The 41,193-nt window shown below is 71.8% G+C and carries 30 protein-coding genes; 18 read left to right on the top strand and 12 right to left on the bottom strand.

Annotated elements, in window-relative coordinates; genetic code table 11:
* Positions 1-51 precede the first annotated feature (51 nt).
* Entirely contained in the window at positions 52-732 is a 681-nt protein-coding gene (locus tag ACYVM4_RS11340; protein WP_460668636.1) for a hypothetical protein, read from the bottom strand.
* Between the two features lie 152 nt (positions 733-884).
* On the opposite strand from ACYVM4_RS11340, the gene ACYVM4_RS11335 reads away from it, so the two are divergent.
* Together ACYVM4_RS11335 and pcrA are read left to right on the top strand one after the other, a co-directional pair.
* On the top strand, positions 885-1,613 hold the full coding sequence (locus ACYVM4_RS11335; RefSeq protein ID WP_368822687.1) for an NHL repeat-containing protein: 729 nt from the start codon (positions 885-887) through the stop codon (positions 1,611-1,613).
* 55 nt (positions 1,614-1,668) lie between these two features.
* Positions 1,669-4,131: a DNA helicase PcrA gene (gene pcrA / locus ACYVM4_RS11330; protein WP_368822688.1), complete on the top strand. Its 2,463-nt coding sequence runs from the start codon at positions 1,669-1,671 to the stop codon at positions 4,129-4,131.
* A gap of 183 nt (positions 4,132-4,314) precedes the next feature.
* Here the strand turns inward: pcrA and ACYVM4_RS11325 are convergent, their stop codons facing one another.
* The gene (locus ACYVM4_RS11325) at positions 4,315-5,763 is read right to left on the bottom strand and encodes a sugar porter family MFS transporter (protein ID WP_460668635.1); all 1,449 of its coding nucleotides are present in this window, start codon (positions 5,761-5,763) and stop codon (positions 4,315-4,317) included.
* A 350-nt stretch (positions 5,764-6,113) separates the two neighbouring features.
* On the bottom strand, positions 6,114-6,857 hold the full coding sequence (locus ACYVM4_RS11320; protein WP_460668634.1) for a hypothetical protein: 744 nt from the start codon (positions 6,855-6,857) through the stop codon (positions 6,114-6,116).
* A gap of 261 nt (positions 6,858-7,118) precedes the next feature.
* On the opposite strand from ACYVM4_RS11320, the gene sucC reads away from it, so the two are divergent.
* Positions 7,119-8,288, top strand: a complete 1,170-nt coding sequence (gene sucC / locus ACYVM4_RS11315) for an ADP-forming succinate--CoA ligase subunit beta (protein WP_460668633.1) — start codon at positions 7,119-7,121, stop codon at positions 8,286-8,288.
* A gap of 39 nt (positions 8,289-8,327) precedes the next feature.
* Positions 8,328-9,245 carry a succinate--CoA ligase subunit alpha gene (sucD, locus tag ACYVM4_RS11310; protein WP_368822692.1) on the top strand — a complete coding sequence of 306 codons (918 nt, stop codon included), beginning with the start codon at positions 8,328-8,330 and terminating at the stop codon, positions 9,243-9,245.
* A gap of 112 nt (positions 9,246-9,357) precedes the next feature.
* Here the strand turns inward: sucD and ACYVM4_RS11305 are convergent, their stop codons facing one another.
* Positions 9,358-9,750, bottom strand: a complete 393-nt coding sequence (locus tag ACYVM4_RS11305) for a tautomerase family protein (RefSeq protein WP_460668632.1) — start codon at positions 9,748-9,750, stop codon at positions 9,358-9,360.
* A 464-nt stretch (positions 9,751-10,214) separates the two neighbouring features.
* Here ACYVM4_RS11305 and ACYVM4_RS11300 point away from each other — a divergent pair, with 464 nt between their 5' ends.
* From ACYVM4_RS11300 to ACYVM4_RS11270, 7 genes are all read left to right on the top strand, one after another.
* A complete protein-coding gene (locus ACYVM4_RS11300; protein ID WP_368822694.1) occupies positions 10,215-11,174 on the top strand; it encodes a sugar phosphate isomerase/epimerase family protein in 960 nt (319 codons plus the stop codon).
* 34 nt (positions 11,175-11,208) lie between these two features.
* On the top strand, positions 11,209-12,135 hold the full coding sequence (locus tag ACYVM4_RS11295; protein WP_460668631.1) for a sugar phosphate isomerase/epimerase family protein: 927 nt from the start codon (positions 11,209-11,211) through the stop codon (positions 12,133-12,135).
* Positions 12,132-13,118 (top strand): 5-dehydro-2-deoxygluconokinase, encoded by a 987-nt coding sequence (iolC, locus tag ACYVM4_RS11290; protein WP_460668630.1) that lies wholly within the window; start codon positions 12,132-12,134, stop codon positions 13,116-13,118. Before ACYVM4_RS11295 ends, iolC begins: the two co-directional genes overlap by 4 nt.
* Positions 13,115-14,053 (top strand): Cgl0159 family (beta/alpha)8-fold protein, encoded by a 939-nt coding sequence (locus ACYVM4_RS11285; protein ID WP_460668629.1) that lies wholly within the window; start codon positions 13,115-13,117, stop codon positions 14,051-14,053. Before iolC ends, ACYVM4_RS11285 begins: the two co-directional genes overlap by 4 nt.
* Positions 14,050-16,005, top strand: coding sequence for a 3D-(3,5/4)-trihydroxycyclohexane-1,2-dione acylhydrolase (decyclizing) (gene iolD / locus ACYVM4_RS11280; RefSeq protein ID WP_460668628.1), 1,956 nt, complete (start codon positions 14,050-14,052; stop codon positions 16,003-16,005). Before ACYVM4_RS11285 ends, iolD begins: the two co-directional genes overlap by 4 nt.
* A 143-nt stretch (positions 16,006-16,148) precedes the next feature.
* Entirely contained in the window at positions 16,149-17,684 is a 1,536-nt protein-coding gene (locus ACYVM4_RS11275; RefSeq protein WP_460668627.1) for a CoA-acylating methylmalonate-semialdehyde dehydrogenase, read from the top strand.
* Between the two features lie 166 nt (positions 17,685-17,850).
* Positions 17,851-18,888 carry a Gfo/Idh/MocA family protein gene (locus ACYVM4_RS11270; RefSeq protein WP_460668626.1) on the top strand — a complete coding sequence of 346 codons (1,038 nt, stop codon included), beginning with the start codon at positions 17,851-17,853 and terminating at the stop codon, positions 18,886-18,888.
* 110 nt (positions 18,889-18,998) lie between these two features.
* Here the strand turns inward: ACYVM4_RS11270 and ACYVM4_RS11265 are convergent, their stop codons facing one another.
* Entirely contained in the window at positions 18,999-20,006 is a 1,008-nt protein-coding gene (locus ACYVM4_RS11265) for a LacI family DNA-binding transcriptional regulator (protein WP_460668675.1), read from the bottom strand.
* Between the two features lie 156 nt (positions 20,007-20,162).
* On the opposite strand from ACYVM4_RS11265, the gene ACYVM4_RS11260 reads away from it, so the two are divergent.
* Both ACYVM4_RS11260 and ACYVM4_RS11255 read left to right on the top strand, forming a co-directional pair.
* A complete protein-coding gene (locus ACYVM4_RS11260; protein WP_460668625.1) occupies positions 20,163-21,341 on the top strand; it encodes a Gfo/Idh/MocA family protein in 1,179 nt (392 codons plus the stop codon).
* A complete protein-coding gene (locus tag ACYVM4_RS11255; protein ID WP_460668624.1) occupies positions 21,338-22,345 on the top strand; it encodes a sugar phosphate isomerase/epimerase family protein in 1,008 nt (335 codons plus the stop codon). The genes ACYVM4_RS11260 and ACYVM4_RS11255 overlap by 4 nt, the downstream gene beginning before the upstream one ends.
* A 72-nt stretch (positions 22,346-22,417) precedes the next feature.
* On the opposite strand, the gene iolB is transcribed toward ACYVM4_RS11255, so the two are convergent.
* Together iolB and ACYVM4_RS11245 are read right to left on the bottom strand one after the other, a co-directional pair.
* Positions 22,418-23,335, bottom strand: coding sequence for a 5-deoxy-glucuronate isomerase (gene iolB, locus ACYVM4_RS11250; RefSeq protein WP_460668623.1), 918 nt, complete (start codon positions 23,333-23,335; stop codon positions 22,418-22,420).
* A gap of 62 nt (positions 23,336-23,397) precedes the next feature.
* Complete coding sequence (locus tag ACYVM4_RS11245; protein ID WP_368832411.1) at positions 23,398-24,138, bottom strand: GntR family transcriptional regulator; 741 nt, start codon at positions 24,136-24,138, stop codon at positions 23,398-23,400.
* A gap of 190 nt (positions 24,139-24,328) precedes the next feature.
* Between ACYVM4_RS11245 and ACYVM4_RS11240 the strand changes: the two genes are divergently transcribed.
* From ACYVM4_RS11240 to ACYVM4_RS11225, 4 genes are all read left to right on the top strand, one after another.
* The gene (locus ACYVM4_RS11240) at positions 24,329-25,357 is read left to right on the top strand and encodes a substrate-binding domain-containing protein (protein WP_460668622.1); all 1,029 of its coding nucleotides are present in this window, start codon (positions 24,329-24,331) and stop codon (positions 25,355-25,357) included.
* Positions 25,358-25,383: 26 nt separating this feature from the next.
* A complete protein-coding gene (locus ACYVM4_RS11235) occupies positions 25,384-26,484 on the top strand; it encodes an ABC transporter permease (RefSeq protein ID WP_460668621.1) in 1,101 nt (366 codons plus the stop codon).
* Positions 26,485-26,493: 9 nt separating this feature from the next.
* Complete coding sequence (locus ACYVM4_RS11230) at positions 26,494-27,390, top strand: ATP-binding cassette domain-containing protein (protein ID WP_460668620.1); 897 nt, start codon at positions 26,494-26,496, stop codon at positions 27,388-27,390.
* 82 nt (positions 27,391-27,472) lie between these two features.
* Positions 27,473-28,537: a Gfo/Idh/MocA family protein gene (locus ACYVM4_RS11225; protein ID WP_368821714.1), complete on the top strand. Its 1,065-nt coding sequence runs from the start codon at positions 27,473-27,475 to the stop codon at positions 28,535-28,537.
* A gap of 34 nt (positions 28,538-28,571) precedes the next feature.
* On the opposite strand, the gene purU is transcribed toward ACYVM4_RS11225, so the two are convergent.
* The 5 genes from purU to ACYVM4_RS11200 all read right to left on the bottom strand — a co-directional run bounded on the left by purU (position 28,572) and on the right by ACYVM4_RS11200 (position 37,930).
* Positions 28,572-29,438, bottom strand: coding sequence for a formyltetrahydrofolate deformylase (gene purU / locus ACYVM4_RS11220; protein WP_368821713.1), 867 nt, complete (start codon positions 29,436-29,438; stop codon positions 28,572-28,574).
* Positions 29,439-30,060: 622 nt separating this feature from the next.
* A complete protein-coding gene (locus ACYVM4_RS11215; protein WP_460668619.1) occupies positions 30,061-31,206 on the bottom strand; it encodes a VIT1/CCC1 transporter family protein in 1,146 nt (381 codons plus the stop codon).
* 253 nt (positions 31,207-31,459) lie between these two features.
* Positions 31,460-32,698, bottom strand: a complete 1,239-nt coding sequence (locus ACYVM4_RS11210; protein ID WP_368821711.1) for a benzoate/H(+) symporter BenE family transporter — start codon at positions 32,696-32,698, stop codon at positions 31,460-31,462.
* Between the two features lie 208 nt (positions 32,699-32,906).
* Positions 32,907-34,319, bottom strand: coding sequence for a TY-Chap domain-containing protein (locus tag ACYVM4_RS11205; RefSeq protein ID WP_460668618.1), 1,413 nt, complete (start codon positions 34,317-34,319; stop codon positions 32,907-32,909).
* 200 nt (positions 34,320-34,519) lie between these two features.
* Positions 34,520-37,930: a DEAD/DEAH box helicase gene (locus ACYVM4_RS11200; RefSeq protein ID WP_460668617.1), complete on the bottom strand. Its 3,411-nt coding sequence runs from the start codon at positions 37,928-37,930 to the stop codon at positions 34,520-34,522.
* Between the two features lie 127 nt (positions 37,931-38,057).
* Between ACYVM4_RS11200 and ACYVM4_RS11195 the strand changes: the two genes are divergently transcribed.
* On the top strand, positions 38,058-41,183 hold the full coding sequence (locus ACYVM4_RS11195; protein ID WP_460668616.1) for a hypothetical protein: 3,126 nt from the start codon (positions 38,058-38,060) through the stop codon (positions 41,181-41,183).
* Positions 41,184-41,193 lie beyond the last annotated feature (10 nt).

Here is a 41,193-nt window from a genome sequence, read left to right as displayed (position 1 = left end):
AGCGGACGGCGCCCGAACGGCCGGGGTCCGTCCGACGGCGGGGAGCGCCGGTCACCGCCGCGGCGCGGGCGGTCGGTCCTGCGGCGGGGTGTCGACAGCGACGCTCCTCGACCGGCGCCGCAGGGCCTCTGCGGCCACGGTCGCGGTCACGGCCAGCAGCAGCACGAGCAGCGCCCAGCGGGCGATCACCAGCACGGACGCCGCGGTCACGGCGGCGCCGTCCCCGGGGTCGGCGAGAGCCGCGTCGATCGCCGCGTTGCCGGCCAGGGAGACGGCCGCGAAGCCGAGCACCACGGCCGAGCGCCTCCACCGCCGGGCGCGGGACTCCGTGTTGACCGCCACGAACAGCAGCCACGCCAGCCCCACGAGCAGCGGGGCCAGCAGTCCGGAGGAGCGGTGCACCCCCTCGTACTGGGCGAGCCCCTGCTCGCCCAGCGCCGCGGCGAGCCGCTGGGCGTGCTCCTGGCCGAATCCACCCGGCATCCACTCGGGCAGCGTCAGCCCGCCCGCTGCGGCGGCGCCGAAGCGGGGGAGGACCCAGGCGTGCACGTACAGCCACAGGACCGCCGAGACGGACATGGCCACGCCCACCACGAGGCCCGAGCTGGACCTCGTGGGCTCGGGGCGGAGCTCGCCGGGCCGCGCCTGGTGCAGGCGCGTCCCCCGGGCCGGCCCCGGGGGCGCCGTGGTGGCGCCGTGCTTGCGTGCCTTCTGCGCGCGTGTCAGTCCCATGCCCCCATTATCCGGTCGCGCGCCCGCCGCCCAACGCCGGGAGCGCAGGGGTAGGCTGGGGCCACCCGCACCGGTCCTGACGGACCGCACCGGGGGGCGGACCGGCCGACGACGACCGGCCGCTCGACGAGGACGACACGGAGGTGCCGGTCATGGAACTGTCCATCGGACTCCCGGACGGCCTGCTCATGCGGCTGACCGAGGGCAACGTGCTGACGCTGTTCGAGAAGGACCACGAGACGGTGCGCCGCACGGTGGACTGCTCCGTCCTCGGCGGCGCTCCCATGGCCGACATGGTGTGGTCGCACAAGCTCTCGGCCGTGATCGTGGCGGTGCCCTCCCTGCACCGGCTCTTCCGCTGGGACCCGTACACCGACGTGCTGTACGAGTTCGCGGGCACGGGCGAGTCCGGACGGCGGGACGGGAAGGCGGCGCAGGCCAAGTTCGCGGCCACCGTCTCCATCACCGAGGACGGCGACGGCACGCTGTGGCTCATCGACCGGGACTCCTCGTCCCTGCGCTGCATCGAGATCGACACCGACAAGCCCGACGGCGGCCCGCAGGTCTGCACCGTGGTCGGCCGGGCGGGCGCGGGCTTCGCGGACGGGCCCGCGGACGTGGCCCAGCTGGACCACCCCGAGGACCTGCAGATCCTCTACGACGGCTCCATCGTGATCGCCGACACCGGCAACGACGCCATCCGGCACCTCGACCCGACCAGCCGGGAGCTCGACACCGTCTACGGCGGTGGGACCGAGGGCTCCGTCGAGTTCGACGACGACATCGAGCTGCAACGGCCCGTCCGCGTCACGGTCGCCGACTCGGAGCTGTGGGTCGAGGACGACAACGGCCGGCACCGGCTCGAACTGCACTTCGTCTGAGGGCCGTCCCCCGGCCGACCCGCCTGTCGTGCGGCCTCGGTACACTGGGCCCACGATGGACTACCTCTTCGACAACCCGCTCCTGCCCTCCGCCTCCGTGGCCCGACCCGGCACCGAGACCCGGCCACGGCGGGGCACCGTCTCCGCCGACGCCCTCGTGGACGGGCTCAACGACCCGCAGCGGGCCGCCGTGGAGCACTCCGGCTCACCGCTGCTGATCGTCGCCGGCGCCGGCTCCGGCAAGACCCGCGTGCTGACCCACCGGATCGCGCACCTGCTGGCCACCGGACGGGCCCACCAGGGCGAGATCCTCGCGATCACGTTCACGAACAAGGCCGCCGCCGAGATGCGCGAGCGCGTGGTCGAGCTGGTGGGGGACTCCGCGAGGTCGATGTCGATCTCCACCTTCCACTCCTTCTGCGTGCGCGTGCTGCGGCGGGAGGCCGCGAGCGTGGGCCTGAGGTCGACCTTCTCCATCTACGACTCCGCCGACTCCCTGCGGCTCCTCACGCTCGTGGCCAAGCAGCACGACCTCGACCCCAAGCGCTTCGCGCCGAAGAGCATCCAGCACCGGATCTCCGCGCTGAAGAACGAGCTCGTCGACGACGAGACGTACCTGTCCCGGGTCTCCGAGTCCGACCCCTTCGAGAGCGCCGTGGCCCAGGTCTACCGCGGCTACACCGAGCGGCTGCGCGCGGCCAACGCCATGGACTTCGACGACCTGATCGCCCAGACCGTGCACATGCTCCGGGCCTTCCCGCAGGTCGCCGAGTACTACCGGCGGCGGTACCGGCACGTGCTCATCGACGAGTACCAGGACACCAACCACGCGCAGTACGCCCTGGTCCGCGAGCTCGTCGGCACCGGGGCGGACGCCGGGCCGGGGACGAGCACCGTGCCGCCCGCCGAGCTGACCGTCGTGGGCGACTCGGACCAGTCGATCTACGCGTTCCGCGGGGCCGACATCCGCAACATCGTCGACTTCGAGCAGGACTACCCCCAGGCCCGCACCATCCTGCTGGAGCAGAACTACCGGTCCACCCAGAACATCCTCACCGCGGCCAACGCGGTGATCGCGAAGAACAAGGGCCGGCGGGAGAAGCGGCTGTGGACGGCCTCCGGCAGCGGTGAGAAGATCACCGGCTACGCCGCCGAGAACGAGCACGAGGAGGCCCGCTTCATCGCCGAGGAGATCGACCGGCTCCAGGACGAGGACGGGTACCGCCCCGGCGACGTCGCCGTGTTCTACCGCACCAACGCGCAGTCGCGCTCCCTCGAGGAGATCCTCATGCGCGTGGGCCTGCCCTACAAGGTGGTGGGCGGCACCCGCTTCTACGAGCGCAAGGAGATCAAGGACGCCCTGTCCTACCTGCGCGCGATCGTGAACCCGGACGACGACATCAACGTGCGCCGGATCGTGAACGAGCCCAAGCGCGGCATCGGTGACCGCGCGGAGGGCGCCGCCGCGGCGCTCGCCGAGCGCGAGCGGGTCTCCTTCATGTCCGCGCTGCGCCGTGCCGACGAGGCACCCGGCATGGCCACCCGCTCCCTGAACGCGGTCAAGGCCTTCGTCCAGCTCATGGACGACCTCGCCTCGGTCGCCGAGGGCTCGGGGGCCGCCAGCGTCCTCGAGGCCGTCCTGGAGCAGTCCGGGTACCTCGCCGCGCTGCGCCAGTCGCAGGACCCCCAGGACGAGTCCCGGGTCGAGAACCTCGCGGAGCTCGTGGCCGTGGTCCGGGAGTTCGAGCGGGACCACCCCGACGCCGGGCTGCCCGAGTTCCTCGAGCACGTCTCCCTCGTGGCCGACGCCGACCAGATCCCGAACCGGCCCGCCGCCGGCACCGAGGGTGGGCCGAGCGCCGAGCAGATCGCGGCGGAGGTCGCCGAGGCCCGCGCCCAGGGCGTGGTCACCCTCATGACCCTGCACACCGCCAAGGGCCTCGAGTTCCCCGTGGTCTTCCTGACCGGCATGGAGCACGGGCTGTTCCCGCACCAGCGCTCCCTCACGGACGAGAAGGAGATGGAGGAGGAGCGTCGCCTCGCCTACGTGGGGCTCACCCGCGCCCGCGAGCGCCTCTACCTCACCCGCTCCGAGTTCCGCTCCATGTGGGGGCAGTCCCAGTACAACCCGGCCAGTCCGTTCCTCGACGAGATCCCGGCCGAGCTCCTCGACTGGAAGCGCGAGGGGTCCTCGGCTCCGGCGTCGTGGGGCTCCTCGCTGCACGGCGGCTCCGGGCAGCGGGACCCGATGCGGGGCTCGTACTGGGGCGCCGCGGCGGCGTCGAACGCGGCCTTCGAGCGGATGGCGCCGTCGCGGGCCACCACGGCGGGCCGGGTCCAGCCCAATAAGGAGATCCCCAGCCTGTCCGTCGGTGACACCGTGGACCACAAGGCCTTCGGCAAGGGCACCGTGGTCTCCGTCGAGGGCGCCGGTGACAAGACCGTGGCGAAGGTGCGTTTCGGGGCCGACGAGAAGCGGTTGCTGCTGCGCTACGCACCGCTGACCAAGGTCGGCTGAGCCGCCGCGGTCGCGGACGCACCCGGCGACGTCGTGCGGGCCGGCCTCGCCCTCGGGTCCCGTGCGGGAGCAGAGGGCGGAACGTGAAGAGAGCCTCCGGTCGGAGTGCGGGTCCGACCCGCACTCCGACCGGAGGCTCTCCGCACGTCAGGGCGTCCCCGCCGCTGACCTCTCAGGGGACCTCTAGGAGGACTTCGCCTTCACCGTGTAGATCGCGCCGGTGGAGACGTCCTCCTCGAGGGCCTCGAGCGTGCGTCCGCGGGTCTCGGGGACCTGGGTGAAGACGAAGATCAGCGAGAGCACGCCGAACCCGGCGAAGAGGAAGAACGTGCCGGTGATGCCGACCGCGTCGACCAGGGAGGGGAAGTAGAGCGCGAGGACGCCGTTGGCCACCCAGAGCATGAAGACGGACACGCCGATCCCGAAGCCGCGCATGTGCAGGGGGAACACCTCGGAGAGGTACACCCAGACCGCGACGTTGAGGAAGGTCTGCATGGAGCCGACGAAGGCCACCACGAGGGCCAGGATCACCCAGGGCCGCAGCGGGTTGTCCACCGCCAGCGTCAACGCGGCGATCCCGATGAGCAGGTGGCAGGTGGTCGTGAGGCTCAGGCCGATCATGAAGGTCTTGCGCCGGTCGAGGCGGTCCATCATGTACAGCGCGATGAGGCCGCCGACCACGGCGATCACCCCGGGGGCGATGTTGGCGATCAGGGCCGCGCCCGCCTCGAAGCCCGATTCGATGAGCACGATCTGCCCGTAGTACATGATCGAGTTGATCCCGGTGAACTGCTGGACGATGCCGAGGCCGATGCCGACCAGCAGGATGCGGAGCAGGTGCTTGTTGGTCAGGATGGCGCCCAGCCCGATCCGGTTCTCGGCGCGCTCCTCCTCGGTGATGTGCTCGACCTCGCCGAGCTCGGCGATCGCCCGGTCCTCGGAGCGCACCGTCTTGAGCACCTCGAGGGCCTCCTCGTGCCGGCCCTTCTCGACCAGCCAGCGCGGGGACTCCGGCATCCGGAGCATCCCGATGAACAGTGCCACGGCCGGCAGCGCGCAGATCGCGAACATGATCCGCCAGACCCCGGTGACGTCGCTGAAGACGTTGCCGATGATCGCGTTGATCACGAACGCGGAGAGCTGGCCGATCACGATGGCCACCTCGTTGCGGCCCGCGATCGATCCGCGGATCTCGTAGGGCGCCATTTCCGCCAGGAACACCGGGACCACCGCCGAGGCCCCGCCCACGGCCAGGCCCAGCAGGATGCGTCCGACCACGAGAACCTCGTAGTTGGGGGTGAACACGACCACCAGGGTCCCGAGGAGGAAGAGGACGGCGAGCAGGAGGATGGTCTTCCGGCGCCCCCAGGCGTCGGAGAGGCGCCCGCAGGACAGGGCGCCGACGGCGGCCGCGAAGACGAGCGAGCTGGTGACCACGCCCTCGGTGATCGGGGTGAGGCCGAGCTCCTCCGACATGGGACGCAGCGCACCGTTGATCACCCCGGTGTCGTAGCCGAAGAGCAGGCCGCCGAAGCAGGCGACGACCGAGATGAGACCGAGGCGCTTGCGATGTGGGCCGGAGGTGAGCGGGGGCAGCGCAGCAGCTGCTTCCCGGGGTGAGGAGGTGGCCATCGGGAGTTCCTTTGTTCGTGCGCAGCCGGGGCGCGCTTCAGGGTGCTGATGGGTCGGTCGGACGGGCCACTCGAGGCGTGACGCACGTCTCACTGGTCTTGATGTCCTTATGTTAGGACATATGAAGTTACAAGGAAACCCTGCGTCGGGATTTTCTGTGACGGCCGCAACCTCTGTCGTCATCCACGTCGTCGAAGTCGACGTCGGCGTCGGCGTCGGAACCGGAGCGGGAGGGACGGCCTCGGGGTGGAGAGGGCGACGGGCGCACCGGGCGCCGGACGTGGGCACGTCCGTCCGTGCCGTCGCAGCCGGACGGCGGGGCCCCGGGGCACCGACCGGGTCGAGTGCAGCTAGACGAACAGCAGGACCGCCACGGCCGCGGGGGCCGTCCAGCGCAGCGACCTGCCGGTGAGGTTGTGCACCACCCCCAGCAGCGTGCAGCAGACCACGGCCGTGGCGACGGAGGCCCATCCGCCGAGGATCAGCCCGGGCAGCGCGAGCAGCAGCCCGAGGACGAGCCCGCCCACAGGGGCCACCTGCGTCCAGGGGGCCGGCCGGCGCAGCTCCACGGCCCGCTGGACGCACGTCAGGACCAGTGCGAGGAGCAGGGCCCGGCCCACGTGGTAGGCGGCGAAGCCCACCATGCCGAGCCACGCGCCCGCGCCGTACTCGGCGTAGAGATCCAGGTAGAGCTGGACCGGCTGCACGCGCGCCTCGCCCACGAGGAAGACGGGCAGGATCACCCCGAGCAGGACGGCCAGCACGAACACGCCCAGGGCGGTCGTGGTCCGCCGGTGGTCGGCCGCGGAGGAGGAGGACGGGGGCGGAGGGGCCACGGGGTCCGCCGCCCGGTGGCGCAGCCACGCCACGAGGCCCCGCTGGATCCCGAACCACGCCGCGCCGAGGCACAACCAGGCGAAGACCTGCCAGCCCAGCGGATAGACGCCGGGGATCTCGCCGGTGAAGGTGAGCACCGTGCCGTCGACGACGGCCTCCAGTCCGAGGGCCACGAACGCGAAGGTCGCGATCGAGACGAGGAAGCCGGGATCGGCGGGGGCGAACGCCCGGTTCTCGGGGGAGTCGACAGAGCTCATGGGGCCAGTCAATCAAGAAACGCGGGGCCGCACGCGCGCGCCCCCGGTTGTGGCCGCCGAATCGGCATGCACTACAGTCTCGTACAGGGAGTGCACCGGAAAGTCCCGCGCCCGGAACGGCTTCGCGGAACGGCCCGGACGCATCCTCCGGCCTCGGCCGGGAGGATGCGCAGCGCTCCGTTCACCACCAGGTCGGAGGACGGCCCGCACACTGCCCGGGTCGCCGCCGCCCACGACTTCGACGAAGAAGGGCATTCACCCGTGGACCTGTTCGAATACCAGGCACGCGACCTGTTCGAGAAGCACGGCGTCCCCGTGCTCCAGGGCATCGTCGCGACCACCCCCGAAGAAGCAAGGGCCGCTGCCGAGAAGATCGGCGGAGTCACCGTCGTGAAGGCGCAGGTCAAGGTCGGAGGCCGCGGCAAGGCCGGCGGCGTCAAGGTCGCCAAGACCGCCGACGAGGCCTACGAGCACGCCCAGCAGATCCTCGGCATGGACATCAAGGGCCACACCGTCCACCGGGTCATGATCGCCCAGGGCGCGGACATCGCCGAGGAGTACTACTTCTCGATCCTGCTGGACCGCGCCAACCGGTCGTACCTGGCCATGTGCTCCGTCGAGGGCGGCGTGGAGATCGAGCAGCTCGCCGTCGAGCGGCCCGAGGCCCTGGCCCGCGTCGAGGTCGTCCCGACCGAGGGCATCACCGAGGCCAAGGCCCAGGAGATCGTGCAGCAGGCCGCCTTCGACGAGGAGACCGCGGCCAAGGTCGTCCCGGTCCTGGTCAAGCTGTGGGACGTCTTCAAGAAGGAGGACGCCACGCTCGTCGAGGTCAACCCGCTGGTGAAGACCGGCGACGGGCAGGTCATCGCCCTCGACGGCAAGGTCACCCTCGACGAGAACGCCGAGTTCCGCCAGCCGGAGCACGCCGCGCTCGCGGACAAGTCCAGCGCCGACCCCCTCGAGGAGAAGGCCAAGGAGCACGACCTCAACTACGTCAAGCTCGACGGGGAGGTCGGCATCATCGGCAACGGCGCGGGCCTGGTCATGTCCACCCTGGACGTCGTCGCCTACGCCGGCGAGAAGCACGGCAACGTCAAGCCGGCCAACTTCCTGGACATCGGCGGTGGCGCGTCGGCCGAGATCATGGCGGCCGGTCTGGACGTGATCCTCAATGACCCGCAGGTGAAGTCCGTGTTCGTCAACGTCTTCGGCGGCATCACCGCGTGCGACGCCGTGGCCAACGGCATCGTGAAGGCCCTCGAGATCCTCGGGGACGAGGAGGACAAGCCGCTCGTGGTCCGCCTGGACGGCAACAACGTCGAGGAGGGCCGGCGCATCCTCGCCGGCGCCAACCACCCGCTCGTCACCCTCGCCGAGACCATGGACGAGGGCGCGGACAAGGCCGCCGAGCTCGCCCACGCCGCCAACTGATCCGCCGACCGGACGAACACTTCTAAGGAACGAACAGCAATGTCAATCTTTTTGAACAAGGACTCCAAGGTCATCGTTCAGGGCATCACCGGCGGCGAGGGCACCAAGCACACCGGTCGCATGCTCGCCGCGGGCACCCAGGTCATGGGCGGCGTCAACGCCCGCAAGGCCGGCACCACCGTGGCCCACCAGGACAAGGACGGCAACAGCGTCGAGCTGCCGGTGTTCGGCACCGTCGCCGAGGCCGTCGAGAAGACCGGCGCGGACGTGTCGATCGTCTTCGTGCCGCCGGCCTTCACGAAGGACGCCGTGGTCGAGGCGATCGACGCCGAGGTCCCGCTCGTCGTGGTCATCACCGAGGGCATCCCGGTGCAGGACTCCGCCGAGTTCTGGGCCTACGCGAAGTCGAAGACCGGTGCGGACGGCAAGCAGACCACCCGCATCATCGGCCCGAACTGCCCCGGCATCATCACGCCGGGCGAGTCGCTCGTGGGCATCACCCCGGCGAACATCACGGGCAAGGGCAAGATCGGCCTGGTCTCCAAGTCCGGCACCCTGACCTACCAGATGATGTACGAGCTGCGGGACATCGGGTTCTCCACCGCCATCGGCATCGGCGGCGACCCGGTCATCGGGACCACCCACATCGACGCCCTCGAGGCGTTCGAGGCGGACCCCGAGACCGAGGCCATCGTGATGATCGGCGAGATCGGCGGCGACGCCGAGGAGCGCGCCGCGGACTTCATCAAGGCGAACGTGACCAAGCCGGTCGTCGGCTACGTCGCCGGCTTCACCGCACCGGAGGGCAAGACCATGGGCCACGCCGGCGCCATCGTCTCCGGCTCCTCGGGCACCGCGCAGGCCAAGAAGGAGGCCCTCGAGGCCGTGGGCGTGAAGGTCGGCAAGACCCCGTCCGAGACCGCCCAGCTGATGCGGGAGATCTTCGAGACCAAGTGATCCGGCGGGCTCCCGCCCACCGACCCGTCACACGCGAAGCCCCGTCCACGATGCCCGTGGACGGGGCTTCGCGTGTGTCGGGGCGCCCGAGAGCGCCGGGACACCCGTGAGCTCAGAGCTGACCCTCGAGGAACTGCGCGACGCCCTCGCCGAAGGACCAGTCCTCGCGGGTGTTCTCGGTGACGGAGACGATGAGGTCCTGCGGCGACAGTCCGGTGCGCTGCTCGAGCCGGTCGGCCAGTGCCCGGTACATGGCCTGCTTCTGGGCCTCGCTGCGGCCCTGCTGGACGACCTGGACGATGACGAGGTCGTCGGTGCGGGTGAAGCCGAGTCCGGTGTCCTCGGCGATGATCTGGCCGGGCTTGTGCTCGGTGATGATCTGGTAGCGGTCCCGGGGCGGGGCGGCGAAGGTGTCGAGCATGACGTCCTGGACGGTGTCGGCCAGGTCGCGGAGCTGTGCGGGGGAGCGGCGGTTCTCGGTGACGTCGATGCGCACGAGGGGCATGAGCGGATCCTTTCGGTGGGTGGCGCGTGCGGGGAGCGGTCGCAGCGCGCTCCGTGGCGGAAGCGGGCCGGAGCCCGGAGAGCCCGTCGGCCGGCGGCCGGCGGGACGGGGCAGTGCGGGGACGAGCGACGCGTGTGGATCGCGCGGGGCGCGGAACCGTGCTGAGGCCGGGACGTCCGGATGCTGGGCCTGGGCTCCCGCCGCACCCCGTCAGAAGCCACTGTCCCACCGGACCAGAAATTATGTCAAGACATTAAGACAAAGATCGCCGAACGTGTCGTCGACGTGTTCCTGGCGGTCACGGTCCCGCGCTGCGCGCGGCACAGCTCCACTCGGCCGAATTAGACGGTATGTCTTTACAAACTGACCTGATGTCGTATTCTGGTTGTGATCCGGACCACTGATCGGCCGGGCGTCCGGCGTCTTTCCCGGGACGCCGGTCCACCACCAGAAAGCAGGTCACCATGGCGCAGCAGAACGCGACCACCACGACCGCCGACGCGGCGGCCCAGCAGAAGAAGCCCGTCCTGATCGGCACCGCCCCGGACTCGTGGGGCGTCTGGTTCGCGGACGACCCCCAGCAGACGCCGTGGGAGCGCTTCCTCGACGAGGTCGCCGAAGCCGGCTACTCCTGGATCGAGCTGGGCCCCTACGGCTACCTGCCCACGGATCCCGCCCGGCTCGCGGACGAGCTGGCCCAGCGGAACCTGAAGGTCTCGGCGGGCACGGTCTTCACGGCGTTCCACCGCGGTGCCGACCAGTGGCGCGAGGCGTGGGAGCCCGCGCGGAAGGTCGCCGAGCTGACCGCCGCCATGGGCGGCGAGCACATCGTGGTCATCCCGGCCATGTGGCGCGACGACGTGACGGGCGAGGCCCTCGAGAACGAGCACCTGAGCACCGAGCAGTGGAACGCCCTCTGCGCGGGCCACGACCGGCTGGGGAAGGTGCTGCGCGAGGACTACGGCCTCCAGCAGCAGTTCCACTCCCACGCGGACTCCCACGTGTGCGGCCAGCCCGACATCGAGACCTTCCTCCAGCGCACCGACCCCGAGCTGGTCACCTTGTGCCTGGACACCGGCCACGCCGAGTACGGCGGCGCGTCCTCCGCGGACCTCATCCGCAAGTACCCGGAGCGGATCGGCTACCTGCACCTGAAGCAGATCGACCCCGCGATCATGGAGCGCGTGCGGCGGGAGAACCTGACCTGGGCGGCGGCCAACCTGGCCGGCGTCATGGTCGAGCCACCCGCCGGCCTGCCGGACCTCGCGGAGGTCATCACGGAGGTCGAGAAGCTGGACCGGCCGATCTTCGGCATCGTCGAACAGGACATGTACCCCGTCACCTCCTTCGACGTCCCGCTGCCCATCGCCACCCGCACGCGCTCCTACCTGCTGGGCTGCGGATCCCGCACCCGCGTCCGCTGACCCGTCCGCGCCCCACCGACCCGGAGAACCGCCCATGAAGATCGCCCTCGATCCCACACCGTTCCACTCCACCCACTCCCTGCTGGAGTTCCCGCGCCTCGCGGCGGACCTGGGCTACGACCACCTGCAGCTGACGCCCCACGCGGACTTCCTGCCCTTCTTCAACCACCCCAAGGCCGACGACCGGCTCGTCGCGGACCTGCGGACGGCCTGCCGTGCTGCCGGGGTGCAGATCGCTTCCGTGCTGCCCGTGCTGCGCTGGTCCGCCCCGGACCCCGACGCCCGTGAGGCGGCCGTGCGGTACTGGAAGCGGGCCATCCGGATGACGGTGGACCTCGGGGTGCAGCAGATGAACACCGAGTTCCAGGGCCGGCCCGAGCTGGCCGAGGAGTCGGAGCGGGCGTTCTACCGCTCGATGGAGGAGCTGCTGCCCCTCATCGAGGCCGAGGGCGTGCACATCGCCATCGACCCGCACCCCGACGACTTCGTGGAGCAGGGCCTGGCCGCGTGGCGGGTGATCCGGGGCGTGAACTCCCCGAACCTCGGCTTCGCCTACGTGGCGCCGCACACCTTCCACATGGCGGACGCCCCGGGCGAGATCATGGCCGCGGTCGGGGACCGGCTGCGCGTCGTCCACGTCGCCGACAGCATGGACCACCACCGCTCGCACGGGCTGCGCTACATCACCAACCCCCCGGGCAGTGCCGCCCGGGTGCACCAGCACCTGAAGATCGGCGACGGCGACGTCGACTGGGACGAGTTCTTCGGCGGGCTCGCCACCAACGGCTTCCTCGACCGGGCGGACTCCGTGATGGTCTCCTCGGTCTTCGCCGAGAACGAGAACGCCACGGAGGTCTCCCGCTACCAGCTGGAGCAGATGACCGAGCGCGCCGAGGCCGCCCGGCGGTCAGCGGCCCGCACCCCGCAGCACACCGAGCAGAAGGCGGAGGCCCACGCGTGAGCTACGACGTCGTGACCCTCGGACGCATCAGCGTCGACATCTATCCCGACGACATCGGCGTCGGCCTGGAGGACGTGACCACGTTCCGCAAGTACCTCGGCGGATCACCGGCGAACGTGGCGGTCGCCGCGGCCCGCCACGGCGAGTCCACCGCGGTGATCACCCGCACCGGCGACGACCCGTTCGCCACCTTCCTGCACCGGGAGCTCACCCGCTATCGCGTGGACGACCGGTTCGTGAGCGCCGTGCCGGGGCTGCAGACCCCCGCCACGTTCTGCGCGATCCGGCCGCCGGAGGACTTCCCGCTGTACTTCTACGGACGCTTCCCCACGGCCCCGGACCTGCAGATCCGCCCCGAGGAGATCGACGCCGAGGTCGTGGCCGAGGCGCGCATCCTCTGGTCCACCGTCACGGGCCTGTGCCAGGAGCCGTCCCGCTCCGCCCACTTCGCCGCCCACGAGGCCCGTCCGCGGGAGCAGCTGCGGGGCGACCAGCACACGATCCTCGACCTCGACTACCGGCCCATGTTCTGGGACACCGAGGAGGACGCCCGGGCGCAGGTCCACGAGCTGCTCGGCCACGTGACCATCGCCATCGGCAACGACAAGGAGTGCGCGGTGGCCGTGGGGGAGGGCACCCCCGACGAGCAGGCCGACCGGCTGCTCGCCGCCGGCGTGCGGATCGCCGTGGTCAAGCTCGGCCCCGAGGGGGTCATGGCCAAGACCCGCGACGAGCGCGTGGTCTCGGCCCCGGTCCCCGTGGAGACCGTCAACGGCCTCGGCGCCGGGGACTCCTTCGGCGGAGCGTTCTGCCACGGCATCAACCAGGGCTGGAGCCTCGAGCAGGTCCTCGACTACGCCAACGCCTCCGGCGCGATCGTGGCGTCGAAGATCTCCTGCTCCGACGCCATGCCCACCCCCGACGAGGTCTTCCAGCTGCTGCGCGAGCGCGGCCGCGCCGTACCCGAAGGAGTCACCCGATGACCACGACCACCCCCCTCGAGCTCGACACGGCGGACCCGCGCCGCTACGAGCACCTGACCCGGGTCCGGCTCGAGGACCCCCGCGCCGTCCAGCGCGCCGCCGACTCCCGCCGTCGCCACCCCGGGACCGTGCACGGACGGCAGAACTTCGTCGTCGCCGCGGACCACGCGGCCCGCGGCGCTCTGAGGGTGCGCGACGAGGGCGGCGCCATGGCCGATCGGCGCAGCCTGCTCGACCGCCTGCAGATCGCCCTCGCGGACCCCAAGGTCGACGGCGTCCTCGCCTCCCCGGACGTGCTGGACGACCTGTTGCTGCTCGGGGCGCTCGAGGGCAAGCTCGTCTTCGGCTCCATGAACCGCGGCGGACTGCCCGGGCTGGTCAACGAGATCGACGACCGTTTCACCGGACACACCGCCGAGGCGCTGAACCGGATCGGCGCCGACGGCGGCAAGATGCTCACCCGCATCTGCTTCGAGGACCCGCACACCACCTCGGTGCTGGAGAACACCGCCAAGGCCGTGGACTCGCTGGCCGCTCTGGGCCTCATCGCGATGGTCGAGCCGTTCATCTCCCGGAGCACCGGCACCGGCATCGTCAACGACCTCTCCGCCGACGCCGTCATCCAGTCCGTGGCCATCGCCCAAGGGCTCGGCGGGACGTCGGCGCACACCTGGATGAAGCTTCCCGTGGTCGAGGACATGGAGCGTGTCATGGCGGCCACCACCCTGCCCACGGTCCTGCTGGGCGGTGATCCGAGCGGGCGGCCCGACGAGGTCTTCGCGACCTGGGAGGCCGCGCTCGCGCTGCCCGGCGTCCAGGGCCTGACGGTCGGACGCACCCTGCTCTACCCCGAGGACGGCGACGTCGCCGGCGCCGTGGCCACCGCCGCGTCCCTGCTCAAGGGGCACCCCGTCGAAGAAGGAGCCGCCCGATGAGCACCCGTACCCTCTCCGTCTCCCAGGCGCTCGTGGAGTTCCTGGCCAATCAGTGGACCGTGGACCGGATCGGCGCCGAGGAGTACCGGCAGCGCACGATCCCGGGCATGTTCGGCATCTTCGGCCACGGCAACGTGGCCGGGGTGGGCCAGGCCCTGAAGCAGTACCAGGCCGAGGACCCCTCCGTGATGCCCTACTACCAGGGCCGCAACGAGCAGGCGCAGGTGCACCAGGCCGTCGGCTACGCCCGGCACACCCGGCGCCGGGCCACCTTCGCGGTGAGCACCTCGATCGGTCCCGGGGCCACCAACATGGTCACCGGTGCGGCCCTGGCCACCACGAACCGGCTGCCCGCGCTGCTGTTGCCCTCGGACCAGTTCGCCTCCCGGGTCCCGGACCCGGTGCTGCAGCAGCTCGAGCGCCCCGACGCCAACGACATCACCGTCAACGACGTGTTCCGGCCGGTGTCCCGCTACTTCGACCGCGTCTGGCGACCCGAGCAGCTCTTCTCGGCGCTGCTCAACGGCATGCGGGTGCTCACGGACCCGGCCGAGACCGGTGCCGTGACGATCGCGCTGCCCCAGGACGTGCAGGCCGAGCCGCTGGAGGTGCCCGAGGAGTTCCTCGCCCCCCGGGAGTGGCGGATCCGCCGGCCGGCTCCGGAGGAGGAGGACGTCCGTGCCGCCGTCGCGGCGATCCGCGCGGCCGCCCGGCCGGTGATCATCGCCGGCGGCGGGGTGCACTACGCCTTCGCCACCGAGGCGCTGGCCGAGTTCGCCGAGGCCACCGGGATCCCGGTGGCCTACACCCAGGCGGGCGTGGGCGTCCTGGACTGGGACCACCCGCTGTGCCTCGGGGCCGTGGGGTCCACCGGGTCCACGGCGTCCAACGCCGTGGTCGCCGACGCCGACCTGGTGATCGGCATCGGCACCCGGTACGAGGACTTCACCACCGCGTCCCGCACCGCCTTCCAGCACCCGGACGTGCGCTTCGTCAACATCAACGTCGCGGCCTTCGACGCGTACAAGCAGGGCACCGCGGTGCCGATCGTCGCCGACGCCCGCAGGACCCTCGTCGAACTGACGAGGGCGCTGGGCGGGTACCGGGTCGGCGCGGACCTCGCCGAGACCGTCGAGGCCGAGAAGCAGCGCTGGGACGCGACCGTGGACGCCGCGTTCGCGCAGCGGCACCTGCCGCTGCCCAGCCAGAACGAGATCATCGGGGCCGTCAACGAGGCCATGGACGAGCGCGACGTCGTCGTGTGCGCGGCGGGCTCGCTGCCCGGTGACCTGCACAAGATGTGGCGGGTCAAGGACGCGTACGGCTACCACGTCGAGTACGCGTTCTCCTGCATGGGCTACGAGATCGCCGGCGGGCTCGGGGTCAAGCGGGCCGCCGTGGCCGAGGCGGACCGGGACGGCACACCGCAGGACGCCCGCGACGTCGTGGTGATGGTCGGGGACGGCTCCTACCTGATGATGCACACCGAGCTCGTCACGGCCGTGGCCGAGGGGCTCAAGCTCGTGGTGGTGCTCATCCAGAACCACGGCTACGCCTCCATCGGCGCCCTGTCGGAGCAGCTGGGCTCCCAGCGCTTCGGCACCCGGTACCGCTACCTCGACGGGGCCCGGCACAGCTTCGACGACGGCTCGACGCTGCCGATCGATCTGGCCACCAACGCCGAGTCCCTCGGCGTGCGCGTGCTGCGCGTCGAGCCCGGGGCGGGTGTCATCGACCGGCTGAAGGCGGCCGTGGCCCAGGCCAAAGCCGTGCCCGAGGGCTCCGGTCCCGTGCTCGTGCACGTGGAGTCCGACCCGCTGATCGACGCGCCCAGCTCCGAGTCCTGGTGGGACGTGCCCGTCACGGGCACCGCCACCCTGCCGTCCACGAACGAGGCCTACGAGGTCTACCAGCAGCACAAGGCCCGGCAGCGACCGCTGCTCGGGAACTGAAGGAAGAGCCCATGAGCCAACAGTTGGGTGGCGTGTCCGTGACGGCTACCGCGACTCTGAGCTCCACGAACGAGGCCTACCAGGTCTACCAGCAGCACAAGGCCCGGCAGCGTCCGCTGCTCGGCAACTGAAGGAGGAATCCCATGACTCAGCAGATCGACAAGACCGACCAGCAGCTCAAGCACATTGAGCACTTCATCAACGGGGCGCGCAGCACCGGCACCGGGGAGAAGACCCAAGAGGTCTACAACCCCGCCACCGGCAAGGTGTCGGCGATCCTGCACCTGGCCTCCGACGAGGACCTGCAGGCCACCGTCGCGGCCGCACGGGCGGCTGCCGACAAGTGGGGCGACATGTCCATCGCCCGGCGCACCGCGGTGCTGTTCAAGTTCCGTGAGCTCGTGGCCGCCCACACCGACGACCTCGCCGCCCTGATCACCGCCGAGCACGGCAAGGTGCTCTCCGACGCCAAGGGCGAGGTGGGCCGCGGCCTCGAGGTCGTCGAGTTCGCCTGCGGGATCGCCGAGCAGCTCAAGGGGGAGTACTCCGACCAGTTCTCCACCGGCATCGACGTCTACTCCTTCCGCCAGCCCCTCGGCGTGGTCGCGGGCATCACCCCGTTCAACTTCCCCGTCATGGTGCCGCTGTGGATGGCCCCGGTCGCGATCGCCACCGGCAACGCGTTCATCCTCAAGCCCTCCGAGCGCGACCCCTCCCCGGCCCTGCTGCTCGCCGAGCTGTGGCAGCAGGCCGGCCTGCCGGACGGGGTGTTCCAGGTCCTGCACGGCGGCAAGGAGGCCGTGGACGGGCTGCTGACCCACCCGGACGTGGACGGCATCTCGTTCGTGGGCTCGACCCCGATCGCCCAGTACGTGCACGAGACCGCGACCAAGCACGGCAAGCGCGTCCAGGCCCTCGGCGGGGCGAAGAACCACGCCATCGTCCTGCCGGACGCGGACATGGACTCCGCGGCCGACAACCTCACCGCGGCCGCCTTCGGCTCCGCCGGGGAGCGCTGCATGGCCGTGTCCGTGGCCGTGGCCGTGGGCGAGGCCGCGGACCTGCTGGTGGACAAGCTCGCCGCCCGCGCCCAGGACATCACCGTGGGCAACGGCATGGACGCCTCCTCCGACATGGGCCCGGTCATCACTCCCGCGTCCCGGGACCGCGTGCGCCGGATCGTCACCGACGCGGAGGAGGCCGGCGCCGCCGTCGTCGTGGACGGCCGCGACCTGATCGTCAAGGACCACGAGGACGGCTTCTTCGTGGGCCCCACCGTCCTGGACAAGGTCCGGAAGGACATGCAGGCCTACGAGGAGGAGATCTTCGGACCCGTCCTCGTGGTGCTGCGCGTGGACACCCTGGACGAGGGCATCGAGGTCATCAACGCCAACCCGTACGGCAACGGCACCGCCATCTTCACCTCCTCCGGCGCCTACGCCCGCCAGTTCAAGCGGCAGGTGACCGTGGGCATGATCGGGGTCAACGTCCCGATCCCCGTGCCCGTGGCCTGGCACTCCTTCGGCGGCTGGAAGGCCTCCCTGTTCGGCGACCACCACATCTACGGTCCCGACGGCGTGCGCTTCTACACCCGCGGCAAGGCCGTCACCGAGCGGTGGCCCGAGCCGCACCACGCCTCCGGGGCCTCCTTCGCCTTCCCGTCCTCGTCCGACCACTGAGTCCAGCCCGTTCCACGGACAGCGGCGCCCAGCCGCTGTGCCCGGACCTCGGGTCCCCGTCCCTGTCCCGCACGCGAAGGCGGGGCAGGGACGGAGCGACGCGGCTTCCACCACCATCCGGACCGACCGGGTCCACACGCCCCCAGCGGGCGGAAGGAGTTTCATCATGACCACCACCCTGCGCGTAGCCGTCGTCGGAGCCGGCCGCATGGGCGCCGACCACATCGAGCGGATCCACCGCCGGATCAACGGCGCCGAGATCGCCGCCGTCGTCGACATCGACAGGACCCGGGCCGAGGCCGCCATCGCCCACATCCCCGGCGCGGTCGCCCACACAGACTTCCAGGAGGTGCTCGACCGGGACGACGTCGACGCCGCCCTGATCGCCACCCCGGGCTTCCTGCACGAGCAGGTGCTGCTGTCCGCGATCGAGCACGGGCTGCCCACCCTGTGCGAGAAGCCGCTGACCCCGGACGCGGAGTCCTCCTGGCGCGTCGTCGAGGCGGAGGTCGCCGCCGGCCGCCAGCTGATCCAGGTCGGCTTCATGCGCCGCTTCGACGCGAGCTACCTCGCCCTGCGCCGGATGATCGAGGAGAAGACCTACGGCGAGCTGCTGACCCTGCACCACCAGCACCGCAACCCGACCACCCCGCCCGGGTTCACCAACGAGATGATCATCAACGACTCCGTGGTGCACGAGTTCGACGCCGTGCGATTCTTCACCGGTGAGGAGATCACCTCGGTCCAGGTCCGGATCGGGCGGTCCACCCGCAACGCCCCGGAGGGCCAGAAGGACCCGCAGCTGGTGCTGATGGAGACCGAGTCCGGGGTGCTGGCCCAGGTGGAGGCCTACGTCAACGCCCAGTTCGGCTACCAGGTCGCCACGCAGGCGTCCTTCGAGACCGGAGTGGTGGGCATCGGCGGCGACACCGAGCCCTACGTCCGCACCGCCGGCACCTGGGGCGGCAGCGTCACCCCGGGCTTCGAGGAGCGCTTCGTCGAGGCCTACGACCGGGAGATCCAGGCGTGGGTCGACGCCGCGGCGCGCGGGCAGATCGGCGGTCCCTCGGCGTGGGACGGCTACGCCACGGCCGCCTGCTGCGAGGCCGGGGTCCAGGCCCAGGCGAGCGGGGAGATCGTGCCCGTACGGATGCAGCCCAAGCCGGAGCTCTACGGCACGGCACAGGTTCCCGTCAGCGCCTGAGCGGCGGGACCGGCGTCAGGGCGCGGTGGGGCGGTCGCCCCGCCGCGCCCTCGTGCGTCCTGGCGCGCCGCCGAGCGTCCCGCCGACGGGGCGCTCCACGGGTTCCCTCGTCACCCGGTCGAGCGGGGTGCCGCCGTGGACCCGCGGACGACGAGCTCCGGCACGAGCAGGACCGCCGCCCCCGTGCCCCGGCTCCCGCCGATCCGGGCCACCAGCCGCTCGGCGGCCACCTCGCCGATCTCCGCGTTGCGGCTGTCGACGGTGGTCAGCCGCAGGAGGTGGGTGGAGGCGATGGGGGAGTCGTCGTAGCCCACCACGGAGAGGTCCTGCGGGACGCGCAGCCCGCGCTCGCCGGCCGCTGCGAGCGCCCCCATGGCCATGGTGTCGTTGGCGGCGAAGACCGCCGTGGTCTCCGGGGCCGTGTCGAGCAGGCGCACCGCGGCGGCGTAGCCGTCCTCCTCCGTGGTGGCGCCTCGCCCCGGGACGGTGCGCGGCTCGAGACCGGCCGCGACCATCGACTCCGCGAAGCCCTCCGCCCGCAGCCGGGCGGCCCCGCCCCCGCCCGTGAGGTGGCCGATCCGGCGGTGGCCCAGATCCGTCAGGTGCTCCATCGCCAGTCGCGCACCGAGGCGGTCGTCGTTGGCGACGACGTCCGCGCCCGGGACCAGGCCCTCCCGGTGGCCGGCCACGACGACGGGCAGTCCCTCGGGCACGCGCATGGCACCGGTCGGCTCCGTGGCGATCACCAGCCCGTCGACGCGCATCGACAGGAAGCCGTCCAGCGGGTGCGCCTCCACGTGAGCGTTGAGCGTGTGGTCCGCGACCGCGATCCGCAGCCCGTGCGACGCCAGGCCCTCCTGCAGGCCGCGCAGCAGCTCCACGAACCAGAGGTTCCGGTAGTCGTCGATCACCACCCCGATCGTGCGGGTCGTCGCCCCCGCCAGCGCCGCGGCGGCCTGACTGGGTCGGTAGCCCAGCTGCTCCACCGCCGCCAGGACGGCGGACCGCCGGGCCTCCGACACGCTGGGGGAGCCGCGCAGGACGAGGGACACCAGGGACTTGGAGACCCCCGCGGTCCGGGCGACGTCGTAGATGGTGGGCGGTCGTGAGTTCACCAGAGCATTGTCTCCCCGAATTTGTCCTGACACATCTCTTGACCCGGTCCGAGGGAGATCCTACGCTCATTGGAGCGCTCCAATTGTGGGCGGCACCACAGCGGACGGTTCAGTGGCCGCTCTTCCTTCCTCGTCCCGTCCTCATTCCAGGAGACAGACATGACCGACAGCATCGGCATCGCCGTCATCGGCGCCGGCATGGCCGGGCAGGCTCACGCGGCGGCCTACCGTGTGGCCCCCACGCTCTACGACCCCGTCATGCCCCCGCTGCGCCTCGTCGCCGTCGGCGACGTCAACGAGACGCTGGGCGGGCACGTCGCCCGGCGCTACGGCTACGAGAGGGCCGTGGGGTCGTGGGAGGCGATCGCGGAGGACCCGGAGATCGACGTGGTCAGCGTCGTCATCGCCAACCGCTTCCACCGCCGGGCGGTCGAGGGCCTGCTGGAGGCGGGCAAGCACGTCCTGTGCGAGAAGCCGCTCAGCGACACCCTCGAGGACGCCCGCGCCATGTCCCGCGCCGCCGAGCAGGCCGAGTCCATCGCCCGCATCGGCTTCACCTTCCGCCGCACCCCCGGCATCGCCGCCATCCGCGACCTCATCCAGGACGGCACCCTGGGGAAGGTCCTGCACTTCAGCGGCCGGTACTGGACCGACTACGGGTTCAACCCCAAGGCCCCGATGAGCTGGCGCTACCAGGGCGGTCCCGGCTCCGGGGCACTGGCCGACGTCGGCAGCCACCTGGCCTACGTCGCGGAGTTCCTCTGCGGCGACATCGCCTCCGTGTCCGGCGGCCGGCTGGCCACCACCATCACCGAACGCCCGCTGCCGGTGGGTGCGGTGGTCGGCCACGACATCGTCGAGGTCAGCGACGTCTACGAGCCGGTCGAGAACGACGACTACGCCGCCTACTCCGCGGAGTTCGCCTCCGGCGCCGGCAGCCTCGAGGTCTCCCGGGTGGCCGCCGGGCACCCCAACACGCTCACCTTCGAGGTGTTCTGCGAGAAGGGCGCGGCCCGGTTCAACCAGCTGCGCCCCGCCGAGATCGAGCTGTTCCTCCACGAGGGTGCGGAGGCCACCAACGGCTACCGCACCGTCAACCTGGGCCCCGGCCACGCCTACCTCTCGCAGGGGCTGGCCATGGACGCCCCGGGTGTGGGTTTCGGCCAGAACGACGCCTTCGGCTATCAGGCCCGGGCCTTCCTCGAGGAGGTCGCCGGCCTCGACGAGTCCGTCTCGCTGCCGCGCAACGCCTCCTTCGCGGACGGTGTGCACAACATGGAGATCCTGGCGGCCGCTGTGGAGTCGGCTGCCAATCACGGAAAGAAGGTCGTCCTGTGAAGCTCGGCGTCTACAACGCGATCCTGCACGACCGGCCCCTGCCCGAGGCCCTGAAGGTCATCGCGGACCTCGGCCTGACCGGCATCGAGATCAACACCGGCGGGTTCCTGCCGGCCGTCCACGTCCCGGACATGGACCAGATCCTGGTCAGCGACGCGGCCCGCGACGACTACCTGGGGCTCTTCGAGGGCACCGGTGTCTCGATCGCCGGTCTGAACTGCAACGGCAACCCGCTGCACCCGAAGCGGGGAATCGGTGAGAAGCACGCCGAGGACGTCCGCCGCTCCATCCGGCTGGCACACCGTCTGGGCCAGACCCGGGTGGTCACCATGTCGGGGCTGCCCGGCGGGGAGCCCGGGGCCACGGTGCCCAACTGGGTCGTCAACGCCTGGAACTCGGCCTCCCTGGACATCCTGGACTACCAGTGGGGGATCGTGGCCGACTTCTGGCGGGAGACCGACCGGATGGCCGCCGACCACGGCGTGAAGGTGGCCCTGGAGCTGCACCCGCAGAACGTCGTGTTCAACACCGCCGATGTCCGCAAGCTCATCGAGCTGACCGGTGCCACGCACGTGGGGGTGGAGCTCGACGCCTCGCACCTGTTCTGGCAGCAGATGGATCCGGTCGCCGTGGTCCGCGAACTCGGCCCGCTGATCTTCCACGCGGCCGCGAAGGACGTGCGGATCAACACGGACAACGCCGCGCTCTACGGTGTGCTGGACAACAGCTTTCGCCGTCTCTCACCCGAGGAGGACCGCACCAACCTCGGCGGCGACGAGTGGGTCAACGAGTGGCCGAAGGACTCCGCGTGGGACTTCGTGGCGCTGGGCCGCGGCCACGACACTGCGTACTGGGCCGAGTTCCTCGCCGCCCTGCACGAGGTGGACCCGGACATGGCGGTCAACATCGAGCACGAGGACGTCTCCCTGGGCCGCATCGAGGGCCTCGAGATCGCCGCGGGCGTCCTGAAGGACGCCGCGGCGTCCGTCGGCGCGCTGCGCTGATCCGTTCGCCTTCACGGGAAGGGCCCGCCCCCCGAGGGGCGGGCCCTTCTGCACGGGCGGTGTCGAGGGTGCTCAGCGGCCGAAGGGCAGCCGCGGGTCGACGGCCGACTCGTCCCAGGTCCGGCGGATCCAGCCGTGGTGGGGGTCGTCGCTGATCAGCCACTCCCGCACCCGGCCCGGCCCGGCCATGACGTTGAGGTAGTACATGTCGTAGCCGGGGGCCGCCATGGCGGGCCCGTGCCAGCCGTAGGGCACCAGGACGACGTCGCCCGAGCGCACCTCGGCGCTGACGTCGATGGGGCGGTCGTCCGAGGCGTAGACCCGCTGGTAGCCCATGGGATCGGTGCCGCCGGACACCGGGGCGGGCATGCCCTCGGCGAGCTGGGTCTCGAAGTAGTAGATCTCCTCCAGCGCCGTCTCCCCGTCCTTCTCCTCGTCGTGCTTGTGCGGGGGGTAGGAGGACCAGTTGCCGGCGGGGGTGAGCACCTCGCACACGATGAACCGGTCGGCCTCGAGCGCGGCGGGCGTGCCGAAGTTGTGCACCTGCCGCGAACAGCTGCCCGCGCCACGCAGCTCCACCGGGATCTCCTCGCGGCTCACGAGCCGCGTCGGGTGCTCCGCGCGAGCCGGCGCCGAGGCCACGGCCACCCGCCCGCCGGTGGCGGTGGACACGGTCAGGTCCCGGCGGATCCCGGTGTAGAGGACGTCGGTGGGGCCGGCGAAGACGGAGGCGCGGCCGGCGAGGTCGTAGCTCTCACCGTTCGTCTCGGCGGTGAAGCTGCCCGCGAGGGGCACCACGATGCGCTCCTCCTCGGCGGCGTCCAGGGTGATCTGCTCACCAGGGCCGAGGTCGGCCACGCGCAGCCCGGTGTGGGCCCAGCCGGGGACCTCGGTGGCGGAGTCGTGGCCGCCCAGGGAGACGAACCAGCCGTCCTGGGCTGCGGAGTCCTTGGGGTGGACCCACTCGGGGCGGGAGCTGTCGGTGTGCATGGGTCGGTGTGCCTTCCGGTGTCGTCGTCGTGCGGTGGTCTCGGGTCGGAGCGCTCCTGTGCTCAGCGCTGGACGAGGGTGAGCTCGAAGGTGTACTTGTCGGCCCGGTACACGTGCCGGCCCGTCTCCACCTGCCGGCCGAGGTCGTCCATGGCGGTGCGGTGCATGCTGACCAGCGCGGCACCCGGCTCGACGCCCAGCTGCTCCGCCTGGAACGCGTCGGCCGACACCGCGCCCACCCGCTGGTGGGCCAGCTGGAAGTTGACGCCCTGGCCGCGCATCAAGGAGTACAGCCCCTCCTGCTCGAGCTGCTCGCGCGTGAGCTCGCACAGCGAGCAGGGGATCCAGTTCTCCATGAGGGCCAGCGGCTCGCCGTCCGTGCCGCGCAGGCGCACGAGGTGGTAGACCTCGTCGCCCGGCGCGATGCCGAGCAGCAGCGCCACCTCGTCGTCGGCGGGGACCCGTGCGAAGTCCAGCACGTCCGTGCTGGGACTGCCTCCGCTGCGCTGGAGGTCCTCGTGCAGACTGGTCAGCTCGAGCGAGCGGCGGACCTGGCTGCCCACCACCTGGGTGCCCACGCCGCGCTTGCGCACCAGCAGGCCGGCACGGACGAGCTGGTCCATGGCCTTGCGCATGGTGGGGCGGGACAGGTTGAGCCGGTTGGCGAGGTCGATCTCGTTGTCCAGCTTGGTTCCCGGGGGCAGCTCACCGCTGCGGATCGCGTCCTCGAGCCCCTGCGCCACCTGGTGGTAGAGGGGCACGGGGGAGGTCTTGTCGACCGTGAGACGGAGTGGGCCGGACATGGTGGACCTCCAAGGGGTGGAACCGAGCGGGCGGGACCGCCGACTTCCTCAATTGTGAACGCAGAGATGTGAATATGTCCATACATTCTATTGACATCTGTGATCCGGGTCACCCAGGATGATCCCCAAGCGGACGGCCGAGGCGGCGCCTGGAGGCGCGCGGCCCCGCAGCGACACGAGGAGAACTCCCATGACTGCACGACGTGTTTCCCCCGAGATCCCGCGGCCGAGGGCGCCCCGGCGCTTCCTGGCGGCCGCCGCACTGCTGGCCCCGGCCATGGTGCTGGCCGGTTGTTCGTCCGAGGGCGGCCGGGAGACCACGGCCGCGGGTGAGGGTGGTGGCGGTCAGGTGGCCCGGACCGAGCAGATCAAGGTCGCCATGATCACGCACGCGGCTCCGGGTGACACGTTCTGGGACCGGATCCGCGCGGGCGCGGAGGAGGCCTCGGCGAAGGACAACGTGGAGTTCCTCTACGCCTCCGATCCCGAGGGCGGGCGGCAGGCCCAGCTCGTGCAGCAGTACATCGACCAGGACGTCGACGGGATCGCTGTGACCCTGGCCAAGCCCGACGCCCTGCGGGACGTGCTGCAGCGGGCGGAGGAGGCCGGGATCCCGGTGGTGACCCTCAACGCGGGCGAGAACGAGTTCGCCGAGCTCGGCGCGTTCGCGCACTTCGGCTCCGACGAGCAGCTGGCCGGTGAGACCGCCGGGGAGCGGCTCAAGGAGGAAGGACTGCAGCACCCGATCTGCGTGATCCAGGAGCAGGGCCACGTGGGCCTGGAGGCCCGGTGCGCCGGTGTGAAGAAGGCGCTGCCGGAGACGGAGATCCTCTACGTGCAGGGCACCGACATGACCCAGGTGTCCTCCACCGCCACGGCCAAGCTGCAGACCTCGGCGGAGGCCGACTCGATCATCGGGCTCGGGGCGCCGTACACGATGACCCTGCTCGAGGCCAAGGACTCGGCCGGCAGCGACGCGACGGTGGCGTCCTTCGACATGAACGGCGATCTCGCGCAGGCGATCGTCGACGGCGACGTGCTGTTCACCATCGATCAGCAGCCGTGGCTGCAGGGTTACATGTCCGTGGACTCGCTGTGGCAGAACCACCGCGGGGCCTTCAAGATCGGCGGCGGCCGGCCGACGCTGACCGGTCCCGCCGTCGTGGACTCGGCCAACGCCGAGGACGTCCTCGAGTACGCCAACGAGGGCATCCGCTGAGCGGGCCCGCGAACCAGGAGAAAACGATGTCCTCTACTCGCACACCGGCCGCCGCACCCGCGCCGGACCGTGGCTCCTCCGGGGCTGCGTCCACGCCGACCGCCGCGGCCCCGGCCGACGAGCGGATCCAGACCAAGGGCCTGCTGGGCACCTTCCTGGCCCGCCCCGAGATCGGGGCCCTGGTCGGGGCGATCGTGGTGGCGCTGTTCTTCGCGATCGCCGCCCCCTCGATCACCCAGGCCCAGTCCATCTCCACCGTCCTCTACGGGGCCTCCACCATCGGGATCATGGTGGTCGGGGTGTCGCTGCTGATGATCGGCGGGGAGTTCGACCTCTCCACCGGTGTCGCGGTGATCACCTCCGCGCTGGCCGCCTCGATGTCCAGCTGGTACTTCGGTCTCAATGTCTGGGTCGGGGTGGGCGTGGCCCTGGCGACCTCCCTGGCGATCGGGCTGATCAACGGCTGGTTGCTGATGCGCACCAAGCTGCCGTCCTTCATCGTGACCCTGTCGACCTTCCTGATGCTCACCGGGCTGAACCTGGCCCTGACCCGGCTGATCGGCGGCTCGGTCTCCTCCCCGTCGATCAGCACCATGGACGGCTTCGCCTCCGCCAAGGCGGTCTTCGCCTCCTCGGTGACCATCGCCGGCGTGGACGTGCGGATCACCGTGTTCTACTGGATCGCCCTGGTCGCCGTCGCCACGTTCCTCCTGCTCAAGACCAAGGTGGGCAACTGGATCTTCGCCGTGGGCGGGGACGAGAACGCCGCCCGCGCCGTGGGTGTCCCGGTGGCGCGCACCAAGATCGGTTTGTTCATGGGCGTGGGCCTGTGCGGCTGGCTGCTGGGCATGCACAACCTCTTCGCCTTCGACTCCGTGCAGTCCGGGGAGGGCGTGGGCAACGAGTTCCTCTACATCATCGGCGCGGTGATCGGCGGCTGCCTGCTCACCGGCGGCTTCGGCTCCGCGATCGGCGGGGCCCTGGGCGCGCTGATCTTCGGCATCGCCTCCCGGGGCATCGTCTACGCCGAGTGGAACCCGGACTGGTTCAAGTTCTTCCTGGGCCTGATGCTGCTGCTGGCCACCATCGTGAACATGTACGTGCGCAAGCGCGTGGAGAGGAAATAGGTGACCGCCATGACCACGCAACCGCACACCACCCCCGGCGCCCACGCCGCTGCCGGCGACGGCCCCGCCTCACTGGTGGAGCTGGAGAACGTCGGCAAGCGCTACGGCAACATCATCGCCCTGCGCGAGGTCACCATGACCGTCGAGGCCGGGAAGGTCACCTGCGTGCTCGGCGACAACGGGGCCGGGAAGTCCACCCTGATCAAGATCATCGCCGGGCTCCACCAGCACACCGACGGCACCCTGCGGGTCAACGGGCAGGAGACCACCTTCACCTCCCCGCGGCAGGCCCTCGACGCCGGCATCGCCACCGTCTACCAGGACCTGGCCGTGGTCCCGCTGATGCCGGTGTGGCGCAACTTCTTCCTCGGCTCCGAGCTCACCACCGGCTTCGGCCCGTTCAAGCGCCTGGACGTGGCGAGGATGAAGGAGACCACCAAGGCCGAGCTCGCCGACATGGGCATCGACCTGCGCGACGTCGACCAGCCCATCGGGACACTGTCCGGCGGTGAGCGCCAGTGCGTGGCCATCGCCCGCGCGGTGCACTTCGGGGCGAAGGTGCTCATCCTCGACGAGCCCACCGCGGCCCTGGGCGTGAAACAGTCCGGGGTGGTGCTGCGCTACATCCTCCAGGCCAAGGAACGCGGCCTGGGCGTGGTGTTCATCACCCACAACCCGCACCACGCCTACCCGGTGGGGGACCGGTTCCTGCTGCTCAAGCGGGGCAGGTCCATCGGCTACCACGAGAAGAAGGACATCCTGCTCGGAGACCTCACCGCCCAGATGGCCGGCGGCGCAGAGCTGGAGGAACTCACCCACGAACTCGAGCAGCTCGGCGGACACACCACCCAGATGCAGCAGGTGAAGGCCGACATGGCCGAGTCCCAGGCCCGCCCCCGCGCCTGAACAGACCCCGGTCCCGCACCCTGACGGCTCGGGGTGCGGGACCGGTCCCACAGCACCGCCCCCTGCCGAGAGGAACTCTGCCATGACCGTCCGGATCGGGCTGATCGGCGCCGGCCGCATCGGCGCCATGCACGCCGCTCACCTCGCCGCCCTGCGTGATCCCGGGGGCGAGCCGGCGGTGCGGCTGAGCCTCACGGACGCCGTGCCCGAGCAGGCGGTCGCCGTGGCCGGCCGGACGGGTGCGGTGCCGATGCCCACGGTCCGGGCGCTGCTCGACGACGGCGTGGACGGCCTCGTCGTCGCGACCGGCACGGCCACGCACCCGGAGCTGATCCGGGTCGGTCTGGCGGCGGGTCTGCCGGTCTTCTGCGAGAAGCCGGTGGCACTGTCCGTGGAGGAGGCGCTGCCCCTCCTCGACGAGATCGAACGATCGCAGGGCGTGGTCCAGATCGGCCACCAGCGCCGTTTCGACCCCGGCTACGTCCGCGCCCGGGAGCTCTACGCGGCCGGCGAGCTGGGCTGGTTGCACACCGTGCGCGCCGTGACCGGTGACATGACCCCGCCGCCCGTCGAGTTCCTCGCGACGTCCGGAGGGCTGTTCCGGGACTGCTCCGTGCACGACGTCGACGTCCTCCGGTGGATCACCGGCCGCGAGGTCGTCGAGGTGTACGCCCGCGGGTCCAACCGCGGGGACCCCCGGATCGGCGAGGTGGGCGACGTCGACACCGCGCTGGCTGTGCTCACCCTCGACGACGGCACGGTGGCCACCGTGGCCGCGACCCGCTACAACGGCGCCGGCCACGACGTGCGGCTCGAGCTGCAGGGCTCGAAGGGTTCGGTGGCCGTGGGGATGGACGAGCACATGGCCCTGCGCTCGGCCGAGCCCGGGGTCGGGTTCCCGGCCGGACCGCCGCACACCACGTTCCACGAGCGCTTCGCCGAGGCCTACCGCCGCGAGATGGCGGCGTTCGTGCGGGTGGTGCGCGGGGAGATCCCGAGCCCCTGCACGGCCCGTGACGCCGTGGCCGCCTCCCGGGTGGCCGACGCCGCGCAGCGCTCGCTCGAGACGGGCGCCGCGGTCCGGGTGGAGCCTCTCGGGACATCCGGCGACTCGGCGCACGCGGTCCGCCGCACGGCCCGCGCGTGAGCGCGCCCGGGCCCCCCGCTGCGCGGGGTCCGGGTCAGACCAGGACGATGGTGCGGTTGCCGGAGAGCACCACGCGGCCCTCGGCGTGCCACTTCACCGCCCGGGACAGTGCCTGCATCTCGGCGTCGCGGCCCACCGCCACGAGGTCCGCCGGGGTGTGGGCATGGTCCACGGGCATGACGCGCTGGGCGATGATCGGGCCCTCGTCGAGGTCCGCGGTCACGTAGTGGGCGGTGGCCCCCACCATCTTCACGCCCCGGGCGTAGGCCTGGTGGTAGGGCTTGGCGCCCTTGAACGAGGGCAGGAACGAGTGGTGGATGTTGATGCACCGCCCTGACAGCTCGCGGGTCAGCTCGTCGGAGAGCACCTGCATGTAGCGTGCCAGCACGACCAGCTCGACGTCGTAGCGGTCCACGAGGTCGAGCATCCGGCCCTCGGCCTGCGGCTTGGTCTCGGCCGTGACGGGGATGTGGTGGAAGGGGACCTCGTGCCACTCCACGAGGCTCTTGTGGTCCAGGTGGTTGGAGACCACGGCCACGATCTCGATGGGCAGCTCGCCGATCCGGGTGCGGTGCAGGAGGTCCGTGAGGCAGTGGGAGAAGCGGGACACCATGACGAGCACCCGGGTCCGGCGCTGCACGGAGACCAGCCGGAACCGCATGTCGTGCTGCTCCGCGACCGGGGCGAAGCCCTCCGTCAGGGACTCGACGGTGGCCGTGCCGGCCTCGCTGACGGTGTGGCAGCGGATGAAGAACTCGTCGGTGAAACGGTCGGAGAAGTGCTTCACGTCGAATATGTCGCAGCCCTGCTGCGTCAGGTTGGACGTGATGGCGCTCACGAGCCCGTGGGCCTCGGGGCAGTGGACGGTCAGGACGTGTTCGACGGTCCCCTGGGCGGGCATGGGCGGGCTCCTCGGCGCTGGTGACGGGTGCGCCGCGCGGTCCGGTCTCGACGACGGGCGCGGCCCTCCGATCCTAGCCCCAGCGCGCAGGGGACCCGGGCCGCGTGCCGTGCAGGGCGGCCGGGACGGGAGTGCGGTGTAGACCGATGGCCGCGGGAACGGGCGGTAGGAGTCCGCCCGGCGCGGGGAGAGATGCGCCTCCCATGGAGGACCCGCGGCCATCGGCAGGCGTTGAACGCCTCAACAGAGGAGAGCCGTGGGCTGAGCGGCTTTCAGAACACGGATGCCGCAGACGGTGCACCCCCCAGTGCGTCCGAATCGGTCCGACCCGTGCAATTTCCCCCATTGCTGTGGTTCTCACCACGATCGCAACCTTATCCGAAGCGGCACCGCGTCCGCACCCGGTTTCCCCAGGGAATTCTCGGGGGCAGGCCGCGAACGCCCGGCCGGTGGGCCGTCGTGGGCCGGCCCACCGGACCCCGGGCCGCTGGAACCGTGGAGAATCCGGCTCCGACCGGCCTGTTCGTGGCCGGGCCTTCCGCAGCCCGGTCCGCCGATCGTCCCGGCTGTCCCCGGAAGTGAGGACAGCGCCCGGTGGCCTCGGTGGCGCCCGGCAGCCGGGTCAGGCGACGCTCGTGTTGAACAGCAGACCGAGGAGATAGGTGGCCAGGGCGGCGCCGTAGCCGATGGCCAGCTGGCGCAGACCGCGCTTCCAGGGGGAGGCCCCGGAGAGCAGGCCGACCAGGCCTCCCGTGACCAGCAGGGCGAACCCGACCAGCACGAGGGCGACGAGCATCGCGGGGACACCCGTGAGACCCAGCAGGTACGGGAGGATCGGGATGATCGCCCCGGAGGCGAAGAAGCAGAAGCTGGACCCCGCGGCCCCCAGGTCCGTGCCCAGGGCCATGGTGGAGTGCGGCTCCGGCTCGTCCTCGACGGTGTCGCGGAACGACCGGGAGGGGTCGCAGTCGCACTCGAAGAAGCCCAGCCGCTCCGCGGCGCGGTGCTCGGCGGCCTCCTCGCTCATGCCCCGGGCCCGGTAGATCAGCACGAGCTCGTTGGCGTCCAGATCCAGGTTCGGTGCCACGTGCAGCGTCACCTGGGTCGGCTGGGAGGCGTCGAGCAGCTCGCGCTGCGAGCGCACGGAGACGAACTCCCCGGCCCCCATGGAGAGCGCGCCCGCGAGCAGGCCGGCGATCCCCGCGAAGAGCACCATCCCAGGAGAGGTGCCGGTGGCGCCCACGCCCATGACCAGTGCGAGGTTGGACACGAGGCCGTCGTTGGCGCCGAAGACCGCCGCCCGGAAGTTGCCGGAGAGCTTGTGCCGGCCCTCGGTGGCGAGGGCGCGGATGATCTCCTCGTGCACCGCCTCGTCGGCCGCCATGGCGTCGGACGCGTCCTCCTCCCGCTCGTAGGGAGAGCGGCTCTCGGCGCGCTGGATCAGGGCCAGGACGAAGACGGAGCCGAAGTGGGTGGCGAGGAAGACCAGCAGCCGGGAGTACAGGGACGGCCGGGCCTCGGCCTCCGCGTGGCGGCCGAGCAGCCGGACCCAGTGCTCGGCGTGGCGCTGCTCGGCCTCGGCGACCTGGTGCAGGATCTCCTGCTCCCGGCCGGTGCTGCGGGCGGCGAGGAGGCGGTAGATCCGCGCCTCGGCGCGTTCCTCCGCGAGGTACTTGCGCCAGCGGCGGATCTGCCCGCGGTCGGGCCGGATCGGGCGGGCGGGGTCTCCCCGGGGCGCGGGGGAGTGGGCGTCGGGTGCGGGTGTCATGGGGCCTTCCTCGGAACCGGTGCGGACCGGGGCGGCACGGGGCGCGCGGGGTCCGACCAGGGGGTGCAGTGTGGTCCGGAAGGTCTCGTTCGCCCGCGGGAACGGGTGGGCTGCCGGGACTCCTCGTCGAGACCGGGATGGCGACAGACCGACGGGTGCACGGCACCCGGGAACTACTCCCCTTCGCTTCCCGACGAGTGTAGACCCGCGGCGGCGGCCCCGGGATTCGGTGCACCGAAGCCGTGCGGGGCGCTCAGCCGGATCCGGCCGCCGCGGGGCGGCGCAGGATCGCGTACGCCGCGATGCCCGCGAGCATGCCCCAGAACGGGGAGACGATGCCGTAGGGGGCGATCCCGGAGACCGTGACCACCAGGGTGATGAGCGCCGCCTCGATGACCGCCGGCTGGTGCCGGCCGGGGTGCATGCTGTCGAAGAAGGAGCCCTGCAGCGCACCGAGCAGGGCCACGCCGGCGAGGGCCGTGATCATGCCCGGGGGGATCGCCGAGAACGCGGCGACGATGGTGTCCGCGAACAGGCCGAAGAGGATGTAGAAGAGGCCGCACGAGACGCCGGCCACGTAGCGCCGGCCGATGTGCGGATGGGACTCGGGGCTGGTCGCGATGCCCGCGGTCACGGCGGCGAGGTTCAGGGCGTGGCTGCCGAAGGGCGCGAAGGCGACCGACGCGACGCCCGAGGCTCCGAGCAGCAGGCGGTCCCGGACGGCGTAGCCGGCCGTGTCCATCATGGCCAGTCCGGGGGCGTTCTGCCCGGCCGCGGTCACGATCAGCAGCGGGATGCTGATCCCGGCGATCGCCTCCCACGAGAACGTGGGCGCGGTCAGCACCGGCTGCGTGAGGGTCAGGTCCAGGGCCACGGGCTCGATCCGCCCCCGGAGGAGAGCCGTCAGCACGCCCAGGCCCAGTGCGGCGAAGACGGCGTAGCGGGGGAGGAAGCGCCGGCCCAGGAGGTAGCCGAGGACGAGGGCGCCCGCCACCCACGGGTTCTCGACGACGGCCGCGGCCACCTTGATGGAGAAGGGGAACAGCACACCGGCCAGGACGGCGGCGGTGATGGGCTTGGGCACCGCGGCCAGGATCCGGCCGATCAGACCGGTCACGCCCAGGAGCAGGCCCAGTACGCCGGTGACGACATAGGCGCCCACCGCGTCGGAGAAGGAGTAGTTGCCGAGGGAGGTGATGAGCAGCGCCGCCCCTGGGATGGACCACGCCACCATGACGGGCTGGCGGGTCCACAGGCTCATGAGGACGCACGTGATGCCGGAGCCGACCGAGACGGCCCACAGCCAGGAGGAGGTGAGCTCCGGCCCGAGCCCGCCCGCCCGGGCGGCTTCGAGGACCACGAGCACGGGCCCCGAGTAGGAGACGACCACGGCCACGAATCCCGCGAGGGTCGCCGATGCCGACCAGTCCCGCACGAGGCCGCGGCCCGGCTGCCCGGTCTGCCGGGTGGTGCTCGGCACGTGGCGGCTCATGGGGTGCTCCTGGAGGGCAGAGTGGGACGACAGGGCCGGATGACAGGGCCGGACGGCAGGAGCCGGCGGGAGAACGGGCTGCCGGAACCGGATGACCGCACCGGGGACGGAACAGCGGACCGTGCCAGCCTAGGACGCCGCCCTCCCTGGGATAAATATCAGTCCTGCATGATTCCCCGCGTCCGGCGTATGAGTCGGCCGGTGGGGCTCAGGAGTCGACGGTGTCCGGCGCCGTCGGAGAGCGCCACTGCCGTCGGTCGGGGGCGATGACGGAGGCCTCGTCCCGGGTCTGCGCGGGGAAGGAGCCCACACCCCAGTGGAAGCGGTACGGGTCGGCGCAGCCCCAGCCGAAGCGCAGGCCCTCGACGAGCTTCTGCGCCGCCTCCGGGAAGCCCAGCGGGGCGGTGGTCCACGGCTGGTCCCAGCCCGTGGGCTCGTTCCACTCGTCCTCGTGGAAGAAGGTGGCGTCCACGGGCCAGGCCGCGTGCGTGAGCTGCCCGCCCGAGAGCACGGCGCACTCCACGCCGTGCGGGCCGACCCCGGCCCACGCGACGGGCGCCTCCGACCGGTCGTCGTCGCGCTCGTACTCGACGACGAGGAAGTCGTTCCAGGGCAGCCGCGCGAGCACCGTGGCGATCAGCCGGCGGAGGTCCTCCCACACGTCCTCGCCGGCCACCGGGGTGACCGCGTCCGGCAGGACCACGCCGATGCCGGCGCGGCCCAGCATCTCCTGGGCCTCCGGCGTGGCCAGGTCGGACCAGGTCCTCGTGTCGGCGAAGCCGTCCCCCAAGGACTCCCCGACCGGCTGGCGGGCGGAGGCGAAGCGCATGGCCTCCTCCCAGGAGCCGAAGAACCGGCGGACGCCGTCGAAGTAGGGCCGGGGGGTGCTGCCCGCCTCCTGCTCGACGACCCACCGGCCGTAGCGGGCCGTGGTCGGGTGGTGGCCGGTGCTGCGGCAGTGGGAGAGGAACGCCGTCACGGCGGTCGCGTACTCCTCCTCCGTGAAGACGTGCTCGAGGGCGGGCTCCGCGCCGGCCCGCAGTCCGATCCGTTCGAGCGCCACGTCCCACCGCCCTCCGCCCAGGCGCTGGGAGACGATGCGCTCGGGCGCGGGCCAGTGGTGGGCGAGCGCGCACAGGAAGTCGGACTCCGTGCACAGTCCCAGCCGCGCGATCTCGTAGCTGTGCGCGCTGAGGGGGTGGCAGGAGGACTTCTGGGCGCAGTGCTGCTGGGCCGCCCCGATCAGGCCCAGGGCCCGGCGGGTGAGCGAACCGTCGGCGTCGGACGCCGCGAGCAGCCCGGTCACGTCCCGGACCAGCTGCGCGCTGAGGTTCAGCGCCGCGTAGTCGGGGGCCGGGGCCAGGCCGAGGTGCTGGGCCATGACGAGCCACACGCCGGCGCCGACCGCGCCGTCGTTGACGTCCGGGGCGGAGGCGTCCTGCGGGAATCGCTGCCCCAGGTGCGCGATGGCCGCGTCCAGCAGGACGGGGGACTCCGCCGGGAACAGCAGCTGGAAGCGCATCCGCACCTGGCCGCGGGTCATCCCGCGGTCGGCCATCGCGTGGATCAGCGAGCCATAGCGCTGCACGAACGCTGCGAGACCCGCCACGGCATGAGGCATGGAGGGTCCTCCGGTCGGATGGTCGGAACGGCTCGGGGAAGGTGCCCGGGCCGAGGGGGCCGCGCCGTCGTACGACACCACGCCGCCGCACGACACCACGCACTTCCGATGCTAGTCCCTGCTCGCCGGTCCCTGCACGTGCGGTGGAATGTGACCCTCTGATGACGGGTCCCGGACCAGCTGGTGCACGAAGCCGCAGGTCAGGGCGTGAGCAGGCCCCGGATGTCCTCCGCGGTGAGGGCGCTGGAGAACATCCTGTCGTCGTCCAGCACGGCGGTGAACAGCTTGGCCTTGCGCTCCTTGAGCGCCATGACCTTCTCCTCGATCGTGTCCCGCGCCACGAGTCGGTAGACCATGACCTTCTTCTGCTGGCCGATGCGGTGGGTCCGGTCCACGGCCTGCTCCTCGGTGGCCGGGTTCCACCACGGGTCCAGGAGGAAGCAGTAGTCCGCCTGGGTGAGGTTGAGCCCGAATCCGCCGGCCTTGAGGCTCACCAGGAACACGGGGACCTCACCGGACGTGAACCGCTCGAGCACCCGGGCCCGGTCCGTCGTCGAGCCGTCGAGGTAGGCGTAGGGGATCCGCAGCTCGTCCAGGCGGGCCGCCGCCTTCTTGAGGAAGCTCGTGAACTGGCTGAACACCAGCGGCCGGTGGCCCTCCGCCACGATCTCGGGCAGGTGCTCGAAGAGCAGGTCGAGCTTGCTCGAGGAGACGTCCGCCGTGGGGTCCACGAGGGACGCGTCGAGGCTGAGCAGGCGCAGGGTCGTCAGGGACTGGAAGATCGTGAACCGGTTGCGGTCGAGGTCGCGCAGCAGGCCCAGGACCTTCTGCCGCTCGCGCTGCAGGCGCGTGTCGTAGATGCGGCGGTGCGCGGGGGAGAGCTCCACCTCGATGGTCTGCTCGAGCTTGGGGGGCAGCTCGAGGTCCACGGACTCCTTGGTGCGGCGGAGCATGAGGGGCTTGACGCGGCGGCGCAGCCGGGCGAGCGCGGCGGCGTCCTCCCCGCGCTCGATGGGGCGCTGGTAGGTCTCCGTGAACTTCCGCCGGGACGGGAAGAGTCCGGGCGCGGTCAGCGACAGCAGCGCCCACAGCTCCACGAGGCTGTTCTCGAGGGGGGTGCCCGTGATCGCCAGCTTGAACGGGGCGTCGAGGTCCTTCGCGGCCCGGTGCGCCTTGGTCCGGGGGTTCTTCACGAACTGCGCCTCGTCGAGGAGCACCCCCGCCCAGGGCAGCGCCCGGTAGGCGGGCTCGTCCAGGCGCAGCAGGGTGTACGAGGTCACCACCACGCGGGCGCCCGCGGCGGAGTCCGCGAGGTCGGTGCCGGCTTTGGCCTGGGTGTCGGTCACGCCCACGACCGGCAGGGACGGGGCGAAGCGCCGGATCTCCGCCGTCCAGTTGGGCACCACGGAGGTCGGGGCGACCACCAGGAACGGAGGGAGGTCCGGGTCACGCTCGACGGCGCGGCAGATCAGGGCGATCGCCTGCACGGTCTTGCCCAGACCCATGTCGTCGGCGAGGATCCCGCCCAGGCCGTGGTCCCACAGCACGCTCAGCCACGAGTAGCCGTCGCGCTGGTACGGGCGCAGCTCGGCGTGCAGGGTCGCGGGGACGGGCGGCGCCTCGACGGACTCGAGCTCGAGCAGGGAGCGCACCCCCTCCCGCCAGGCCTCGGCCTGGTCCGTGTCCGTCGCGACGTCCTCGAAGTCCTGCCACAGCCCGGCCTGGTGCCGGTGGATCCGCAGCGGCCCCTCGGGGGTCTCCTGCAGCGAGCGGGCCTCGGCGATGAGCTCCCGCAGCCGGTCGAACTCGGGGCGGTCCAGGGAGAACCACGACCCGTCCGGGGCCAGCATCACGTCCTGGCCGAGGTCGAGGGCGCGGAAGACGTCGGCGAAGGAGATGTAGAACTCGCCCACCTTGACCGTCACCCCCAGGTCGAACCAGTCGCGGCGCTCCGTGGCGGCGGTGCTGACGGTGATGGTGGGCGGGTCGGCGATCTGCTGGTAGGCCCGGCGCCCGCCGGTGTGCTCGATCCGCAGGTCCGGCACCTTCTCGAGGGCGGGCAGCCACTCGCGCACGAGCACCAGGGCGTCCTGCGCCACGTAGCTTGAGCGGCGGAAGTCCACGCCCGGCGCCCGGTGCCGGACCGCGGCGGTGACCGCGGTCTCCCAGGACGACTCGCGGTGCACGGGCTCGTCGGCGAGCGGGTCCTCGGGGCGGAAGGGCAGCAGGATCCGGTCGTGGCCCTTCTGGTACTCCCACTCCCAGCGGGCGCGGATCGTCAGCTCCTGGTGCTCCAGGGTGAGCACCAGCTCGGGGTCGGCGACCTGCGGCAGCTCGATGGACCCGTCCCCGGTGTCCACGTCCATGCTGCGGTGCAGCCGCGGGAAGTAGCGGTCGAAGAACTCCTCGACCTCGTCCTCGGGGATCCGCAGCCCGCCCGCGGTGTCCAGGAACCGCCGCTGCTCGCGGGTGAGCCGGGTGGCCAGGGGCACGAGGCGCAGCGGGAAGGCGTTGAGGTCCTCGGTGTCGGCGACGTCCTGCGGGTCGCCGTCCGGGGCGAACAACCCGTGCCCGGGGTCGCCGATGATCCGGGCGGTGCCGAGGGCGATCCGGCGGCCGCCGCTGTCCACCGTGGGCCGCAGCTCGAGGTCCTTCCCGGGCCCGCGCAGCACGTCCACGTGGAAGCGCCCCGGCTCCTCGACCGTCACGGGCAGCCCGTGCTCCCGGCCGACCAGGGTGATCCCGGCGGTCTCCGCCCGGGCGAGGATGCCCCAGAGCAGGGGGGAGGCGTAGGAGTCGAGCCGGATCCAGTGCCGGTCGTGCACCGCGTACGGGGAGCGGGTGGCGCTCAGTGCCCGGAGCTCGTCGAACCAGTCGACCTGCGCGGGGCTCAGCGACCACCGGCCCGCGTCGGCGGTGACGCTCTCCCAGTCCAGCCCGCCCTTGATCCACCCGCCCCGCCGGCCCCGGCGCACCGGGCGGACGTAGAGGTGCCACGGCGAGCCCGCGCGGCCCGTGCCGTGCACGTACCGGTACGGCTCCCGGCGCAGGTCGAACTCCAGGGCCACCCCCTCGGGCTCCTCGGCGGGCGGTTCCGCGGGGCCCGGACCGCCCAGGATCTCGGTCAGGGCGTCCTTCCAGTCGGGCGCTCCGCCCCGTCGCACGGACGCGGGGCCCACCGCGGCCCCGGGGCCCACCGTGGACGCGGGGCCCACTGTGGACGCGGGGCCCACCGTGGACGCGGAACCCTCCGGGAGCGCGGTGCCGCCGGCCGGCGCCGCGGTCCCGCCCTGCTGGTGGGCCCGGACCGCGGTCTCGAAGTTGTGGCGCAGCACCGTGGCGACGGCGTGCTTGCAGAACCCCCCGGCCGGGCAGCTGCACCACGCGGGCCCCGGCGCGCCGCCGGCCCCGACGTGCACGGAGACGGAGTACACCGCCCCGGAGCCCTCGACCTCGGCGGAGAGGCTGCCGGCGCCCTCCGCGCGCGGGGACCACCGCACGGCGCGCACGCGTCCGGTGCGGAAGTACTCCTGGCCGCGGCGGAAGACGGCGGGCCCGGAGGCGGCGACGAGCCGCCGGGAGTCCACGAGGGGACCAGGAGGGGAGTGCATCGTCCCACCGTATCGGGCCGGGGCGACGGGCGCCGCGCGTTCGGAGCGCTCCCGCGGGCTCTCTATAATCGAGGCGACCCCTCGAACGACGACAGCGGCCCCACGTGCGGCCGCGGACGGAGGACTCGTGCCCGACACTGCTGGGCTCCGCCTCGGAGACCATGCCATTGCCGACAGCGCCGAGGAGCTCGCCTACCTCCGCTGGAACGACGCCGTCTGCGCGGCGTTCTTCGGTCCGGAGCGGGCGGGGGAGCTGATCTACCTCGACCTCGACGACAAGACGCTCGCCGCGATCGGTGAGGAGCGCGGACTCGACGGGCCCTCGACCCTGCGGGCGCTCGCCGACTCGGTGACCCCGCTGCTCGTGACCGGCGACGGGCGGCGCTCGGTGTTCGACGTGTTCAACCGGCTCAACGGCCTGTGGTACCGCGCCACCCGCCGCAGCCTGGACTCCATCGCGGAGATCCCGCCGCCGCCCGTCGTCGCCCTGCTCGCACTGTTCGCCCTCGCCGGGCGGCACATGTCCACCCTGGCCGCGCGGACGGGCAACAAGTCCGTGTCCGCGTTCTTCCTGCCCCTGACCGTGCTCCTGCAGGCCGGGCCGGAGAACGCCAAGGCCCTCGAGTCCTCCTTCAAGAAGGACACCGAGGCGTACTGGGACGCGCTGCGCTACTGGCTGGAGCTGCGCAACGGCGAGATCGGCCTGCCCACGGCGTACGCGGTGAACCAGCGGCCGGTCGGGCTCGCGCTGTCGCAGACGATGTTCGGCGAGGCCGAGCGCCGCCAGCTGCACCGCATGTTCGAGGACCTGGGGATGACCACCGCCCAGGGCCTTTCCGCCGCCGAGCTCGGGGTCTACCTCGACTTCTGGCTCGACATGGCCGAGACCAAGGCGTCCAAGGCCATGAAGCAGGTCTGGGCGAACCCCCTCACCCGCGAGCCCGGTCTGGAGATCGCCCTGGCGGAGCTCGCCGTCTGGGAGCAGTCCCGCGAGCAGGCCCGCGCCGAGGTCCGGGCGAACGGCCGGGGGCCGGGCCGCAGCGCCGTCAAGTCGTGCTCGCTGTCCCTCACGGACAGCACCGACTACGTGGGCAACCCCGTGTTCGAGCTCGGCTTCGTGGTGCCCAAGCGCTTCCTCTCCGGCCGGGAGGTGGAGCTCGAGACCACGGCGGGGCCCCGCACCGTGTTCCTGTCCTTCATCGGGGACGCTTTCCTGGGGGTCTCCGCCTACACCGCGCGGATGGACCCGGGATCGCTGCTGGGCGGGACCCTGCGGCTCAGCGCCGGGGACGTGCGCTTCGAGCGCAGCCCGCGCCCCGTCGTCATCTTCGCGAAGGACGGCTTCTCGGACACCTTCATCTCCGTGGACCACATCCCCGCGGCCTGGCCGTGCCGGATCATGGTCCGGGACGAGCCCGAGTGGATCGCCCAGATCAAGCGGATCCTCGACGACTCCGCGTCCCCGGACTACCGCTTCGTCGAGGCCGGCTCCCACGGCCTCGCCGAGGGCTGGGTGATGTTCGACGACGTGCAGGTGCTGCGCGCGGGCAACCCGGAGCTCACCGCCAACGACAACTTCTCCGGCCTGGTGCCCCGCCTGGTGCCCGCCGTGACCCTCTCGGGCGGTCTGCGGATCCCCGGCGACGTGGTGCGCTGGTCCGCGCTGCGCCCCCCGCAGGTGACGATCACCTCGGACACGGACGCGCCCCTGACCGTGGAGTGTGAGTGGCGCAACCCGCACTCCTTCAAGCTCGAGAAGGCCAAGCTCGTGGAGGGGCGCGTCCCGCCGTTCCAGATCTCGCTGCACGGCACGCCGATGGCGCGGGCGGACCGGACCCTCAAGCCCAACGACTACACCCTGGTCCTCAAGGCCGGCCGCACGGTCCGGCAGCGCCGCGAGTTCAAGCTCCGGGACTCGTCCTTCCACCTGACCCAGCGCTCCCTCGGCTACGAGGGCGAGATGGTGCACCTCGAGGAGGAGCCCCTGTGGCCCGTCACGGCGGGCATCGTGGCGGAGTTGCCCGAGCGCTACGTGCAGGGCGCGTTCGACAACCTGCCCGCGCGGGAGGCGGCCGGGGACCACGAGGTCCCCGGCGCCCCCGGCTGGCACTCCTCCGAGGGGCAGCTGCTGCTCGAGCGCACCAACGCGCTGCCCGAGCCGGAGGGGCGCTCCTGCCTGGCCACCGGCCGGCACCGCATCGTGCTGCCGGCCATGGAGCCCAAGGCGAAGGCGCCGTGGATCTTCGGGCAGTGCGCCCAGTGCGGGCTGCAGAAGCGCTATCCGGGCCGGCTCACCAAGCCGTCCGCGCTCACCTCCACCGGGTCCGTGGAGGCGCTGCGCTTCATCGGCCCGGACGAGGGGGAGTACCCGACGTCCTGGGCGCCGTTCCGGGACGCCCTGACCTTCTTGGGCGGCGGCAAGCGCTCGAGCCTGTCCATCGTGGCACGTCAGCTGGAGGACTCCGAGCGGTTCGAGGAGTGGTTCGTGGGCCACCTGCAGGCCCTCGGCTTCCTCGAGGTGGTCCGCGACGAGCACTGGACCGTGCGGCGCTGGCAGGTCTGCGGGCCCTCCCTCACCCAGCTCGTGGACGGCTCCGTGCTGCTCACGGGCGGCTGGACGCCGGAGAAGGAGGCCGTGGTCGCGGAGGCGGCCGCGGCGCAGGAGGCGTCCGTGGTGGTGCTCTCCCCGGAGGACCACGGGACCACCCTGCTGCAGGACGTGGACCTCGGGACGCTGCAGGAGGCGCTGCCGGTGGGACTGTGCGACGTCGTCTTCGACGCCGGGCCCGCGATGCTGGAGACCCTGCCGCCGCTGTCGGAGGTCGAGCAGCAGTTGCGGCGCGCGGAGATGCAGTACAACGGCGTCGCCGAGCGCTTCGTGCCCGAGGACGCCACCTGGGAGCCCACCGAGGACCGCGACCGGCCCGGGCTGTACCGGATCAACCACCACCACCGGACGCGGTACGCGTTCCGCACCCCGGCCGACGTCGAGTCCGGCCACGCGCGGTTCGTGGCCTCGGGGATCGGCAAGCACTTCGCGGCCCGGCAGGCCGGGGTGCCGATCGTCTCCTACGACCCCGAGCTGGAGCTGCTGTCCGTGCCCATCGGGGCGGAGCTGGCCGGTCTCTACGCCCGCGCCGCCGTGCTGTGCTCGGGCCTGCTGCCCGCCAAGGTGGACGAGGACTTCTCGCTCAACTACGGGGACGTCTCCCCGGAGTTCGCCCAGGCGCTGGTCGACAAGCTGATGAGCTGAGCGTCCGCCG

It is taken from the genome of Kocuria himachalensis, assembly GCF_054784195.1.
Note: the sequence above shows the minus strand (reverse complement) of the source record. Positions and strands in the feature narration are given on the sequence as shown.

Bases quoted from the DNA above. Each gene is read 5' to 3' on its own strand.
- ACYVM4_RS11340 (WP_460668636.1), bottom strand. From the start codon at position 732: ATGGGACTGACACGCGCGCAGAAGGCACGCAAGCACGGCGCCACCACG.
- ACYVM4_RS11335 (WP_368822687.1), top strand. From the start codon at position 885: ATGGAACTGTCCATCGGACTCCCGGACGGCCTGCTCATGCGGCTGACC.
- pcrA (WP_368822688.1), top strand. From the start codon at position 1,669: ATGGACTACCTCTTCGACAACCCGCTCCTGCCCTCCGCCTCCGTGGCC.
- ACYVM4_RS11325 (WP_460668635.1), bottom strand. From the start codon at position 5,763: ATGGCCACCTCCTCACCCCGGGAAGCAGCTGCTGCGCTGCCCCCGCTC.
- ACYVM4_RS11320 (WP_460668634.1), bottom strand. From the start codon at position 6,857: ATGAGCTCTGTCGACTCCCCCGAGAACCGGGCGTTCGCCCCCGCCGAT.
- sucD (WP_368822692.1), top strand. From the start codon at position 8,328: ATGTCAATCTTTTTGAACAAGGACTCCAAGGTCATCGTTCAGGGCATC.
- ACYVM4_RS11305 (WP_460668632.1), bottom strand. From the start codon at position 9,750: ATGCCCCTCGTGCGCATCGACGTCACCGAGAACCGCCGCTCCCCCGCA.
- ACYVM4_RS11300 (WP_368822694.1), top strand. From the start codon at position 10,215: ATGGCGCAGCAGAACGCGACCACCACGACCGCCGACGCGGCGGCCCAG.
- ACYVM4_RS11295 (WP_460668631.1), top strand. From the start codon at position 11,209: ATGAAGATCGCCCTCGATCCCACACCGTTCCACTCCACCCACTCCCTG.
- ACYVM4_RS11285 (WP_460668629.1), top strand. From the start codon at position 13,115: ATGACCACGACCACCCCCCTCGAGCTCGACACGGCGGACCCGCGCCGC.
- iolD (WP_460668628.1), top strand. From the start codon at position 14,050: ATGAGCACCCGTACCCTCTCCGTCTCCCAGGCGCTCGTGGAGTTCCTG.
- ACYVM4_RS11275 (WP_460668627.1), top strand. From the start codon at position 16,149: ATGACTCAGCAGATCGACAAGACCGACCAGCAGCTCAAGCACATTGAG.
- ACYVM4_RS11270 (WP_460668626.1), top strand. From the start codon at position 17,851: ATGACCACCACCCTGCGCGTAGCCGTCGTCGGAGCCGGCCGCATGGGC.
- ACYVM4_RS11260 (WP_460668625.1), top strand. From the start codon at position 20,163: ATGACCGACAGCATCGGCATCGCCGTCATCGGCGCCGGCATGGCCGGG.
- iolB (WP_460668623.1), bottom strand. From the start codon at position 23,335: ATGCACACCGACAGCTCCCGCCCCGAGTGGGTCCACCCCAAGGACTCC.
- ACYVM4_RS11245 (WP_368832411.1), bottom strand. From the start codon at position 24,138: ATGTCCGGCCCACTCCGTCTCACGGTCGACAAGACCTCCCCCGTGCCC.
- ACYVM4_RS11240 (WP_460668622.1), top strand. From the start codon at position 24,329: ATGACTGCACGACGTGTTTCCCCCGAGATCCCGCGGCCGAGGGCGCCC.
- ACYVM4_RS11235 (WP_460668621.1), top strand. From the start codon at position 25,384: ATGTCCTCTACTCGCACACCGGCCGCCGCACCCGCGCCGGACCGTGGC.
- ACYVM4_RS11230 (WP_460668620.1), top strand. From the start codon at position 26,494: ATGACCACGCAACCGCACACCACCCCCGGCGCCCACGCCGCTGCCGGC.
- ACYVM4_RS11225 (WP_368821714.1), top strand. From the start codon at position 27,473: ATGACCGTCCGGATCGGGCTGATCGGCGCCGGCCGCATCGGCGCCATG.
- purU (WP_368821713.1), bottom strand. From the start codon at position 29,438: ATGCCCGCCCAGGGGACCGTCGAACACGTCCTGACCGTCCACTGCCCC.
- ACYVM4_RS11215 (WP_460668619.1), bottom strand. From the start codon at position 31,206: ATGACACCCGCACCCGACGCCCACTCCCCCGCGCCCCGGGGAGACCCC.
- ACYVM4_RS11210 (WP_368821711.1), bottom strand. From the start codon at position 32,698: ATGAGCCGCCACGTGCCGAGCACCACCCGGCAGACCGGGCAGCCGGGC.
- ACYVM4_RS11205 (WP_460668618.1), bottom strand. From the start codon at position 34,319: ATGCCTCATGCCGTGGCGGGTCTCGCAGCGTTCGTGCAGCGCTATGGC.
- ACYVM4_RS11200 (WP_460668617.1), bottom strand. From the start codon at position 37,930: ATGCACTCCCCTCCTGGTCCCCTCGTGGACTCCCGGCGGCTCGTCGCC.